Origin of the sequence: Pseudomonas sp. HMSC063H08, from assembly GCF_001813645.1 — a bacterium.
Lineage (GTDB): Bacteria > Pseudomonadota > Gammaproteobacteria > Pseudomonadales > Pseudomonadaceae > Pseudomonas > Pseudomonas aeruginosa.
This window is the reverse complement of sequence record NZ_KV813581.1, coordinates 1-57671: the sequence shown is the minus strand read 5'-3', so window position 1 is coordinate 57671 and position 57671 is coordinate 1. Positions and strand designations below refer to the sequence as shown.

47 protein-coding genes and 1 tRNA gene (1 of these 48 running past the window's edge) are annotated in these 57671 nt (G+C 60.5%); 16 read left to right on the top strand and 32 right to left on the bottom strand.

All coding sequences use genetic code 11. The annotated features are described in order from the left end of the window. The 4 genes from HMPREF2924_RS26990 to HMPREF2924_RS26975 form a co-directional block, all read left to right on the top strand. Positions 1-931: the 3' portion of a sulfate ABC transporter substrate-binding protein gene (locus tag HMPREF2924_RS26990; RefSeq protein WP_003084243.1), read on the top strand. It extends 68 nt beyond the left edge of the window; 931 of the gene's 999 nt are visible here — the last part of the coding sequence; the start codon falls outside the window, past its left edge; the stop codon is at positions 929-931. Between the two features lie 161 nt (positions 932-1092). After that, positions 1093-1911: a sulfate ABC transporter permease subunit CysT gene (gene cysT, locus HMPREF2924_RS26985; RefSeq protein WP_003084241.1), complete on the top strand. Its 819-nt coding sequence runs from the start codon at positions 1093-1095 to the stop codon at positions 1909-1911. A 10-nt stretch (positions 1912-1921) separates the two neighbouring features. Then, positions 1922-2791: a sulfate ABC transporter permease subunit CysW gene (cysW, locus tag HMPREF2924_RS26980; RefSeq protein WP_003084239.1), complete on the top strand. Its 870-nt coding sequence runs from the start codon at positions 1922-1924 to the stop codon at positions 2789-2791. 3 nt (positions 2792-2794) lie between these two features. Continuing rightward, complete coding sequence (locus HMPREF2924_RS26975) at positions 2795-3784, top strand: sulfate/molybdate ABC transporter ATP-binding protein (protein ID WP_003084237.1); 990 nt, start codon at positions 2795-2797, stop codon at positions 3782-3784. Between the two features lie 13 nt (positions 3785-3797). Here HMPREF2924_RS26975 and HMPREF2924_RS26970 read toward each other — a convergent pair whose 3' ends face one another. Then, positions 3798-4496 (bottom strand): ArsR/SmtB family transcription factor, encoded by a 699-nt coding sequence (locus tag HMPREF2924_RS26970; RefSeq protein ID WP_003112933.1) that lies wholly within the window; start codon positions 4494-4496, stop codon positions 3798-3800. 93 nt (positions 4497-4589) lie between these two features. Here HMPREF2924_RS26970 and HMPREF2924_RS26965 point away from each other — a divergent pair, with 93 nt between their 5' ends. Both HMPREF2924_RS26965 and HMPREF2924_RS26960 read left to right on the top strand, forming a co-directional pair. Beyond that, positions 4590-5342 (top strand): sulfite exporter TauE/SafE family protein, encoded by a 753-nt coding sequence (locus tag HMPREF2924_RS26965; protein WP_003112932.1) that lies wholly within the window; start codon positions 4590-4592, stop codon positions 5340-5342. Positions 5343-5513: 171 nt separating this feature from the next. Continuing rightward, the gene (locus HMPREF2924_RS26960; protein WP_003112931.1) at positions 5514-6272 is read left to right on the top strand and encodes a metalloprotease LoiP; all 759 of its coding nucleotides are present in this window, start codon (positions 5514-5516) and stop codon (positions 6270-6272) included. A 39-nt stretch (positions 6273-6311) separates the two neighbouring features. On the opposite strand, the gene HMPREF2924_RS26955 is transcribed toward HMPREF2924_RS26960, so the two are convergent. Beyond that, positions 6312-6827 carry an Mpo1 family 2-hydroxy fatty acid dioxygenase gene (locus HMPREF2924_RS26955; RefSeq protein ID WP_003084225.1) on the bottom strand — a complete coding sequence of 172 codons (516 nt, stop codon included), beginning with the start codon at positions 6825-6827 and terminating at the stop codon, positions 6312-6314. A gap of 75 nt (positions 6828-6902) precedes the next feature. On the opposite strand from HMPREF2924_RS26955, the gene HMPREF2924_RS26950 reads away from it, so the two are divergent. The 4 genes from HMPREF2924_RS26950 (at position 6903) to HMPREF2924_RS26935 (ending at position 10834) form a co-directional block, all read left to right on the top strand. Next, positions 6903-7589 (top strand): Crp/Fnr family transcriptional regulator, encoded by a 687-nt coding sequence (locus HMPREF2924_RS26950; protein ID WP_003128506.1) that lies wholly within the window; start codon positions 6903-6905, stop codon positions 7587-7589. A 108-nt stretch (positions 7590-7697) separates the two neighbouring features. Continuing rightward, a complete protein-coding gene (locus HMPREF2924_RS26945) occupies positions 7698-8468 on the top strand; it encodes a hypothetical protein (protein WP_003128504.1) in 771 nt (256 codons plus the stop codon). A gap of 169 nt (positions 8469-8637) precedes the next feature. Further along, positions 8638-9852: a cyanate transporter gene (locus tag HMPREF2924_RS26940; protein WP_023094484.1), complete on the top strand. Its 1215-nt coding sequence runs from the start codon at positions 8638-8640 to the stop codon at positions 9850-9852. Between the two features lie 49 nt (positions 9853-9901). After that, positions 9902-10834, top strand: coding sequence for a LysR family transcriptional regulator (locus HMPREF2924_RS26935; RefSeq protein WP_003128492.1), 933 nt, complete (start codon positions 9902-9904; stop codon positions 10832-10834). On the opposite strand, the gene HMPREF2924_RS26930 is transcribed toward HMPREF2924_RS26935, so the two are convergent. From HMPREF2924_RS26930 to HMPREF2924_RS26920, 3 genes are read right to left on the bottom strand one after another with little or no spacing between them, the layout of a single operon-like run. Next, complete coding sequence (locus HMPREF2924_RS26930) at positions 10831-11115, bottom strand: antibiotic biosynthesis monooxygenase family protein (protein ID WP_003106257.1); 285 nt, start codon at positions 11113-11115, stop codon at positions 10831-10833. The genes HMPREF2924_RS26935 and HMPREF2924_RS26930 overlap by 4 nt on opposite strands. 33 nt (positions 11116-11148) lie before the next feature. Further along, on the bottom strand, positions 11149-11556 hold the full coding sequence (locus HMPREF2924_RS26925; protein WP_003084212.1) for a cupin domain-containing protein: 408 nt from the start codon (positions 11554-11556) through the stop codon (positions 11149-11151). An 11-nt stretch (positions 11557-11567) separates the two neighbouring features. Then, positions 11568-12005 (bottom strand): carboxymuconolactone decarboxylase family protein, encoded by a 438-nt coding sequence (locus tag HMPREF2924_RS26920; protein WP_003084211.1) that lies wholly within the window; start codon positions 12003-12005, stop codon positions 11568-11570. Between the two features lie 126 nt (positions 12006-12131). Between HMPREF2924_RS26920 and HMPREF2924_RS26915 the strand changes: the two genes are divergently transcribed. Further along, the gene (locus HMPREF2924_RS26915; protein ID WP_003106262.1) at positions 12132-13553 is read left to right on the top strand and encodes a MocR-like pyridoxine biosynthesis transcription factor PdxR; all 1422 of its coding nucleotides are present in this window, start codon (positions 12132-12134) and stop codon (positions 13551-13553) included. 167 nt (positions 13554-13720) lie between these two features. Here HMPREF2924_RS26915 and HMPREF2924_RS26910 read toward each other — a convergent pair whose 3' ends face one another. The 3 genes from HMPREF2924_RS26910 to gabD form a co-directional block, all read right to left on the bottom strand. Beyond that, a complete protein-coding gene (locus HMPREF2924_RS26910) occupies positions 13721-14920 on the bottom strand; it encodes an HDOD domain-containing protein (protein WP_003128489.1) in 1200 nt (399 codons plus the stop codon). Positions 14921-15245: 325 nt separating this feature from the next. Then, a complete protein-coding gene (gene gabT, locus HMPREF2924_RS26905) occupies positions 15246-16526 on the bottom strand; it encodes a 4-aminobutyrate--2-oxoglutarate transaminase (RefSeq protein WP_003106268.1) in 1281 nt (426 codons plus the stop codon). Positions 16527-16770: 244 nt separating this feature from the next. After that, entirely contained in the window at positions 16771-18222 is a 1452-nt protein-coding gene (gabD, locus tag HMPREF2924_RS26900) for an NADP-dependent succinate-semialdehyde dehydrogenase (protein WP_003106269.1), read from the bottom strand. Between the two features lie 732 nt (positions 18223-18954). Between gabD and HMPREF2924_RS26890 the strand changes: the two genes are divergently transcribed. Beyond that, a tRNA-Arg gene (locus HMPREF2924_RS26890) sits at positions 18955-19031 on the top strand. A gap of 301 nt (positions 19032-19332) precedes the next feature. After that, entirely contained in the window at positions 19333-19845 is a 513-nt protein-coding gene (locus tag HMPREF2924_RS35015; RefSeq protein WP_071535728.1) for a site-specific integrase, read from the top strand. Between the two features lie 15 nt (positions 19846-19860). Here HMPREF2924_RS35015 and HMPREF2924_RS26885 read toward each other — a convergent pair whose 3' ends face one another. The 18 genes from HMPREF2924_RS26885 to HMPREF2924_RS26805 form a co-directional block, all read right to left on the bottom strand. Further along, the gene (locus HMPREF2924_RS26885; RefSeq protein ID WP_023095095.1) at positions 19861-21681 is read right to left on the bottom strand and encodes a hypothetical protein; all 1821 of its coding nucleotides are present in this window, start codon (positions 21679-21681) and stop codon (positions 19861-19863) included. Continuing rightward, complete coding sequence (locus HMPREF2924_RS26880; protein ID WP_023095094.1) at positions 21681-24152, bottom strand: AAA family ATPase; 2472 nt, start codon at positions 24150-24152, stop codon at positions 21681-21683. The genes HMPREF2924_RS26885 and HMPREF2924_RS26880 overlap by 1 nt, the downstream gene beginning before the upstream one ends. Then, positions 24152-25642, bottom strand: a complete 1491-nt coding sequence (locus tag HMPREF2924_RS26875) for a hypothetical protein (protein WP_023095093.1) — start codon at positions 25640-25642, stop codon at positions 24152-24154. The genes HMPREF2924_RS26880 and HMPREF2924_RS26875 overlap by 1 nt, the downstream gene beginning before the upstream one ends. Further along, positions 25626-29021, bottom strand: a complete 3396-nt coding sequence (locus tag HMPREF2924_RS26870; protein WP_070700785.1) for a DEAD/DEAH box helicase — start codon at positions 29019-29021, stop codon at positions 25626-25628. The genes HMPREF2924_RS26875 and HMPREF2924_RS26870 overlap by 17 nt, the downstream gene beginning before the upstream one ends. Positions 29022-29027: 6 nt before the next feature. After that, positions 29028-30464, bottom strand: a complete 1437-nt coding sequence (locus HMPREF2924_RS26865; protein ID WP_023095091.1) for a protein kinase domain-containing protein — start codon at positions 30462-30464, stop codon at positions 29028-29030. Between the two features lie 5 nt (positions 30465-30469). After that, positions 30470-31165, bottom strand: coding sequence for a PP2C family serine/threonine-protein phosphatase (locus tag HMPREF2924_RS26860; RefSeq protein WP_023095090.1), 696 nt, complete (start codon positions 31163-31165; stop codon positions 30470-30472). Beyond that, positions 31165-31830 (bottom strand): vWA domain-containing protein, encoded by a 666-nt coding sequence (locus HMPREF2924_RS26855; RefSeq protein ID WP_023095089.1) that lies wholly within the window; start codon positions 31828-31830, stop codon positions 31165-31167. The genes HMPREF2924_RS26860 and HMPREF2924_RS26855 overlap by 1 nt, the downstream gene beginning before the upstream one ends. A gap of 199 nt (positions 31831-32029) precedes the next feature. Then, the gene (locus HMPREF2924_RS26850) at positions 32030-33826 is read right to left on the bottom strand and encodes a GmrSD restriction endonuclease domain-containing protein (RefSeq protein ID WP_023095088.1); all 1797 of its coding nucleotides are present in this window, start codon (positions 33824-33826) and stop codon (positions 32030-32032) included. A gap of 29 nt (positions 33827-33855) precedes the next feature. Further along, the gene (locus HMPREF2924_RS26845; RefSeq protein WP_023095087.1) at positions 33856-36786 is read right to left on the bottom strand and encodes a UvrD-helicase domain-containing protein; all 2931 of its coding nucleotides are present in this window, start codon (positions 36784-36786) and stop codon (positions 33856-33858) included. Between the two features lie 48 nt (positions 36787-36834). After that, a complete protein-coding gene (locus HMPREF2924_RS35960; protein ID WP_023095086.1) occupies positions 36835-36981 on the bottom strand; it encodes a hypothetical protein in 147 nt (48 codons plus the stop codon). Positions 36982-36995: 14 nt separating this feature from the next. Then, entirely contained in the window at positions 36996-38174 is a 1179-nt protein-coding gene (locus tag HMPREF2924_RS35010) for a restriction endonuclease subunit S (RefSeq protein ID WP_023095085.1), read from the bottom strand. After that, entirely contained in the window at positions 38171-39754 is a 1584-nt protein-coding gene (locus HMPREF2924_RS26840) for a type I restriction-modification system subunit M (RefSeq protein ID WP_023095084.1), read from the bottom strand. The genes HMPREF2924_RS35010 and HMPREF2924_RS26840 overlap by 4 nt, the downstream gene beginning before the upstream one ends. Further along, positions 39754-41877 carry a DNA recombination protein RmuC gene (rmuC, locus tag HMPREF2924_RS26835; RefSeq protein ID WP_023095083.1) on the bottom strand — a complete coding sequence of 708 codons (2124 nt, stop codon included), beginning with the start codon at positions 41875-41877 and terminating at the stop codon, positions 39754-39756. The genes HMPREF2924_RS26840 and rmuC overlap by 1 nt, the downstream gene beginning before the upstream one ends. Before the next feature lie 8 nt (positions 41878-41885). Beyond that, positions 41886-45266 (bottom strand): type I restriction endonuclease subunit R, encoded by a 3381-nt coding sequence (locus HMPREF2924_RS26825; protein WP_031634796.1) that lies wholly within the window; start codon positions 45264-45266, stop codon positions 41886-41888. Positions 45267-45314: 48 nt separating this feature from the next. After that, positions 45315-46796, bottom strand: coding sequence for a sigma-54 interaction domain-containing protein (locus HMPREF2924_RS26820; RefSeq protein ID WP_023100730.1), 1482 nt, complete (start codon positions 46794-46796; stop codon positions 45315-45317). Between the two features lie 246 nt (positions 46797-47042). Next, on the bottom strand, positions 47043-47327 hold the full coding sequence (locus HMPREF2924_RS26815) for a hypothetical protein (protein WP_023095080.1): 285 nt from the start codon (positions 47325-47327) through the stop codon (positions 47043-47045). Positions 47328-47338: 11 nt separating this feature from the next. Beyond that, on the bottom strand, positions 47339-48499 hold the full coding sequence (locus HMPREF2924_RS26810) for a site-specific integrase (RefSeq protein ID WP_023095079.1): 1161 nt from the start codon (positions 48497-48499) through the stop codon (positions 47339-47341). Next, the gene (locus tag HMPREF2924_RS26805; RefSeq protein WP_019341962.1) at positions 48492-48725 is read right to left on the bottom strand and encodes a hypothetical protein; all 234 of its coding nucleotides are present in this window, start codon (positions 48723-48725) and stop codon (positions 48492-48494) included. Before HMPREF2924_RS26805 ends, HMPREF2924_RS26810 begins: the two co-directional genes overlap by 8 nt. A gap of 147 nt (positions 48726-48872) precedes the next feature. On the opposite strand from HMPREF2924_RS26805, the gene HMPREF2924_RS26800 reads away from it, so the two are divergent. Then, positions 48873-49085, top strand: coding sequence for a helix-turn-helix domain-containing protein (locus HMPREF2924_RS26800; protein ID WP_023086889.1), 213 nt, complete (start codon positions 48873-48875; stop codon positions 49083-49085). 17 nt (positions 49086-49102) lie between these two features. On the opposite strand, the gene HMPREF2924_RS26795 is transcribed toward HMPREF2924_RS26800, so the two are convergent. From HMPREF2924_RS26795 to HMPREF2924_RS35000, 3 genes are all read right to left on the bottom strand, one after another. Continuing rightward, positions 49103-52162 (bottom strand): tyrosine-type recombinase/integrase, encoded by a 3060-nt coding sequence (locus HMPREF2924_RS26795; RefSeq protein WP_078451880.1) that lies wholly within the window; start codon positions 52160-52162, stop codon positions 49103-49105. Positions 52163-52230: 68 nt separating this feature from the next. Continuing rightward, a complete protein-coding gene (locus HMPREF2924_RS36640; protein WP_003292747.1) occupies positions 52231-54678 on the bottom strand; it encodes a hypothetical protein in 2448 nt (815 codons plus the stop codon). Then, positions 54675-55142 (bottom strand): hypothetical protein, encoded by a 468-nt coding sequence (locus HMPREF2924_RS35000; protein ID WP_047283399.1) that lies wholly within the window; start codon positions 55140-55142, stop codon positions 54675-54677. Before HMPREF2924_RS35000 ends, HMPREF2924_RS36640 begins: the two co-directional genes overlap by 4 nt. A gap of 236 nt (positions 55143-55378) precedes the next feature. Between HMPREF2924_RS35000 and HMPREF2924_RS34995 the strand changes: the two genes are divergently transcribed. Beyond that, positions 55379-55501: a hypothetical protein gene (locus HMPREF2924_RS34995; RefSeq protein ID WP_047283398.1), complete on the top strand. Its 123-nt coding sequence runs from the start codon at positions 55379-55381 to the stop codon at positions 55499-55501. Between the two features lie 295 nt (positions 55502-55796). Further along, positions 55797-56354 (top strand): hypothetical protein, encoded by a 558-nt coding sequence (locus HMPREF2924_RS26785; RefSeq protein WP_023095077.1) that lies wholly within the window; start codon positions 55797-55799, stop codon positions 56352-56354. Between the two features lie 65 nt (positions 56355-56419). Here the strand turns inward: HMPREF2924_RS26785 and HMPREF2924_RS26780 are convergent, their stop codons facing one another. Genes HMPREF2924_RS26780 through HMPREF2924_RS34985 form a run of 3 tightly spaced genes read right to left on the bottom strand, consistent with a single transcriptional unit; the run spans position 56420 to position 57584 of the window. Next, on the bottom strand, positions 56420-57025 hold the full coding sequence (locus HMPREF2924_RS26780; RefSeq protein WP_023095076.1) for a DUF6088 family protein: 606 nt from the start codon (positions 57023-57025) through the stop codon (positions 56420-56422). Positions 57026-57027: 2 nt separating this feature from the next. Further along, the gene (locus HMPREF2924_RS34990) at positions 57028-57291 is read right to left on the bottom strand and encodes a BPSL0761 family protein (RefSeq protein ID WP_071535074.1); all 264 of its coding nucleotides are present in this window, start codon (positions 57289-57291) and stop codon (positions 57028-57030) included. Positions 57292-57296: 5 nt separating this feature from the next. Next, the gene (locus HMPREF2924_RS34985) at positions 57297-57584 is read right to left on the bottom strand and encodes a hypothetical protein (protein ID WP_044286366.1); all 288 of its coding nucleotides are present in this window, start codon (positions 57582-57584) and stop codon (positions 57297-57299) included. Between the last annotated feature and the right edge of the window lie 87 nt (positions 57585-57671).

Here is a 57671-nt window from a genome sequence, read left to right as displayed (position 1 = left end):
CACGCAACTGCTGAACGTTTCCTACGACCCGACCCGCGAGCTGTACCAGGCCTACAACGCGGCCTTCATCAAGCACTGGAAGGCCCAGGGCGGCGAGGACCTGACCGTCCAGCAGTCCCACGGCGGCTCCGGCAAGCAGGCCCGCGCGGTGATCGACGGGCTCAAGGCCGACGTGGTGACCCTGGCCCTGGCCGGCGACATCGACGAACTGCACAAGCTCGGCAAGCTGCTGCCGGCCGACTGGCAGGCACGCCTGCCGGACAACAGCACCCCCTACACCTCGACCATCGTGTTCCTGGTGCGCAAGGGCAACCCCAAGGGAATCAAGGACTGGGGCGACCTGACCAAGGAAGGCGTGGAAGTCATCACGCCGAACCCGAAGACCTCCGGCGGCGCGCGCTGGAACTTCCTCGCCGCCTGGGCCTGGGCGAAGAAGCAGTACGGCAGCGACGAGAAGGCCAAGGACTACGTGCAGGCGCTGTACAAGCACGTACCGGTACTCGACACCGGCGCCCGCGGCTCGACCATCACCTTCGTCAACAACCAGATCGGCGACGTGCTGCTGGCCTGGGAGAACGAGGCGTTCCTGGCGAAGAAGGAACAGGGCGGGGAAAACTTCGAGATCGTCGTACCCTCCATCTCCATCCTCGCCGAACCGCCGGTCGCGGTGGTCGACAAGGTGGTCGAGAAGAAAGGCACCCGCAAGGTCGCCGAGGCCTACCTGCAATACCTGTACAGCGAGGAAGGCCAGCGCATCGCCGCGCAGAACTTCTACCGGCCGCGCAACCAGAAGGTCGCCGCCGAGTTCGCCACGCAGTTCCCGAAACTGAACCTGGTCACCGTCGACTCCGATTTCGGCGGCTGGAAGACGGCCCAGCCGAAGTTCTTCAACGACGGGGGCATCTTCGACCAGATCTACCAGGCGCAATGATCGCGACGGCAGACCCGTCGCCCGAACCACGGCCCCTCTCCCAGACCCTCTCCCGGACGGGCGAGGGGGCTAGCAGGCCCGGTCCCGTACCGGGCCCACTGCCGGAAGGAACCGGCACCGGGAGAGCCACCAAGCGTTCCAACGCAGAGTAAGGACAGAACATGTCACGACGCATTTCCCCGGTCATACCCGGCTTCGGGCTGACCCTGGGATACACCCTGGTGTACCTCAGCCTGCTGGTCCTGATCCCGCTGGGGGCCATGTTCCTCAAGACCACCCAGCTCAGCTGGGAGCAATTCTGGGCCATCATCAGCGCGCCGCGGGTGCTCGCCGCGCTCAAGCTGAGCTTTGGCACCGCGCTCGCCGCCGCCGTGCTCAATGGCTTGATCGGTACGCTGCTGGCCTGGGTCCTGGTGCGCTACGAATTCCCCGGACGGAAGATCATCGATGCCATGATCGACCTGCCCTTCGCCCTGCCCACCGCCGTCGCCGGCATCGCCCTCACCGCGCTCTATGCGCCGGCCGGCCTGGTCGGCCAGTTCGCCAGCGACCTCGGCTTCAAGATCGCCTATACCCCCCTGGGGATCACCCTGGCGCTGACCTTCGTGACCCTGCCGTTCGTGGTCCGCACGGTGCAGCCGGTGCTCGCCGACATACCCAAGGAAGTCGAGGAAGCCGCCGCCTGCCTCGGCGCCAGGCCGCTACAGGTGTTCCGCCATATCCTCGTGCCGGCGCTGCTGCCGGCCTGGCTGACCGGTTTCGCCCTGGCCTTCGCCCGGGGCGTCGGCGAATACGGCTCGGTGATCTTCATCGCCGGCAACATGCCGATGAAGACCGAGATCCTGCCGCTGCTGATCATGGTCAAGCTGGACCAGTACGACTACACCGGCGCCACCGCCATCGGCGTGCTCATGCTGGTGGTGTCCTTCATCCTGCTGCTGCTGATCAACCTGCTGCAGCGTCGCATCGAAACCCCGTAAGGAGGGCGCCATGTCCAGTGCAAGCATTTCCGCTGCCACCGCCAGCGCCTCCCGCCGCGGCAACGCCGGCGGCCGCCTGGCCCTGATCGTCCTGGCCTGGCTGGTCTTCGCCCTGTTCCTCCTGCTGCCGCTCTACGTGGTCCTGAGCGAGGCGCTGAAGCAGGGTTTCGGCACCTTCTTCGAGGCGATCCTCGAACCCGACGCGCTGGCCGCGCTGAAGCTGACCCTGATCGCGGTGGCCATCTCGGTGCCGCTCAACCTGCTGTTCGGTGTCGCCGCCGCCTGGTGCGTGAGCAAGTTCGAGTTTCGCGGCAAGAGCATCCTGGTGACCCTGATCGACCTGCCGTTCTCGGTCTCGCCGGTGATCGCCGGCCTGATCTACGTGCTGTTGTTCGGCGCCCAGGGCTACTTCGGCGAATGGCTGAGCGACCACGACATCCAGATCGTCTTCGCGGTGCCCGGCATCGTCCTGGCGACCCTCTTCGTCACCGTGCCCTTCGTCGCCCGCGAACTGATCCCGCTGATGCAGGAACAGGGCACCCAGGAAGAGGAGGCCGCCCGCCTGCTCGGCGCCAACGGCTGGCAGATGTTCTGGCACGTGACCCTGCCGAACATCAAGTGGGGCCTGATCTACGGCGTGGTGCTCTGCACCGCCCGGGCGATGGGCGAGTTCGGCGCGGTGTCGGTGGTTTCCGGACACATCCGCGGCGTCACCAACACCCTGCCGTTGCACGTCGAGATCCTCTACAACGAATACAACCACGTCGCCGCCTTCAGCGTCGCCAGCTTGTTGCTGCTGATGGCGCTGGTCATCCTTCTGCTCAAGCAGTGGAGCGAATCCCGCATGTCCCGACTGAAAAGCAATGCTGACGAGGAATGAACCATGAGCATCGAAATCCGTAACGTCAGCAAGAACTTCAACGCCTTCAAGGCCCTGGACGACATCAACCTGGACATCCAGAGCGGCGAGCTGGTGGCCCTGCTCGGCCCCTCCGGGTGCGGCAAGACCACCCTGCTGCGGATCATCGCCGGGCTGGAAACCCCGGACGCCGGCAACATCGTGTTCCATGGCGAGGACGTCTCGCAGCACGACGTGCGCGACCGCAACGTCGGCTTCGTCTTCCAGCACTACGCGCTGTTCCGCCACATGACGGTGTTCGACAACGTCGCCTTCGGCCTGCGCATGAAGCCCAAGGGCGAGCGGCCGGGCGAGTCCGCGATCAAGGCCAAGGTCCACGAACTGCTCAACATGGTGCAGCTCGACTGGCTCGCCGACCGCTATCCCGAGCAGCTCTCCGGTGGCCAGCGGCAGCGTATCGCCCTGGCCCGCGCGCTGGCGGTGGAGCCGAAGATCCTGCTCCTCGACGAACCCTTCGGCGCCCTCGACGCCAAGGTGCGCAAGGAGCTGCGCCGCTGGCTGGCGCGCCTGCACGAGGAGATCAACCTGACCTCGGTGTTCGTCACCCACGACCAGGAAGAGGCGATGGAAGTGGCCGACCGCATCGTGGTGATGAACAAGGGCGTGATCGAGCAGATCGGCTCGCCCGGCGAGGTCTACGAGAACCCGGCCAGCGATTTCGTCTACCACTTCCTCGGCGACTCCAACCGCCTGCAACTGGGCAACGACCAGCACCTGCTGTTCCGCCCCCACGAAGTGTCGCTGTCGCGTTCCGCGGTGGCCGAGCACCGCGCCGCCGAGGTCCGCGACATCCGTCCGCTGGGGGCGATCACCCGGGTAACGCTGAAGGTCGATGGCCAGGACGAACTGATCGAAGCCGAAGTGGTGAAGGACCACGACAGCTTGGCCGGCCTGGCCCGCGGCGAGACCCTCTACTTCAAGCCGAAGGCCTTCCAGCCGGTGGCCAATCTCTGATCCCGCGGCGGGTTCAGCCCGCCGTGCGCTCCGCCAGGCCGCGCAGTCCCGCGCGGCCCTTCGACGACACCTGCAACGCCCGCGAGCCGTCCTGCGGCCGCAACCAGCCCTGGCGCAGACAGGCCTCCAGCAACGCCGCCCCCAGCGCGCCGCCGAGGTGCGGCTTGCGTTCGCTCCAGTCGGGGCAGGCGCAGGCGAACTGCCGACGGCGGCGGCGGACCTCCGCCAGGTCGATCCCCAACCCGGCCAGCCCGGCCTCGCCGGTCGCGCTCAGGCGCAGCGTCCTGCCCTCCTGCTCGATCCAGCCGGCATCCAGCATCCGTGCGAACACACCGACCGCGAGTTCGCCGGCCAGGTGGTCGTAGCAGGTCCGCGCCTCGCGCAACGCCGACGGCGTGCCGTGGCTCGGCGGCAGGCTGCGCCGCTGCGGCTGCAGGGCCAGGGAGGCGCTGGCCAGCGCTTCCACCGCCTGTCCCACTTCGGGCCCGGCCAGGCGATAGAAGCGATTGCGCCCGCGCGCCTCCAGGCTCAGCACGCCGCCCTCGACCAGCCGTCCCAGGTGGCCGCTGGCGGAGGACGGCGAGACGCCCGCCAGCAGCGCCAGCTCGCTGGCCGGGCGGGCGCTGCCATCCATCAGTGCCCAGATCATCTGCGCGCGGCCGGGATCGGCGAGCAGCGCCGCCAGCGAACTGAAGCCGGGATTGAATTGCATGCTTCACCTCCGGATGAAACATTGCCTGTCGACGACGAGAGATACTGGCCGCCATCGCCCGTTCGCGCCAGCCCGAGACAAGGAAGAACCCGCATGTCCGTCGACCTCCACGCCCTGATCCCGCTGATCGCCCTCACCTTCCTTCTCGCCGGCTTCGTCAAGGGCGTGGTCGGCCTGGGCCTGCCGACGGTCTCGGTGGGCCTGCTCGGCCTGGCCATGCCGCCGATGCAGGCGGCGGCGCTGCTGATCGTACCGTCGATGGTGACCAACCTCTGGCAGCTCGCCTGCGGCCCGCGCTTCCTCGGCTTGATGAAGCGCCTGGCCGGCCTGCTGCTCGGGGTGGTCGTGGGCACCCTGCTGGTCGGCGCATGGCTCGGCGGCGACGCGCCAAGGCAGGCCACCGGCGTGCTCGGCCTGGCCCTGGTGGCCTACGCGCTGCTCGGCCTGGCCGCGATCCCGCTGCACCTGCCGGCACGCCACGAGCCCTGGGCCGGCCCGCTGGTCGGGCTGGCGACCGGCGCGCTGACCGCGGTCACCGGGGTTTTCGTGATTCCCGCGGTGCCCTACCTGGGAGCCCTAGGATTGCAGCGCGACGAACTGGTCCAGGCCCTCGGCCTGTCGTTCAGCGCCTCGACCCTGGCCCTGGCGGTCACTCTCGGCGTGCATGGCGACCTGCTCGAACCGCAGATGCTCGGTGCCTCGCTGCTGACCCTGGTCCCGGCGCTGGGCGGGATGCTCCTCGGCCAGTGGCTGCGCCAGCGGATCAGCGCGACGCTGTTCAGGCGCTGCTTCTTCGTCGGTCTCCTGCTGCTCGGCGCCGACCTCGCCTGGCGCGGTTTCCACTGACGCCAGGGACGCATTGCGCACCCGCCAGGGCGGGCCTGCGGCCTTCGCGGGACTTCCGACGAACGGCACAAGCCGCTATCATCCGCCGCCGCGCGACCCCCACCAGGCGCGCGGCACCGGGCGGAACACGCCCGTCCGGCACGGAACGCCACCTATCGCAAGGAGCACACGATGAAGATCCGTCTTTCCCTTTCCGCCCTGGCCCTCGCCTGCGCCACCCTGGCCGGCTGCCAGAACCTGCCCCAGGGGGACCTCATGCAGCACGGCATGATGGCGGTGAAGGCCGCCACCCTGAGCGACGCCGAGGTCCGCCAGGTCGCCGACCAGGCCTGCGCCGAGTCCGACCAGCAAAACCGCATCGCCCCGGCCAACAGCAAGTACGGCCAGCGCCTGGACAAGATCGCCAAGGCCCTAGGCGACCAGATCGACGGCGTGCCGGTGAACTACAAGGTCTACCTCACCGAGGAGGTCAACGCCTGGGCCATGGCCAACGGCTGCATCCGCGTCTACAGCGGGCTGATGGAGCTGATGAGCGACAACGAGATCGAAGGCGTACTCGGCCACGAGATGGGCCACGTCGCCCTCGGCCACACCCGCAAGGCCGCCCAGACCGCCTACGCGGCCGCCGCGGTGCGCGGCGCCGCCGGCGCCTCGAAGAGCGGCGCGCTGGCCGCCCTGTCCGGCTCCCAGCTGGGCGAACTCACCGAATCGCTGGTCAACGCGCAGTTCTCCCAGTCCCAGGAATCCGACGCCGACGATTTCTCCTACGAGCTACTGAAGAAGCGCGGAGTGAACACCCAGGGCCTGGTCACCGCCTTCGAGAAGCTGGCCAAGCTGGGCGGCGGCGACAGCAGCATGTTCGATTCGCACCCGGGCTCCCAGGCCCGCGCCGATCACATCCGCCAGCGCATCGCTGCGGATCGCAAGTAACGCTCCCGCCCCGGTCTCCCGCGCTCGCGGGAGACCTTCTCACGCCGCCCGCTTGTGCTCGCGAATGCAGGTCGGGCCGGCGCGCTCCTCGACCTCGCGCTGCACGTCGCCGCGCAGCCCCAGCAGAAAGGCCAGTTCCGCCAGCACGAAGAGCGGACCGACGATCAACCCGCTGAGATCGTCGACGAAGGCCGGCTTGCGCCCTTCGTAGTAATGACCGACGAACTGGATGATCCAGCCGACCACGAACAGGCCGACGCCCCAGCCCAGCCAGGCCGCGGTAGTCCCCGCCGCCAATTGCGCAGCGCCCCACACCGTCAGCGCCAGCAACGCCGTCATGGCCGCGCCGAAGCGCAGGTCCAGGCGCAGGTAGAACAGCGCCGCGGCGAGCGCCAGCAGCAGCGCCGGAGACAGGCCGAACCCCAGCGCCGGCCGCGCCAGCAACACGGCGATGGAGAGGACGATCATCGGAATGCCGATGAAATGGCTGAAGATGTTGCGCCGGTCGCGGTGGTAGGCGGCGTATTGCGCAAGGTGATCGACTAGGGTTTTCATTGTTGTGGTCTCACGCCAGGGTTCTCGCATCATCGCGCCGCCCCGGTTTTCCACTCTGTCAGCTAGACGACAAACATGAACGAGCGTACCGACTACCGTTCGCAACTCCAGGCCGGCCGCTGGTTCCAGGGTTTGCCGGAGGCCTTGCAGACGCACCTGCTGGCACTCGCCCAACCGCGCCAGTTGCCGCCGGGCCAGCGCCTGTTCGCCCGCGGCGACGCGCCCTGCGGACTGTACTGCGTGGTCGAGGGCGCGATCCGTATCAGCGCGGTCAGCGAGAACGGCAAGGAGGCGCTGCTGATCCTGGTGGAAGCGCCGCACTGGTTCGGCGAGATCGCCCTGTTCGACGGCCAGGCGCGCACCCACGACGCCTACGCCGAAGGCCACACCCAGCTACTCCAGGTACCGCAGGCGGCGCTGCTCGAACTGCTTCGCCGCGAGCCGCATTACTGGCGCGACATGGCCCTGCTGATGAGCCACAAGCTGCGCCTGGCATTCATCGCCCTGGAAGAGATGGCCCTGCTGCCGGCCGCGCAACGCCTGGCGCGGCGCCTGCTGATGCTCGCCGAGGGCTACGACAACAGCCGCAGCCGGCAGGTCCTGCACCTGCCGCAGGAACAGCTGGCATTGATGCTGTCGCTGTCGCGGCAGACCACCAACCAGATCCTCAAGGACCTCGAAGCCCAGGGCATCCTCCAGCTCAGCTACGGCGGCATCGAGATCCTCGACCTAGCCGGCCTGCGCGCGGCCACCCACGGCTGAGCGCGAATCACACTTTCGAACGCTTGCAGGCGCGCCATGGCCGGCTACCGTGTGCAGGGCACCTGCCCTCGGTGCGGATATCCATAACGACAACAACAGGATCTCCCCATGCTCCGTCCCGCGCTTCCCGCTGTCCTCTGTCTTTGCTGCCTGTTGCTGGCGCTGCCGGCGCGCGCCGCCCTCGACGACCAGCAACGCGCCCTGCAACAACTGCAGGTCCAGGCCTGTCGCGCGGTGGGCAGCCTGTTGCTGCTGCGCGGCGAGGGCTTCCAGGAACAGCACGCGGCGCAACTGGAGAAGGATCTCGCCAGCCTCGACCGCGCGCTCGCCACCGCCCCCGAGGGGGTGCTCCTGCGGCAAGGCGAAAGGGCGCTGGTGGCGCGCATCCGTGAAGGCGCGGCCTACGGCCCCCGCGAGGAGGACCTGCCCTGGCGCTACCCGCAGCAACTGAGCCGCGCCCTGCGTGACTTCCTCAACCTGGTGGAACGCCAGGTGCCGCCGCCCCCGCCAGGCCAGCCCCTGCCGCTCTGGCAGTTGCCGGTGCGGGTCGAGTACCTGTCCCTGCAATACCTGGCGCGCGCCTACCTGGGCGGGCTGGAGATTGCCCGCGAACAGCCCCGGGACTATCTCGGCCAGGACGAGAGCGTGCTGGTCCCGCTGATCGACCGGCGCATCGCCCTGCTGGTGGCGCAAAGCGCCAACCCGGCTGGACTGAAGAAACTGGAAAACCGCTGGGAGTACCTGAGCCAGGCCCTGCGCGACCTGAACAGCAAGAGCAGCGCGCTGGTCAGCGCTTCCGGCAGGCCCTGGGCGCCGATCATCGTCGACCGCCACGCGCGGGCCCTGAGCGAAAGCCTGATGCGCTTGAGTGCGGAGTGAGGCCACGCGCCGCACGGGGCGGATAACCTCGCCACTCGCCACTCGCCACGCTGCGCCAGCGTCCGCCCCGACTCCCTGGCCAGCGCATTTTTTCGAATCCGCCCTGCGGATTTTGATTTGCCGCCACGCCCTGGCGCAGGCGCAATGGTGCTCCCGAAAGGAGATCGCCATGCCCACTGCCACCCCACCCGGCCGCACCCTCTGGCTGATGGCCGCCATCGTCCTGGTCGGCCTCAACCTGCGGCCCTCCATGGCCGCCGTCGGCCCACTGCTGAACGCCATGCGCGGCGAGATCGCGCTCAGCTTCGGCGACGTCTCGCTGCTGACCGCCCTGCCGGTGCTGACCCTCGGCCTCGGCATGTTCTTCGGCCTGGGCATCGCCCGCCGCGTCGGCGAGTGGCGTTCGGTGGCCCTCGCCCTGCTGCTGATCGGCGCCGCCAGCGCCCTGCGCCTGGGCAGCCGAGGCCTGCCCGACCTGCTCGGCAGCGCCATGCTCGCCGGTCTCGGCATCGCCCTGATCCAGGCGCTGATGCCGGCCCTGATCAAGGCCCGTTTCGGCGCGCGCACGCCGCTCTGCATGGGGCTCTACGTCACCGCCATCATGGCTGGCGCGGCGCTGTCCGCCAGCGCCGCGCCGACCCTGGCGGAGCACGCCGGCTGGCGGCTCGGCCTCGGTGCCTGGGCGGCGCTCGCCGCGCTCGCGCTGCTGGCCTGGTGGCTGCAACCCGGCACCCGCCTGCGCCTGCCCGCCGCGCAGCCCGGCAGGAGCCTCCTGCGCTATCCGCGGACCTGGCTGCTGGTCCTGTTCTTCGGCCTCGGCACCGCCTGCTACACCTGCGTGCTGGTCTGGCTCGCGCCCTATTACCTGGAACAGGGCTGGAGCGCCCAGGAATCCGGGCTGCTGCTCGGTTTCCTGACGGCCATGGAGGTACTCTCCGGGTTGCTCGCGCCGGCCCTGGCCAGCCGCTCGCGGGATCGCCGCCCGGTGCTGGTCGGGCTAACGGCGCTGATGCTGGCCGGCTTCCTCGGCCTCGCCTGGACGCCGGCCAGCCTGCCGCTGCTCTGGGCGCTGTGCCTCGGACTGGGCATCGGCGGGCTGTTCCCCATGGGCTTGATCGTCTGCCTCGACCACTTCGACGCGCCGCAACGCGCCGGTCAACTGGCTGCCCTGGTACAAGGCGCCGGCTACCTGATCGCCGGGGTCTCGCCGTGGATCGCCGGGCTGCTGCGCGACAGCCTCGGCAGCTTCACCGGCGCCTGGCTCGGACTGACCGCGGTGGCGGCGCTGCTGCTGGGACTGGGTCTGCGCTTCGACCCACGGCGCTATGCGGCACTGTTCGCCGAGCGGCAGGCGCGAGGCGTCGGCGCCGAAAGCTTGCGCTGAGGAAGGGGACGGGTTCTGATGGCGCTCCCGACGCCGTCAGGACGCCCCGATGCTGATCGCCAACGGCCTGCGCAAGGTCGACATGCAGGACCTGCTGGTCTTCCTCCAGGTCCACCAACGACAGAACCTCGTCGAGGTCGCCGAACACCTGAGCCTCAGCCCGTCGACGGTCAGCTACTGCCTGAAGAAGCTGCGCCAGGCCTTCGACGACGAGCTGTTCATCGCCACCCGCGGCGGCATGCAGCCGACCCACAAGAGTCGCGCCATGCTGCCCCATGTGGAGGAAATGCTCGCCCGCATCAACGCCTGTCACGCCGCCCAGGGCAGCTTCGACCCGCGTGGCGAGCCGCGTACCTTTACCCTCTGCGCGCCGGAATACGTCGAGCTGCTGATCCTTCCGGCACTCCTGCGACGGCTTGCCGCCAACGGCCCGAGGATTGGCCTGGACATCCGCCGCCTGGGTCCCGAACTGCCCACCGAAGCATTGCTCGACGGCCAGGTCGACCTGGTCTTCGACTTCGGTCCCGAGTACCACCGACCGGCACCGGAGCTACAGGCGCTCGCCCTGTTCAGCGACGAACTGCTCTGCGTGCAGGATCGTGCCCAGCCGCGCCACGAGCGCCTGGAACTGGACGAGTTCTGCCGGCGCCGCTTCGTCTTCCCGACCCCGCTCGACGCCAGCAACGCCAACCTGGTGGACACGTGGCTGCGACGCCAGGGCCGCAGCCGCGAAGTCGCCGCGCGCGCCAACAGCTACGTCGCCGCCCTGCAACTGCTGTCGGGCAGCGACTTCGTGCTGATGCTGCCGCGACGTATCCACGCGCTGCTCGACGATGGCCGCCATCGCGCCTGCCTCGCACCGTCAGGGCTGCCGCCGTTCGCCCTGCACCTGTCATGGAGCCGCGCCGCCGACCAGGACCCGGCGAACCTCTGGCTGCGCGAACAGGTGCTGATCGTCTGCGCCGAGCTGGGTTTGCTCTAGCCTGCGTCATCCTGCACTTCGAGGCTCGCCGCCAGGGAGCGCCAGAGCACTTCGGCGAATACCTGCTGGATGCCGCCGGCCAGGTAGTCGAACATCTGCTGCGCTTCCCGCCACTGGCTGCACACCAGCCAGAGATCCGGCTCGAGGGCGTCCCTGCGCACCTGGTACTCCAGGCAACCCGGCGCCTCCAGCCCCGGTTCGACCAGTTGTTGCAGGCGCAGGCCAAGCCGTTCCGACTGACCGTTGCGCGCGCGAATACGGATGACCTGGCTGGCGCTCATGACGGACGCTCCTCCGGACGAACGAGCGACGCCTCAGTGGGCGCCGCGCTCCAGTGGCTTGAGGATCGGGTCGCCCTCCTTGAGCAACTCCCAGACCAGCAACTTGGCCGGCTTCATCGGATCGGGATTGCGTGCCAGCAGGTGCGGCACGTTCGCCGGCTCGTACCAGCTCTGGCCCACCGTGTAGGTTTCCACCGGGCCGCCTTCCAGTTGCGTCTGCACGGTGCCCTCGAGCACGTAGACGAACACCGAGCCGGGATGCACATGGGGCGCGGAGACCTGGCCGGGCTTGAACGACACCGTCAGCATCAACCCACGATGGCCGGGAATCTCGGCCAGGGCCTGGTCGCGCAGGGTTTCCACCTTCTCCGCAGCATGGGCGCTGGCCAGCGTCGGCAGCGCGGCGAGCAGCAGGCAGGCGATCGATCGATTGGCCTTCATCGCCGCCCACCTCACTCCGGTTGCATGCCCATGCCGACGCCGAAGCGGTTCCAGGCGTTGATGGCCGAGACCGCCAGGGTCAGTTCGGCGATCTCCTTGTCGTCGAAGTGCTCGCGCAGTTCGTCGAGCAGGCCGTGCGGCAACGGACCCTGACTGAGGCGGGCGAGTTGCTCGGTCCAGGCCAGGGCGGCGCGCTCGCGCGGGGTGAAGTAGGGGGTTTCCTGCCAGACGCAGAGCGCTTGCAGACGCTGCTCGGTCTCGCCGGCCTTGCGCGCGTCGTTGGCATGCATGTTCACGCAGTAGGCGCAACCGTTGATCTGCGAAGTGCGCAGGTAGACCAGTTCGATCAACGGGCGCTCCAGGCCGGCCTTGGCCAGGGCCTTTTCCAGGCCGAGCATGGCGGCATAGGCGTCGGGGGAGGCTTTGGCCCATTCGAGGCGGGTGGTCATGGCGAATCTCCTTGGCTGATTGGCAGCCGCGAGAGTGGAAAGCGGCGCGGCATGGGGTAACACTAAGCCTGCCTTTGGCTTCCACGAAGAGCCAATTACCAGAAATACCAGGTAGCCAATTTCGCCATGGAACTGCAACTGATCCTCGACGGCCGCCACGACCTGGTCGGCCAGCTCTATCGCCAGCTGCGCGACGCGATCCTCCATGGTCGCCTGGCCACCGGCGATCGCCTGCCAGCCACGCGCTACCTCGCCGAACGCCTGGAAGTGTCGCGCAAGACCGTCAGCGAAGCCTACGAGCGCCTCGCCAGCGAGGGCTTCCTCGAAGGCCGGGTCGGCAGCGGCACCTTCGTCGCCCGCGGGCCCGCCGGGGAAGCGCCGCCGCAGCGCGCCGACGGTCCGTTGCGGCCGGCCGCGCGCTGGGCACGCATCGAACCGCAGTCCGGTCTGATGGACCAGCGAGCACCGCTCCGCTACAGCTTCGCCGGCGGCACGACCGACAAGCGCCGCTTTCCCTTCGATACCTGGCGTACCTGCGTGCTCCAGGCGCTACGCCTGCAACAGCGCTCGCCGGCGTTCTACAAGGAAACCGAAGGCGACCCCGAGCTGCGCCTGGCGATCTCCCGCTACCTGGCGATCAACCGCGCCGTGCAGTGCGACTGGAACGCCCTGATGGTCACCCAGGGCGCCCAGCAGGGACTCGACCTGCTGGCCCGGGTGATGCTCGACCCCGGCGACCTGGCGGTGGTCGAGGAACCCGGTTATCCGCCGGCCCGCGCCAGCCTGCTGGCCACCGGCGCCGAGGTGCGCGGAGTGCCGGTGGACGCCGAGGGGCTGCGCGTCGACCTGCTGCCGGACAACGCCAAGCTGGTCTACGTCACCCCGTCGCACCAGTTCCCGCTGGGCATGCCGATGAGCCTGGAGCGGCGCCTGCAGTTGCTGGACTGGGCGCAGCGCCACCGGGCGCTGATCATCGAGGACGACTACGACAGCGAGTACCGCTTCGACGGGCGTTCGCTGGAGTCGCTGCGCAGCCTCGACCGGAACGGCCAGGTGGCCTACCTCGGGACCTTTTCCAAGACCCTCTTCCCCGAGCTGCGCCTCGGCTACCTGCTGCCGCCGGCGAGCCTGCGCGAAGCGGTGCTGGCGGCGCGCAAGCTGGTCGACCGGCACAGCGAGACCTTGCAGCAACGCGCCCTCGCGCTGTTCATCCAGCGCGGCGACTTCGCCCGCCATACGCGCCGCCTGCAACGCGAATACGCCCAGCGTCGCGGACGCCTGCTGGAACGCCTGCACGGCGACCTGAGCCCCTGGCTCGAAGCGCTGCCGGCGGTGGCCGGGATCCACCTCGCGGCGCGCTGTCGCGAACCGCTGGATGTGCTGCGCATCGCCCGTCATTTGCGCCAGCAAGGCCTGGAGGTCGGCACCCTGCCGCCCTTCTACGCGGAAACCCCGGCACAGGCCGGCTTCCTCTTCGGCTTCGGCTGCATCGAACGGGACGACATCGACCCGGCGTTGGACCTGTTGCGCGCCGAGCTGCGGCGCTAGGCGCGCTCCCGCCCATCCACGGCCGACAACTCGGCGGCGTGCGTAGGAGCCGATCTCCCCGGCAAGAGGCTCGATTGCAACCGCGCCCATGCCCAGCGGCGCATGACGCGCCGCGTTATCCGCCCTATGGGAGGCGCCGCCCCTTGCAAAGGCCCGGCGAGGACGGCTCAGGGCTGCAGCAGTTTCGCCAGTCGTTCGCCGTCCAGGCCGAGCATGCGGGCAGCCTTGCTCTCGGCCAGTTGCTCCGCGTCGTCCTCGGGCAGGCTGGCGGCCTGGGTCGCCAGGCTGAGGATCAGCTCTTCGCGGGAAAGCACGCCACCGAACTGGTACGCCGCAGCGATCAGCCGGCGCAGCTCCAGCGGCAGCCGCCAACGCGCCCGCAGGGCCGAGCCGAAGCTGGCGCCGAAACGCCCCAGCAGCTCGTCGAGGCGCGCCTCGTCCAGCGCGCCGCCGCCATCGCACCAATCCTGCAATGTCCGCAGCAGCGCCAGGTCGCCCAGGCGATGCAGCAGCCCTGCGGTATAGCAGCGCTCGACGTCCGCGCCGAGGGCGTCGGCCAGTTCCCAGGCGATGTCCGCGCAACGTTGCGAAAGATCCCAGAAGTGCATGGCGCGCTCGGCCAGCAGCGGCTCGCCGAGCTGGATGGCCCGCTGCAGGCTGAAACCGAGCACCAGGTTCAGGCTGTGCCCGAGTCCCAGCCGCCGCAGGGCCTGGCCCAGGGTCTGGCAGGCCGGACCGACGTGCCGGGCGGCGCTGTTGGCGGCGGCGATCAGGCCAGCGGTGATCTGCGGGTCGCGACCGAACTCATCCTCCAGCACGCGCAGCGGATGCTCCTCGGCGCTCAGGCAACGATCGCTGGCGGCACGCACGTCGGCCAGCAACGGCGCCCCCTCCGCGGAGTCGCGCGCACGTTCGAGGAAAGCCTCCAGGTTCTCGCCCGCGCCCCGCTCCGGCAGCGGACAGGCGACCACTTCGTCGCCCTTCAGCAACAATCCTCGCAGGCGTTGCATCAGGTTCTCGGCCTGGAACGGCTTCACCAGGTAGGCGGTCGGCGCCAGTGCCACGGCGGCGCGCACGCTGGCCTGGTCGGCGCGGTCGCTGATCAGGATGAACGGCTGCTCGGCGACCGAGCGGCGCAGGCGCGCTTCGCGCAGCAGCTCGAAGCCATCCACTTGCGGCAGGTTCAGCTCGGCCAGGATCAACGCGAAGCGCCGGCGCCGGCAATGTTCCAGCGCTTCCCCGCCATCGCCGCAGAGGACCAGCCGCGCATCGCAACGCACGCCGAGGACCAGTTGGCCAAGCAGGTCGCGACTCCAGGGGTCCGGATCGGCAATCAGGATGACGGGGGCCTTTTTCGCGGCACTCATGGCTTTCCTCTTCGAACCTGGCGAACCGAGCAGGCCGCACCAGGCATGACAGGCGGGCACGACACGGCCCGCGGGCACACAAGGGTATGACGGACGAACACGGTGCGCCTCTAGGACCTGTCCTAATCGCCACGAACGGAACGACCGGAGGAATGCGGGAGGATTCGTATGCGCCAGGCGCCCAAGGGTAACAGGGGAAAACCGTTCGTCGGGCGTTTCGCGGAAAACCCTGGCAGAAAAAAGAGGCTTCCGTTTCCGTGAAGCCTCTGAAAGAAAGGCCCGCGCGGACGCGCGGGCCTCGGGGGTATCGCTTTGCCGGTGAAGCTTAAGCGAGTTCGTCGAAGCACTCGGCCAGGATGGCCAGGCCCTTCTCCAGTTGCGCGTCGGGGATGGTGACGGGCATGAGGAAGCGGATGACGTTGTAGTAGGTGCCGCAGGAGAGCAGGATCAGGCCCTTCTCGCGCGCACGGACGACGATCTTGCTGACCAGCTCGGCGGCCGGCTTGTGGGTATCGCCGCCCTCGAACAGCTCGATGGCCACCATCGAACCCAGGCCACGAACGTCGCCGATCACCTTGTGCTTGGCCTGGATCTCGCGCAGGCCGGCCTTGAGGCGCTCGCCGACGGCTTGCGAACGTTCCAGCAGCTTCTCTTCCTCGAACACCTTCAGCACGGCCAGTGCCGCGGCGCAGGCGATCGGGCTGCCGGCATAGGTGCCGCCCAGGCCGCCGGGCGCGATGGCGTCCATGATCTCGGCCTTGCCGGCCACGCCGGAGATCGGGAAGCCGCCGCCGACCGACTTGGCGAAGGTGGTCAGGTCAGGAACGATGCCCAGTTGCTCGGTAGCGAAGAAGGTGCCGGTACGGCCGGCGCCGGTCTGCACTTCGTCGGCGATCAGCAGGATGCCGTGCTGGTCGCACAGGGCACGCAGGCGCTGCATGAAGGACTTGGAGTTGACGTAGAAGCCACCCTCGCCCTGCACCGGCTCGATGATGATCGCGGCGATGTCCTGGGGCTGGGCATCGTTCTTGAAGATGCGCTCGATGCTGGCGATGGAGTCGTCCTCGCTCACGCCGTGCAGCTCGCAGGGCGCCAGGGCGCGGAAGATGCCGCCCGGCATCAGGCCCATGCCGGCGGAGTACGGGACCACCTTGCCGGTCAGGCCCAGGGTCATCATGGTGCGGCCGTGGTAGGCGCCGGTGAAGGCGATCACGCCAGCGCGACCGGTGGCGGCGCGGGCGATCTTGACGGCGTTCTCCACGGCTTCGGAGCCGGAGGTGACCAGCAGGGTCTTCTTCGGGAAGTCGCCCGGCACGCGCTTGGCGATTTCCTCGGCCAGCTCGATGTAGGGTTCGTAGGCCAGCACCTGGAAGCAGGTGTGGGACAGCTTGCCCAGTTGCTCCTGGACCGCGGCGATCACCTTCGGATGCAGGTGGCCGGTGTTCAGCACGGCGATGCCGCCGGCGAAGTCGATGTACTCGCGGCCTTCCACGTCCCAGACGGTGGAGTTCTCGGCGCGCTCGGCGACGACCGGGTGGATCTGGCCCACGCCGCGGGGTACCGCGGCCTGGCGACGCTTCAGCAGGGATTCGTTGGTCTTGCTCATGGCTTCCTCAGTGGCCGCTCATCGGGTCGGCCGGGTCAAAGGATGAAGGCGGGAAGGAAGCTCCCCAAGGCAGCATGCGATGATCGACTGCCTCGGGACTTGCAGGCCCGCCAGGGCTCGGAGCCGCTTCGCGATCGGCGACCGCGACTCCCGGTTCGTCCGGTGCCACCACCGGCAACGTCGACACCGGACGGCGCAGCTCTTGCCTGCCGTCCGGCCCCTCCGGATGCGTTTCTCGCCGGACTCAGATACCGCCCAGGCAGAGGTACTTGATCTCGAGGTAGTCCTCGATCCCGTACTTGGAGCCTTCGCGGCCCAGGCCCGAGGCCTTGATGCCGCCGAACGGCGCCACTTCGTTGGAGATCAGGCCGGTGTTGATGCCGACCATGCCGTACTCCAGTTGCTCGGCGACGCGGAACACGCGGGCCAGGTCGCGGGCGTAGAAGTAGGACGCCAGGCCGAACTCGGTGTCGTTGGACATGGCGATGACCTCGGCCTCGTCCTTGAAGCGGAACACCGGCGCCAGCGGGCCGAAGGTCTCGTCCTTGGACACCAGGGCGTTCTTCGGCACGTCGACCAGGATGGTCGGCTCGAAGAAGGTGCCGCCGAGGGCGTGCGGCTTGCCGCCGGAAACCACCTTGGCGCCCTTGGAGACCGCGTCGGCGATGTGTTCCTCGACCTTGGCCACGGCCTTGGCGTCGATCAGCGGACCGGTGGTCACGCCGGCTTCCAGGCCGTTGCCGATGTTCAGCTTGGCCACGGCGGCCTTCAGCTTGTCGACGAAGGCGTCGTACACGCCGTCCTGCACGTACAGGCGGTTGGCGCAGACGCAGGTCTGGCCGTTGTTGCGGTACTTGGAAATCAGCGCGCCCTCGACGGCGGCGTCCAGGTCGGCGTCGTCGAACACGATGAACGGCGCGTTGCCGCCCAGCTCCAGGGACACCTTCTTGATGTCCTGGGCGCACTCGGCCATCAGTTGGCGGCCGATTTCGGTGGAACCGGTGAAGGTCAGCTTGCGCACGATCGGGTTGCTGGTCAGCTCGCCGCCGACTTCGCCGGCGCTACCGGTGACCACGCTGAACACGCCCTTCGGAATGCCGGCGCGCTCTGCCAGCTCGGCCAGGGCCAGGGCGGAATACGGGGTCTGCGAAGCAGGCTTGAGCACCATGGTGCAGCCGGCGGCCAGGGCCGGGCCGGCCTTGCGGGTGATCATCGCCGAGGGGAAGTTCCACGGCGTGATGGCCGCGGTCACACCGATCGGCTGCTTGATCACGATGATGCGCTTGTCCGGCTGGTGGCCGGGAATGGTGTCGCCGTAGATGCGCTTGGCTTCTTCGCCGAACCATTCGAGGAAGGAGGCGGCGTAGGCGATCTCGCCCTTGGCCTCGGCCAGCGGCTTGCCCTGCTCGATGGTCATCAGGCGGGCCAGGTCGTCCTGGTTCTCGATCATCAGGTCGAACCAGCGGCGCAGCTTGTTGGCGCGCTCCTTGGCGGTCAGCGCGCGCCAGGCCGGCAGGGCCTTGTCGGCAGCCTCGATGGCGCGGCGGGTCTCGGCGGCGCCCATCTTCGGCACGCTGCCGATGATCTCGCCGGTGGCCGGGTTGTTCACCTTGATGGTCTGGCCGTTGTCGGCATCCACCCAGGCGCCATCGACGTAGGCTTGTTGACGGAACAGCTTGGCATCTTTGAGTTGCATGACCTGTCTCCTTCGAGGAATGCCGTGAGCAGCGGGTCTACCTCGACTACCCCGCGTGCCTGGTTGTCTGGTTCGGTTGTAACCGGAAAGTGTTGCCTGCTGGTTATTCGAAAGGGCCAGCGCCCCGGTGTTCCATTTCCTGCGCCCTGTGCCAGCGGCGTCGCCGTTACCGGCCGGCCACCGTGCGCAACGGGCGGACGCGGACGAACGCGACCGCCGACAGGCGTCGGGGAGGATACGAAAGGCTCGTGCGGAAAAGGGATCGCGGACGAAACGCCACGCCGGCACCACGGCGGCCCGGCAGCGCGAAAGGCCGGACGAGCGACGGGCAGGTCAGAAAGAGGTCATTCCAGGGGCACGCGGCCGGCTGAACTGATGCCAATTCCCCGGTCTCCTGTTGTTGTGGCTTTGGGGGCGTTTGAAATCTCAAACGAATCCTAGGGCCACCACTGACAAAGGGCAATACCCCGTTCGATAAAATCAACGAAAGTCGGAAAATCCTGCTGCTTTTCTGAGCACATCCTCGACGGACGGTCGTTTTCGTTCGAAATCACGAACGTACGCACATGGAATGGACTCCCGCCGACGAGATGCGTATGATTGCGGCCTGCCGCGCGAGCCGCGGCGCTGCATCCGTAGCTCAGCTGGATAGAGTACTGCCCTCCGAAGGCAATACTCATCGAGTTGAGAAGGGTGTCAGCTAATGGTCAAATAGACCGCCGCAACATATACGCACCAGTAGCTCAGCTGGATAGAGTACCGCCCTCCGAAGGCGGGGGTCGTGGGTTCGAATCCCGCCTGGTGCGCCATATCTGTATGATTTAAAAGCCTTTTCCTAAGGCTCTGCCGATCCAGATCCCGAATTGGCTAATCTCTCAAAATTGATCTCCATGCGGATACTCAGATTGTGGTGAGTACTGCCCGCAGCGCTCCTTTTCGACTCATTTTCGGGCTGTGCCAATTCTGTGCCTAAACCGTGCCTCAAAGTCTGGCGCCCTATTTTGCGAGCGGGGATTTTGAGTACTAGCCATAAATCGAGCTGCAGCTACTAGTCGATGGTAGTGAAGAAATCTTGCGTCGCTGCCTTCCCAGGCGGGTGGCCGGAGGGCCGTGGAATCCAACATCCATGTCATCGGCGGAAAAAGCGTCCCGCAGGATAGGGGCTCCGACAGAACACTGGTCATTGACGACCCTGCGGTGCTCCAGGCTGTGGCAGGCGCAGCGAAATGGATGCGTATCTGCCAACGTACCAATACAGCTATTCGGGATCGTCTACGCAAAGAGTGCAGAGTGCTGTGGCCAAGGCGCAAACAGCACCCAACCCTGAAAAGCTTCCGCCACCAATTGGGCTCAAACCTAAAAGCCTCCGGCGAGAGCGATGAGGCCATCGCCTACATGATGGGGCACCAATCCATTGAATCCATCAGCGTCTATGGGAACCGTCGATCTGGGGCTGGTCACAAATTGCATATCAGACCTGCACAGGACGCTGACTTGTCAAAAGTTCGCCAACCCAAACAGCCTGCTGTTTTTGGTCGAGAACGAGTGGTGGGCCGTATTGAGGTGCCACAGCGCCTGACAAACCGACGAACAACTGCACACCCTGTCGCAAATGAACGTTAGCGGCCGGGTATCATCTCAGGCGCCAGCCATCTGCCTAATCGTAAATGCCCTTCGTCCAACCACCGTAAACCCAGTGGACTCCGGTATTGACTGTTCAAAAACACGCCCGGTCTGCTCCAAGCGCAGATAGCGCGTTGCGCACTTTTTATCCAAACAGTTGGCTTTGAACCCTAAAGGGCTTTGGAAAACCAGCGGAGCCCTGCCAGAGCACACCGGGCACTTTTCCAAAGCAAGAATCGCCTGGTTGTGACCTTCCAGGGCTGACGCTTGCGCAGTGGAGTTAGAGGCAACCAATGCCTCCTTGAGCGCCGTCACTGCCTCCCCGGCCAAGGCCTCAGTAACAATCAGTTCATTTTGCTCTGAATTAACCTGAACCCCCGCAACCTGCTTTGCCTGTTCCAGCACTTTTTGCGGGATTTTTTGCAACGGCTGCGCATACGTAATCAGAGCCATTCGGCAAAGCACCTGGTCAACCAGCAAGCCAAAGCGCTCCGTGCAATACATGTCCGTGGGAGACAGCGGTATCCACTGCTCCGGGCAATAAGCCGCATCAATCTCCTGCCCCATTGCCGGCCAGGCGATAAACCGCTCCTTGCTCTGTGGGGTCACCTCAGGAGCAGGCGCATCACTCAACCAAGGCACAATGGTAAGCAATACGTCCTCTGGCGTTGAAAGGCCAGGAGAACTGCTAAGCAAATGCCACTCCAGCCCACTTTGCCGAAGAAGTATGTGCCTTCCGGCCCAGACACCTTCGTCCTGGCCATTCAGATAAGGCAGCAGCGCCCTCCTCATGACCAGACCGGCGTAGCGAGAATAGACAGAAGCTAGAGATTGGTTCTGCCTGAAGCGCTCTGCCGGCGTGGCACGTTTGGCCTGTGTCACCTTGGCCAACTGATCCCACAAGATAGCCAGATGCCGGTAATGCTGATCGTGACCAAGGATGTTGGTCATATGCAGCACACCTGTCACTTGTGCCTGCCGGCTGACCAACAAATACAGACCACTTTGCTGCAGGCCCGCAATCGTCTGGTACAAGCGTTCAAGCTTTTCAAGCGTTTCACCAAGCAACTTTGATGCGTTACTGGTTTCCTCTGCGCTGAATGTCATCCCCCACAAGCGGCAAATTTCTTCACGCAGACGGTAATCGACATTCTCCGCCTCATAGAAGCGCAGCGCCTGATTCAGCGTCGCCTGCAAGCCACGCAACTCCGCCAAGCGCCCGTGCAAATAGCGTTCAATCTTATCCAGCAAGCGCGCATAGACACGATTCTCATAGATGCCATAGTCATCTTCGCTGAAGCGGGCCAGTACCTTCTTGGGGATCACGCCACTCAACGTCTGCCGCTGCCAGCACTCCGAGTGCGAGGCCAGATGCACCAGCGCCCCTTTGGCCAAACGACGTGCACGCCCGATATCAGCAACCTCATCCTCATAGTGAAGATCGAGGCGCGGACGCAGCGAGATGTGATGCAGATGCCCTTGCTTCACCACATCCAGAAGCCGCTCCTCAAAGGGCTGCAGATGGCTCTTGGCATCGATGATGGAAGCTGGCATCAAAGGAGACATCAAAGGCGCCTGCAGTGCCTCGGCATCAATCGTCGCAATGACCTTGCTCAGCAATTCCGTTGCCGCCGCCAGACTTTTTTGCGGCGGCGTAAAAGTGCAAGCCTCATCACCCAACTGGCAGCGCTGATCACCATCACTCACCAGCACCCCCGTAAATACCGGTGTATGGCCATTGAATGCAGGCCCGTCATTCACAGACTGATAGCGGCCGGGCTGAATGAGTGCCGGCAACTGCCGGCACTGCTCACCCGTAAAACGATCAAACCACATCAGCTACGGCCATCCAGGCGACGAATATCAGCCTCCAACAGCTCCATAGACTTGCGCGGATCACCCGCCAGATCAGCGCTGATCCAGAAGTCCTCCAGAGCGCCTTTCAGATTGCGCAGCGTCTCGGCAGAAACGTTGTAGCGGCCGGTCACTTTGCCAGGGCGCATGATTCTCGTGGCCAACAAGTGGTCCACCGCCTCCCCCGAAGAAGCCCCGCAAGCCAGCATGACAGGGATGAAATCCAGCGCCTGCTTTTCAAAGCGGTTCCCCCAGCCCAGCTCAAACTGGCTGCCCAACTGTTCGGTGAAGGCATCGCCGGTCAGGTCCTTCAGTAGCTTGACGACCTCCTCCTTGCGCTCAGCTCTTGCCTTGCCAAATGCCTTGCGCAAGGAGCGATAAGAGTAGTTGGCCGGCTCAAACGGTTTGATCGTGAAGCGCTTATCCTGCTTGGGCAGAGTCATTACATGAGCACGATCATAGGTCTTGTCCGCCAGCTCATTGGTGGTTTCATCATGGTTCGCGGTACCAATAAACCAGACATTGGCTGGCACCCTGATCTTGCGTCCCTCGGTCAGCATCGCAGGTGCATTGGGCAACGACGTTTCCGAGAGGCTGATCAAGCGCTCCTCCGGATTGTTCTTCTCCAGCGCAGAGAGGAACTCGGCAAAGTACTGCTCAGGACGCGACAGGTTCATCTCATCCAGCAGGATGATGTTGCAGGTGTCTTCCCAACGCGGCGTCTGCGCTTTGTATAGCGCCTGCAAGCAGTCCTTCTCGTAGAAGCGTCGCTCAAAGGCGTTGTAATGACCAAGCAGGTCGTCGCGATCACGCCAGCCCGCCTGCACTGCAATATCGGTGCAAAAGCCCCCCATTGCTTTGGCAAAAGCCTTGGCCAAACTGGTCTTACCGGTACCACTGATACCCTGGAAGACATGCAGCTGGCTCATGGCCAAGCCCCCCAGCAACACGCGGATATCCTCGATCGGATAGAACAGTTCTACGTGCTTTTCAGCTTTAGCAATCCGATGCTGCAACTGGGTGGCGAATGTCTCGAGATCAGGCACTTCATCTAGGTCCATACGCGCCCGGTAATCGCGCTCACTATCCATCAGCGACATGGCTGGGAATGGTGTCTGGGTCTTCTGCGCACTGGTCAGCTGCTCGATGCGGCTTTCGAGGTCATCTATGTGAACGGCAAGGGTATTCTTGTGTTGCTCCAGAACACGTTTCTCACGCGCGACAGCCTCAAGCTCTGTAGCCGCGACACGCTTGCCGCTCAACTCACGACGCAGCTCATCCCGCTCAGGGCGTAGCTCAGCTACTTCTCTTTCAAGATCAGCCTTGCTGTCACGCAGGTAGTCATTATCGCGCTGCAATTGCGCCGTATCCGATTGCTCCAGGCTGCGCTTGAGTTCACGGTTTTCCTGACGCAGCGCTTCCAGTTGCTGCAGGATCTCAGCTCCGGATACTTCGCCCAGGGATTGCTTGAGTTCCTGAATATCGAGCAGCTGCTCCTTGAGTTCATTCGCCTTGCTCCAGGCCCGCTCACGCTGCTCTTCCAGCTTGGCAACAACCTGGTGATGATTCGCCCGCTCGGATGCCATTTCCTCATCCAGACGCTGCTGCAAGGCCTTTTCCTCTGCCTGGATATCCGCCCTCTCACGATCCAGGCGGCTACGCGCACGATCTAACTCGACCACTTTCTGCTTGATGTCGTGCTCACGCTGATCAAGCAACCTGACACGTTCAGCCTCTGCCTCCGTGCAACTAAACTTGATCTCCGCCAGCCGCCTTGCTGCCAGAGAAATTTCACCGTCGAGCTGGTGCTTATCTTCGCGCAACGTCTGAAGATCCACTTCATGCTGACGCACCTGCTGACGCTGTTGCGCTTCCAGCTGACGTAAAGCCGCTTCGTTTTGCGCAACAAAGCCGGCTTGCGCATTGGCCTCTCGCATATTCAGGGAACGCTCGGCCTCCAAATTTTCGGCCATCTTCAGCGCCAATGCCTGCTGAGTCTCAAACAGCTTGTCCCGCTCAGCCTCGAGCTCAGCTTTCTCTGCATCCAGTCCGGAGCGGACGGCCACAAGCGCTTCCTGTTCGGCTACCTGCGCCAGTGCCGCCGCCTCGGCAGTTTCAGCTAGTTTGCTGGCAGCAGCCCACCGCTCGGCATATTCGTCATGCAAACGCTCCTTGAAGCGCACCAACTCCTTGCAGAGCGTGGCGAATTGCTCAATCCAGCGAACCAGATCACTGTCGCCCTCAAAACGCTCGCAGACGCCGCGCAACCACTCACGCTCGACAGAAATATCCAGTGCCATGTCAAAGGACTGATAGGCCTTGGAAGCGTTCTCGAAAGAAGCGCTCCATACATTCACTTGCTGCTCCACTGAAGCACGGGCCATACCGGCCGCAGACGGTGCCGCTGCTGGGATTTGCTGTGGACCAAACTTGTTCGAGCTTTTCTTGCCCATTACATCCATTCCTTAAAAAATTCGGTGAAGCCCAGCGCGTACTGGATGTTATCCAGCGTTTCCTCATAGGTGAGGGGGGCGACTTCTCGTCCGGTAAAGCGGCTCTGCGCATGGGTGCTGCTGTTACGCAAATCCGCAAGCAGCAACAGCCTGTCAAGTTGCAGCTCGCGAGCTAACAGCGTCTTTAACGGGTGCCCGGAGTGGTTGAGCGTTCCCATTGCTGCAGCAAACAGCAAAGCCTTCAGGGAGCTGCCTGGCCGAGAGCAAGCCAAAATGATCTGATTGATGTTTTGCCCGGCTAGTTTGCTGATTACCCCATCGGTAAACGCCGGCAACTGCAAGGCGGATAGCACGCGCGCATTTAGCCCTCGGCCAAGGTTTTTCTGTTTGGGCAGATGGCCTGCGTCAACTGGATATTGGTGAATCAACCACTGCATGAGGACCTCAAGCAGTTTCTGGCACTCCATCACTGCAGCATCCAGTTCCTGCTCACTCTGGTCGCCTTGTGCCAGCTTGTTCATACGCAGTAGCAGGGCTGCCAAATGCCGCTTGATATCCGGTTGCCGCGCCGCCCAGGGGTATTCCGTGAGCACCTGCATATCCGCCTGCTGGCGCATGGCCTGCAGCCACTGCTCAACCGTCTGATCATCCGCACGCGGAACAGAAACCAAAGGCTGTAAATGGTTGAGCAGGTACTTGTTACCCCCCTCAGTCTGCTCCCGCAAAGCATCCTGTAACCACCAGGCGTTGGCTCGCAGCGTAAACGGATCGTCGACCACCCACAGGTCCAGCCCCTCGTCATCAGGCTTGGCCCAAAGCAGTACCCTTGCAGGCTTGGCGGTATCATCCAGCCGCTGCACACCAGACAATTTAAGGAATTGCGGGAACTGGCCGCTATCGAGCTGCCGAGCCGCCCGATAATCATCCCGATACTCACGATAAGCTATCGCCAGCACCTCATGATCCAGCACCGGCAGTGATGACTTGCCCGCCGCCATCACAAACGGCCGGATTGACTTGCCGCTTTTCCGCTCCCCTTTGAATACGGGATAGCGTTGCAGCGGATCTTCGGGCTCGATCGAATCAAGCTGCTCAGCGAAGCGTGGCCAGAACTGACCACTGATAGCATCCTGGAACAGATAACCAGCCTTCAGGTTGTCATCCTCAACAGACTCACCATCCAGCAGTTGCTCGCCTTTTTCAGTCAGCCCACGGGCACTATCAGTCAGCCAGCCGTTACTCACTCCTTGAGCCAGTATCAGCTTGATCAGGTTGACATGCAGCCCGGTCAGCTCGGCGATCGCCTCCTCTTGCGTCACCTGTGCCCGGATCAACCCCAGCACAGCACGCTGGAACAGATTCAACTGAGCCTCTTTTGCCTCGGGATAAAGCACGCGATGAACCAGCACCGGCCACAACAAGGGCTTGGGCTCGCCGCGAGGCTTTTCAGCAAACTGCAGATAAGTACCGGTTTCAGCGAATGCAGCCATGCTCACCTCCACACAGCTGATAGAAAGCAGCCAGAGCTGGCACCGCCTCTTGTGCATCCGGGTTACTGGCCAAAGCCGCATCCCCGACACAAATCAGCATCTGCCTCTGCCGGCTCATGGCCACGTTCATACGGTTTGGCAAACGCAGGAAGCCGAACTGACGGTTCAGTTGCAGCTCGCGATCATCCCCCTCGCTGGCAGCAGCCCGCCCCGAGCGATTTGGCTGGAAACTGCGCACACAAGACAGCAGCACCACATCGAACTCCTTGCCCTGGAAGGCATCCACCGAGCCAACCCGCAAGCGTTCCTCTGCAACCACGCTGCCATCTGCCTGCACCTTACGGGTCAACTTGAACTGCTCATGCGGCTCGTAGCCCCCTTCGCGCTTGACCATCAAGGGAGTACCGTCGATTTTCTGCTGAGCGAGCTTCTCCATGATCAGATCGCGCTGTGCCGCGTAGAAAGTAATAATGCCGACAGACAACGCCTCACCGCCAGCCTGCATCAGCTTTACCACTTCGTCAGCAATGCGCTGCGCCTCAATCTCTCGAACCCGGCTAGTTCCCCGGCGCTGATCACGCCCCTGCACCGCCGGCACATCAATCCACTGACATACATGGCCACGGTAGGACTCCGCCAGCGGCCCAAGCCTAGAAAGCAGCTCCTGGCTGAATACAAACGCCTCTGCCGGCCTGCCGGAATGCAGAACCCCCAGGTTTTCACATTCGTAGAAGTGCTTACTGACAAAGTTGCCCAAGACCGGATGCATGCGGAACTGGGTATCAAGCATCACCACACGGCGAATCGAATCCTGCTTTTCCAAATCCTGTAGCTTGACCCGCATACGCTCGAAAAGACTGGATCGGAAAGCCGCCAGTTGCAGTTCGGTCAGTTCATGCTCCTCCTGCAACTGCCCCTCGATATCCGGCTCAAGCATGTGCGGGAGCTGGCGGTCATCGCCCACCAGAACAATCCGCCGCTTGGCCATGGACATCGGAATAAACAGATCCAATGGATTGGCCCGTGCTGCCTCGTCGATGACAACCGTATCGAACTCGATATCCGAGTTGGAGCTAGTGGATACCTCTTGCAACATTTCCATCTGCTTGCCCGCAGCCTGCTGGCAGGTTGCACCGACCACCATCGAATACTCATTGACCACAGCCCGCGCAGCGGAACGATCGGACTCCAGACTATCGACCAGTTGCTCCAAGACCCATGCAACCCCCTGCTTGCGCTTGGCCATGCGGTCTTCCAGATAGCGATCCACCTCATCAAGCAGCGCTAGGCCATCAGGGTCTACCTGGCGTTTCAGCGCAGCCGGCCGGTAATCCGGCAAGTGCTGATCAAGCAACAGATCCTTCCAGATCTTCAGAGCCTGAAGGGTCGCCGGCTCAACGTGCGAGCTGTCGGCAAGTTCTTCCAGCAGGCGCAGCAGCTCCGGGGCCACACCTTTTTCATGGCGCTTGAGCCAGCTCAGCAGATCCCAGGCACGCTCGCCGCCATCATCGGTAAAGGCAGCAACCTCGACACGCAGAGCACGGATACGCCTGAGCAGCTGAGAGGGAGGCAGACCTCCCGCAGCTGTAGCCGGCGCTTGACCGGCAAGCGTATCGATATACTCCTCGAACTGACTTTCAAGCCGGGGCGGCAATGCCAGGCCGCTTTGCTCCAGTTCACGCAAGTCATGCAAAAGGCGCTGGAACTCATCCGCCTGCTGTGCAGGGCCGGTACTCGCTACCCGGGCAAGGGCCAACCTCGCGGAAATGGCCCGCAACTGCTCAAGCTCAGGGAAGCGGCTGTATTCCTGCGCAATCTTGCGGTGCAAATGAGCCGCCTGGCGTTCCAGCCAAGGCTCAATCAAAGCCGCCTGATCACTCTCGCCGTGCTTGCCGCCCACCCGCGCGCCAGGTAAGCCGAATACATCGCTACGCTCCAGTGCATTGTCGACGGCATCATGCTGAAAACTGCTGACCAGTACCTGCGCCGCAATATTCTGCTTCTCCGCTCGCTCACCCAGACAACGCTGCAATGCTGCAATAACCTGGGTTTTACCGGTACCAGGAGGGCCGATGATGATTGCCAGATCAGGGGTATTGAGCGCGCAATCCAGCGCCAGCGCCTGCTTCTCGGTCGGCTTGCCACCCTTGAAAGACTCCAGCACGTATGGGGTCAGCCCGCTGATCGGGCGTCGTCGCGCAGCAGGAACCGCAACCCCTTCCAGCAGCCATTTCAATTGCGGCAGCCGCTTGCCCGAGTCAATCGACTGCTTGGCTGCCAAGCGACGCTTACCCATCGAACGTTGGCCGGCAAGAGACAGATACAACCAGCCCTCCCCCGCTTTCGGTCGGATGTTGGTCTTACCCGCCGCCTGTTTGAAAATCACGCAATCTGGCTCGAAGCGAATAGTCCCCCGCGGAGCATTGGCAGTCCTTTGAGCCTTCTCGGATGAAAGCTCTTCCAGCCAGTCCGGGCGCTGATCGCCCAGATCAAACTGATCATTGCTGCTCAGCTCCAGATCGCGCCAGCGCTCGCGGAACGCCTGATACTGCTCCTGCGACTTGGGAATCAGACGCCAGACATTGCCACGTCCCTCCTGAAAGCCGTGGCACTCGGCGTAAGCCAGAGAACCCAAACTTTCTGCCTGCTCTAAAGCTCTTTGCCACTCTTTATCGTTGTAAAGATTCCAGAGTTCGAGATAGCTGGCGTTGTCACGCAGCGCCGCACTCAGCAGAGCCTGCTGACTGGCGCTGCCGAGTGCAGCCGCAACAGAGGCATCCTTAAATTCAAATTGGCCGAGCAGGAGGGAGAACGCACCATCGCGCTGGGTATGGCGGGTAACACGCTTGAGCAGATAACTGCCATCCTGGCGCCGCTCGACATCGGCACGCCAGCCATTACCCAGCAACTGAAAGCCGCCCTTGGTAGCGGTATTGCTGAAACGAGCAACCGTCAGCCAGTCACCCTCAGCCAGGCCCCGTACCACAAAATGCTCGGCAAACCAGCGACAGGCCAGCTCAACAGTGCTGCCAGCAATTTCGCGCTTGGCGTGCAGATCCTCAGCAAGCAGCTCATCCACACCCAGTTCAAGCTGCATTGCCGTTACTTCAACCGGTGCGCAGTATTGCACCAGCAGCTTGTTTTTCTTCGTACCAGTCAACAACCAGCGGGTCTGATCACGCAGGGCCAGAAGGCCAAATATTTCGGCATCGGCCTGGGTACAGCTGACGCGGATGCGTACATCCCCCTGCACCGCCAGCCAGTCATCCTGATAGCGCTGCAGGAAAATCGCCTGCCCGTCCTGCAAGGCATCCACAGACTCATCTGTAGAAAGCGCCAGCACATCGGCTGACAGCATGGGGAAATCTTTAAATTCCATTTGCCATCACCACCGGAATTGCCAGACGACTTTGCTGGAGGGCAACCCGGAGCCCGTATGCCCTGACTTCGCAGGCTCACCTACATGAATCAGGAAGGGTTCCTCATCCTGACCACGCAGGCTCTCCTTGAGGCCCTGATAACGCTGCAACGGTTTAATGTTCTCCCCGCGCTGCAACTGCAACTGGCTCTCAGGCAGCGGGAAAATCCCCAGGCCCTTGTCGCTGTACTCGATACGGATATGGTCAGCCGGCCAACGGTCATAGCTGAACGTCGGCAGCAAGCGCTTGAGCTCAACCTGCCCTCCCGGCTGCAACCAGACCTTTCGCCCCGTCGCCACCAGCTGCTGAGGACTCACCCCATCCCCGTCCTGCTCGGCAGGCAAGGCAATGAACTCCTCAAACAGAACCAGACGGCTGTCAGCTGGCGCCTTACAGAAAAAACACACCGCTTCGTCCGCAGCCCGCAAATCCACTGGCAACAGGCTGGTACTGCCGCAGCCAGGGCAGCAATAGATACGCTCGTCCACTTCAACCAGCGCCTCAAGCCACTCGGCCATAGCCGGGCGTTCATAGGCGCTGGCTCGTCCAGCCTCGAAGCAACGGCTAAACAGTTGGGGCAGCTTGCTGTGCTCCAGCAACTGCAGCGGCAGATTAACGAAGCAAGCGTTACTGTCGTCCTCGCTATCGTTGATCCAGGGGTGCTCACCGCTCAGCGCGGCATCCTCGACTTCAGGCTCACCGTCGCTGATCATCTCACCCTTGAACGGGTGGTTGTGTGTCAGCAACTGATAGGCAATAACGGCGAAGCTCCAGCAATCGGTGAGGCTGGACAACAACGCCTCACCACGCACCACTTCCGGTGCGCCATAGTCCACGGTGTGCAGGGTCAAGCCACTGTGGCTATCGAGGCTGATGTTGTCGCAGTCAATCAACCACGTCTCGGCAAACGCCGGATCGTCCGAGACAAAGATATTGTTCGGCGACAGATCACCGTAGAGCATGCCGCGCCCGTGCAACTGATTCAGTGTTCTGGCCATCTGGCCCAGAATACGAATACGCCGACGCAGCCCGCCCTGGCGCAGATAATCTTCATGTGCCTCTTCTTCAGCATTAGCAAAACTGTCCAGCAGCCCCTGCAAAGGCACCAGCCCGTCCATCAGCTCCATCACATAACCGCAGCGTGGCTCAGCCAGCAGTTCAAGCGGTCTAGCCAGCTTCAAATCGGCCAGATCCTGCCGGGTCAGCCATTCGATGTGCTCACGCCAACGACGGCGCGCCTGCTCATCCTTATTGGTAAACCCCTTGATCAGAGCTTGTGGGTACTGGGTGCGGTAAACAACGCCCTGCCCACCACTGCTCAACTCACTCGTGAGCTCATAAACCGAACCTTTGCTGTCCTGCACCATGCGCTGCTTCTGCGGCGCGGCTTTGTTCGTGCTCATCTGTATCAATCCGTTAAGAAAATTCCAGCAATACTCTTGTCGTCACCATGGCGTGGCGTCGACCAGTCCAGCAGCTCACCCGTCAACCAGCGGCGCATGCGGCGCTTGCTACTACAACGCAGTTGGCGCCGGTAAATGGCATCAAAAAACGACTCAAGCTGCGATGGAATCAGGTCATCCGAGATACCATCCGTCATCAGCAGTACGCCATCACCCGGCTGGCTCAACTCAAACTCGAAACTGCGAGTATTCCAGGCATCCGCCTGGGCCAAGGTCAGGGTCTGATTACCGAAGCCCTGGCGTTGATCGGTCAGCACCCTGAAAGCGCCAGCGCTTCTTGCCAGCAGCAATCCATCGCCAATCTGCCCGGCAACAGCCCGGCCACGGGCGTCCACGCGCGCCCACAGGCAGGTCGTTTCATTTAGGCGATAACGCTCGCCAAAACAGGCCAGCCAGGCCTTGCGAACCTCGTCAGTAACCGCTGCATGAGTAATGTCCGCCTGGCACCGAAGCACGTGCCGTGACAACTGCACCGCCTTGCGCGAACCGAAGTGGCTCAAGGGGCGGCTGCCCAATCCATCGGCAACTGCAACGCACCAACCGCCGCGTATACCACTGACGGCCAGGGCATCCTGGTTAGGTGAGTCATCCTGCTGGTGGGCGGGGCCCCTCACCGAAGCCCCACTCGCCAACAAGCGCATCAGAAATCCCAGTCCTGATCATCCGTCGGGATTTGCAGCGGAGCAGACTGATTCGGCGTCGCCGAGCGGCTACGTGCACTGACGCTCATCGTCACAGCGCGGAAAAAACGATGGATATCCGCAGCATTCTCGGCACGGAACAGCGGTGCCTCCGGGTCATTGGCAAAATCACCGAGCATGCTCTCATCGGCATCAGCACCTATGGCCATGGCAAAGCGAGTGGCCTTGGACGAGCGCTCGCCATTGGCCAGACGAGCAAAGGAACCCTGCCAGTCATCAGTAGGGTGGCCATCGGAAACCAGCACGATTACCGGTTTGTAGGCGCGGGAGGGGATGCTGTCCTTGTCTTCGATCATCTGGCTGGCCAGTGCCAGAGCACCACCCAACGGAGTCGCCCCCGCAGCAGTAAGCGGGGTGAAGCCCTGCAACTGATGAGCCGGAGTCAAAGGCAAATTCACCTCTGCTTGACTGCCAAAGGTGATCAAACTGACCTGCAGTTCAGCCCGCAGGCGGCTCTCGCCGGCAAAGCTGCTGATCATGTCTTTCAGGCTCTTGTTCAGCGCCTCGATCTTGCCATCCACAGACATGCTGCCACTGGTGTCAGCCAGAACGATGATCGGCAGCGGACGGGCGGTTTGGACCTGGAATTTTTTGAGTTCTGACACTGTGTACTTCCTTGATAGTCAATTGGATATCTCCCTATAAGCGCATTCCGTGCCAACTCATGTTTTCTTTTAAAAACAGTATGTTATGCAATCTTGAAGGCCGAGAAAGATCGTTATATACGTAAAAACCGTTATTTATTGGTAATTTTGTTTACCGACACGAAGAGGGGCTCATTCACAACGCTGTGGGAAATACCCCTCACAATCCCCAGTAATACTGCTTAATCTTCTGCGCCATCAGCCGGCGGCGTTCGGTGAGGAAGGTTTCGAACTGCTCAGGCTGATAGGCAGCGAGGTCATCCGGGAGGCAGTTGGCCGCCAGGTTGGCCTTAAGGTCATCCAAGCTGATGATCGCACCATAGTGCGCTGCGCCTTGCTGACACTGGTCAAAGACCTTCGCCATATAAGCGGCCGGGGCGGTATCGCCGATCTTGATGTTCACTTCCTGCTGCACGTACACATAGTTGGCCACCTGGTTGTACTTGCTTCTGAGCAGCCCCCGCTGCTTGAGGAAGTTCTTCGGGAAGATGTGATGGATATCGCCGTGATGCGTAAGCATGTCACGCACGGTGATGTCCTTGGACAGGAAGCCCTTGTCACCCCGATTGGCCTGTGCGGCCCAGAACACCTTGATAGCCGGGGCGTTGACGGACGAGGTGTTCAAGGCCTGCGGCAGACCGAAATCCCAGAAGGCATCAGACAGTTCAGCCGCTTCGATATCAGCCAGTACGTCAGCAAAGGGTCGCTCGTGTACGGCCTTGATGTCCTTGTCGAAGCGCGACTCCGGCGAGCCTGAGTAGCGTCCGGTGAGCAGCGACATGACGAACCAGCGGCGCACCCAGCTTTCGATATTGGGGTTGTTGCCCAGGTCGCGTTTGAGCTTGAGGTACAGCACGTAGGCGAAGTTCAGCGCGTTGACTGAACCAATCATGGAGCTGTCCACGTAGCCGGCCGAACGGATGATCATCAGGAAGCGTTTGAAGTGCGTTTCATTGATGAACTCCCTGACCCCTTCGCTCAGGGTCTTGAAGGACGCTTCTTCGATTTCCTTCTCGTAGCTACGCGTCTCGAAGTTACGGCCAGAGAGCAGCCCTACCAGATCCGACAGCCGTCCACGATTGAACTTGGTGGTGAAGGCCACGCGCAGCATGTCCGAGTAGCTGGGGTCGTAGAGGTCGTCGTTTTCACTCTTCAGCCAGCGCATAGCTTTGAAGTATTCGGTCTGCACGAAGGTCTTATCGTTGTTCTCGATATGCGCGTAGAACTCCGGCGCAATGGACAGGTGGCAGAAGTAGTCGATGGCCTTGCGCAGGGTGTTGCCATCGAACTCCTCGTTAGCGGCGATCTTCGACATCACGAAGTCCGCCTGGCTAAGCACCACACCCTTGGAGTTGATGCGGATAAAGATCTCGGTGACCGTCTCGATATCCAGATCCGCCGCCAGCTCGATCAGGCCGATCTGCTTCTTGGTGATATCGCACAACCTGTCCAAACGCTCGAAAACCAGATCTTCTTTCACATCTGGATTTAGCTCGAGATAGTCTCTAGCCACCTTGTAAGACCGCAGCTCGCCATTAACGATGGGGGCGATATCAGGCAGCCAGGTTTTGTCCTTCTCAATGGCGGGGTTGCTGACCTCGAAGCGTTCTTCGATGGGGTGGAAGGCAATGCGGATACGCACCTGCTGGTAATCCTGGTTGACCACCTGCTGCCCGGCGATGGCGGCGGTCAGCGCCGTGACACGCTGCTGACCATCAATAAGCACCTTCTTGCCCTCAGCCAGCGAGCCATCTTTCAGCTTCACCGTCGGGTTGCGCCAGGCAATGATGTAACCCACCGGAAAGCCCTGATACAGGCTGTCCATCAGGTCACGCACCTTGGTGGCATCCCACACAAAAGGCCGCTGGATTTCCGGAATGGCGATTTCCCCAGACTTAACCCAGCTCAGCAGGGTTTCGATCAGGTGTTGGTTAACCGAGTATTTCTGTGCCGACATAGCGTATATCCCTATATTCGCGCTTGATTCTAAAAACGACTTTCATGACTACCCGCAACCAGCAAACCCGAATCGAACATGATCCTGTTTTCTGTATGCCTGCAGCCCTCACCCTCAGACCGATAGTTCCGGCACCCCCAAAACTCGCCATTTCGCCCCTTTCGCTGGGTCATTTCCGCACCACACTTCGGGCACGTAGGCACCCAACGTTGGCAGTCTGGATTGATACAAATCTTGAAGCGCCCAGCGCGGCGCATTTGCGAGTCGCAATGCGCGCATCCGCGCTCCTTGTGAGCGCAGAGCGGGAATTTATTGCAGCCAAAAAACCGGCCAAACTGGCTTTGGCGTGACACCATGGTCCCGGTTTTACACTTGATGCACTTGAGCATGTGCAGCAATTGCTGACTGAGTGATGTTGAGAACTCGTCAAGATCGAGCTCGTATTCGTTCTTCAATAACTCGACAACAAAAGCCGACGCCACGGCCATATCGGCGATCAGATAAGCACGCTGTCTTGCCCGGGTAAGGGCCACATAAAACAGCCGACGCTCCTCCGCGTAAGGGAAATCCTCTTGTGCCGGCAGCAATGCCTCCAGCAACGGATGCGTGGTTTTCTGCGAGGGGAAACCATGCTTGCCAGTCTCCAGACCGAGCAGCACCACGTAATCCGCTTCTTTGCCTTTGGCAGCGTGAATGGTGTGGCACTCCAGCGCTAACGTAGGGAAACTCGATGCGAGTCGCCGCAGTTCGCCTCTGTCTGGCAAGTTAAAGCCGTAGCGCCCAAGCAGATAGACACTGCTCCCAGGCTCGGCAATTTCTGCGATGCGGGCAACGACCTTCTCCAGCCGGCTTGGCTCCTCGCTGCCGGGTTTAGGCCGGTTGTCTTCCCTGAGCAGGGATACCGCAGGGCGTTTAACCTTTTGCAGCGTATTAAGCTGCTTCCTGACCTGGATCGGGTTTGCCAGCACGAAGCGCGTCGCCACATCACTGATGCTGTTGTTGAAGCGGAACGTCAGATCGAGGGCCGTTACTTTGGTCGTGCCAAACCGCTCACTAAATGCCGTTGTAAAGCTCAGATCACTGCCGGTGAAGCGGTAAATAGCCTGCCAATCGTCACCCACGCAGAATAACGAGCACTCCGGCACAGAGTCCCGCAGATACCTGATCAAGCGGGCACGCGCCTCAGAGATATCCTGGAACTCATCCACCAGAATATATCGCCACGGGCTACGGAAACGCCCTTCGCGGACGTACTCAATAGCCTTGCCAATCATGTCATCGAAATCGATATGACCGGCGCTATCCAACAGGGCCTGATAATTGTCCAGAATGGGCCGCAGCAGTGCCAGCGCAGCGTCCACCTGCTTCGGGTTCTTCGCGCGCTTGATCGCAGCCTCCACCTGCCCGTGCTCGTAACAATTAGCGCGGTAGCGCTTCAGCAGATCGGCCAGCAGTAAGGCAAAGCTGTTGATTGCGCCAAACTCGCGTAGCGTTTCGAGCACCGCTTCCGGGGGCAATTCCTGGTACTGAACACCCAGTGCGGCCAGCTGCGCGTCGATGGCATCAAACAGCCCACCTTCCATTAACTGATAGTGGTACAGCTCCACCAGGCGCGTACCTTTATCGGCATGCAACTGACGCTTCCACGCCATACCCTGGTGGTACTGCTCGCGGTCTACATAGGGGGCTGTACCGCCCTGTCGGTCGATACCGTAATACTCGATATAGATACCCTGCTCGGGCAGATAGAAATCCGGCTGGTATTGGCGATAAAGGGGGCTGGCTGTCTTGTGCTCGTAAGCAGGCTCATACTGGTAGGCGATGCCCTGCTTGAACAGGTAGTTCGCCACCAGGCACTCACCCAGGCTTTTCACGGCCTCGCCTTTAAGTGTGCGGATATCATTGGCAAGGATGTAGTCGTAGTACTCTCCCTCTGACTCGAACTCAAAGGGGTTCGCCTCCGGGTACAGGTGGTGCTGGAAGTAATCAATCGCCAGCCGCTGGTACTCGGGAGTCTTGAGATGCTGCTCGAACCACTGGCTCACCTGCCAGGCCAGCGCCTTGTCGTCTTCCGCCAAGGGTGAAAGGGAGGGCTGCTCGCCCTCTACCTTGGCAATAATCGTCTTACCCAGTTTGTGAAATGTGCTGGTGGTGATACCGCACTTACCCAGCCGGTGATCGATACGTTCCTGCATCTCCTTTGCCGCCTTGTTGGCGAAAGCCAGCATCAGAATATCCGCAGCCCGGGCCTGACCACTCGCCATCAAAAAACCTGCACGGCCTACCATGGTGCTGGTCTTGCCGGTACCGGCACCCGCCAACACCAGGTTGTTATCCTCATCCACGACACAGGCAACACGCTGGCGCTCGGTAAGCGGCTGGCTCTCTACCGTGTCGAAGAAGGCACTGTTGCGCGCCAGCTGCCGATCAACGTATTGCTTGCGCAGCTTTTCCCAGTCCGCTTCCTGCCACTGGGTTACCGCTGCCAGCCACTTGAATGGGGTCACATCTACATCGGGGCACCACTGGGGTTCAGGCACACGCTGAAAACGCTGCAGTGCTTGCTCTGCCATAACCCTGGCCGCGTCCAGCCGGGATTGGCGGGGATACCCTTTGTTCAGCAGGGCCCGGACTTTACGAACGACCTGCTCTATCTCGGGCGCCAGTTTGCGTAACCAGTGCGCTCGCAGCCACTGAAATAGCCGTTCACCGTCAGCCTTGCGCAGGCCAGGGAACACCTTTTCGCCGCAGTCCGTTTGCAGCACCAGCCGGGAGAAAACGATTCCCTCCTGGAAGGTTGCCTCGTTAGCCAGCGACGTCGCTTCGATCAGGTAGTTCTCACCGTTCTTGGTCGTGACCTCTAACCCTTTGTCACCCAACGAGAAGGTGGCCGCTTGCGCGCCAAACAGGCGCATCAACCAGTGCGGGGCGACATCTATCGATGAGGATTCAGCAGTCATAGTCAGCCTGTGAGCATGTGTCAGTGAGAGACACACTGAGCGCCTTGTCTATTCAAGGGAGCCTGACCTCTCAAGGCTGACCGATTGGCCATCGTCATTACGACCGACGCTACCGGTCATGGCTTCGTCGATGGGAATAACCGTGGTGGTGCGGTAGCCGCGAAAATGGCTGAGCTTGACGGATTTGAGGCGCATGGGGATTTCCTTATCTACAGCTGGCCGGAGAAAGCTGCTTGGCTTAACGCTCCAAAATTAGAATTCAGGAGAATCGATCCACCACTTACTTTTTCAGAGAGCAAAGACGCTTTCGAATAAACATCAACAAATTTCTTTTGTAGCGAAATTGGAGGAATGTACATGGGAAAATCCTTCATAATTCCCAACTGCAAGTCCTTAACAGCATTACCCTTTGCTTCCTTATTTGCCAAATCGTAAAAATAATTTGTTCTCATAAAAGCAAGCAAGAAAATCGGATCACAAACCTCCTTATTTGGCACTATTCGTGCGGCATTCTGAGTGACAGCAAAATCCAATTCAGATTTCACTATGGCGCAATGACCTATGCTGCCTGTCTTGGAAAACAAAATATCATCCTTTTTTGGCCGACCTTTTTCACTCAGCGCATCAAAGTCTGACCTTGAAATTTTCGGACAAGACTCAAAATCCAATTCACCAGTACGAATTTCCCTAGCCGATATCAACGGAATACCTTCTTCGTGATATTCAGGACGAACGGTTAAGCCATAAGTCACCAGACTCGTAAGCGCCTCGAACTTACATGTATCCCACCCCTTTGGATTGGTCACCGGGTCGCCGAACATGTCCAGAAATACGGCGCGGAGGAAGTCGTCGGCGAGCTGGATGGCTTGTTGGCGTTTGCGGCGGATGGCGTCGGCCTTGTCGAGGATGGCAGCGATGCGCTTTTGTTCGGGCAGGGGTGGGAGGGGGATTTTGCTCTCTTTCACTATCTTGTCCGAAACTGCTGGATAGTTAGCCCCAGTAGCTTTAGACATCATGTCCTCAACAAAAGAACCTGTTTGAACCCAATGAAACAAATATCGTCCATGCAGATTTTTTTCGTCAGCTCGGAGGACACAATACCCAGTAGAAGCAGTCGCGCCATTTAGCTCAGCAGGAACCACAGCGACCCCATTCAGATTTGGCCGAACTGTTGCAACCAGGACATCGCCTGCCACAACCAACTGACGAGCACGACTTGGGGCCTCTGCAGAAGAAATTTCCGCCACGTTATCTAGATCAATAACTTTCCTGCTTTTATCGACAGAGCTAAGGTCGACATACTGGAAAATACACTCCTCTCCAGCAGCAGGGTTCCACGTCCGAACCTTGTCTGCATATTTGCCAATCTGAACCAAAGGCCAACTCACAGCATCCCCTCCAGCTCATCCAGATCCGCCAGAATCTCCTGCTCCAGCCCTTTGAGCCGCTGCAGAATCACCTTCGGGTCCTCAAAAGCTTCCTGCTGGTACTCCACTTCCTTGTAGCGGTTGATGGAGAGGTCGTACTTGTTGGCGGCGATGTCCTCGGCGGGCACAACAAAGGCCTTTTTGCGCTTGTCGCCGAACAGGGTATTGATGGTGCTGGCGCTGAGATTGCCCTCCACCATCTGCCGATATTTGTGCCACTGGGCGATGGCATCGGGCAGGTCGTTGCTGCCCTCGCCTTTCAGCTCGCTGCGCTTGTCGTCCAGCGAGTAGCCATCGGCCTGCAGGTCGTAGAACCACACACGTTCGGTGGTGCCGCCCTTGGTGAAAATCAGGATAGCGGTGCTGACACCGGCGTAGGGTTTGAACACGCCACTGGGCAGGCTGACGATGCCTTCCAGCTGGTTGTTATCGAGCAACTCCTGACGCAGTTGCTGGTGCGCCTTGCTGGAGCCGAACAGCACGCCGTCCGGCACGATCACGGCGGCGCGGCCACCGAGTTTGAGCGAGCGGAGGATATGGGCGACGAACAGCAGCTCGGTCTTCTTGGTTTTCACCAGGCCGAGCACGTCGGGGTTGGTGTTGGTTTCGTCCAGGCTGCCTTTAAATGGCGGATTGGCCAGCACCACGTCGAAGAAGTTCTGCTCCTGACGCGGGTAGTGCTCCTTGATGGATTTGCTCAGGGAGTCCTGGTAGCGGATGTTCGCGCCGTTCACGCCGTGGAGCATCATGTTCATGCTGGAGACGCGCAGCATGGTGGTGTCGAAGTCGAAGCCCCAGAACATCTGGCTGTTGATGTGCTGGCGGTAAGGTTCGAGCAGATCGCCTGAGTAATGCAGGTTGCCGTCTTCGTCAGTGAAGGTGCCTTCCGGGCTGGAATGCACACGGTTGAGGTATTCCATGGTGCGGGCGAGAAAGCCGGCGGTGCCGCAGGCCGGGTCGCAGATCACCTCGGTCGGCTGCGGGGCGATCAGTTCGATCATCGCGTCGATGATGTGGCGCGGGGTGCGGAACTGGCCGTTGATGCCGGCGGTGGTGAGCTTGCTCAGTAGGTATTCGTAGATATCGCCCTTCACGTCGCTCTGGGTCAGCGGCAGGTCGTTGACCATCTCCACGGCGGAGGTGAGCACGGACTCGTTCTTGATCTCCAGATCGGCGTCCTGCATGTACTCACTGATATGGCCGAGGCCTTCGCGCTCACCGCCTTCGCCTTCGGCACCACCGAGCTTGGCGAAGAACGGATAGACCTTCTGCTTGAGGTGGCTGTGCAGCTCCTTGCCGCTCATGTTGCGGAAGTTCTTCCAGCGCAGTAGCTGGCCTTCCGGGGTATTGGGAAAGAGGCGGTCGAAGGGCTTGCCGGTGCGGTTGGCTTTGCGCTCGGCCACGTCCTCCTGCATGTCGAGCATGCGGGCGAACATCAGGTAGCTGATCTGCTCGATCACGGTCAGCGGGTTGGTGATGCCGCCAGTCCAGAACTTTTCCCAGAGCTTGTCGATATCGTTGCGGATTTTGCCGGTGAGCATCAGGCGGTCTCGTAGTCGGTTTCAGTGTCGGTTTCGTCGAGCAGGTCTTCATCGACGGCGCTGTCGGTCAGCACCTCGATGTTCTGCTCGGCAGGGATAAAGTCGATTTCCAGCGCAGCCTTGTCGACGAAATAGGCCGGCAGCTGTGCCTTGATGGCGGGCGCCAGGTTCTTGAATTCACCCACCTGCTTGACCAGGTTGCCCTTGCCGCTGACCAGCTGGCCTTCGGCCTTGACGTAGGCTTCGGTGGCGGTCTCCAGACCCTTCTTGATCTTCTCGAAGCTGGCCAGAAAGGTATTGAGCTTTTTGAACACGCCCTCTGCACGGCTGGCCAGCGCGGCAGTGTGCTTGTTCTGATCCTCATAGCGCCAGAGCTGGCGGACGATGTTAAGGCTGGTGAGCAGGGTGGTCGGCGTTGCCACCAGCACGTTGTTCTCGATGGCCTGCTGGAACAAGGTTTCGTCAGCCTTGAGCGCCTCCACGAAAGCGGACTCAATGGGGATGAACATGAACACCATGTCCGGCGAGTTCAGGCCTGGCAGCTTGTAGTAATCACGATCCGCCAGCTCCTTGATCCGACTGCCGACAGCCTGCACATGCTCCTTGAGGGCAATAGCGCGCTCGCCTTCGTCTTCGGCATTGACGAAGCGGGTATAGGCATTGAGTGAGACCTTGGCGTCGATGATCAGGTGCTTGCCCTGGGGCAGGTACACCACGGCGTCTGGGCGCTGGCGACCCTCCTCAGTGGTGATGCTGACTTCGCGCAGATAGTCCTTGCCCAGTTGCAGGCCTGAGCGGTCTAGCACGTTCTCCAGCACCAGCTCGCCCCAGTTGCCTTGCAGCTTCTTCTGCCCGCGCAACGCGGTAGACAGCTCGTGAGCCTCGGTGGTGATCTGCTGGTTGAGTGCCTTGAGCGATTCCAGCTCTTTGCGCAGCTCACCCTGCTGGGTGGTCTCGCGGTGATGGATCTCCTGCACTTCGCGCTTGAAGGTGTCGATGGACTGCTGGAACGGCGTCATTACGGCACTCAGGCTGAGCTTGCTGCTTTCCTGCAGGGCCTGGGTTTTCGCTTCGAGAATCTCGTTGGAGAGCAGCTTGAACTGCTCGCTCAGGCTGGCTTTCTGCTGTTCGAAGTTGGCCAGCTCACGGGCATGGCTGGCCTCGCGCTCATCCAGCTCGGTCTTGAGCTTGGTGTACTCGCTGCTTTGTGCGGCAAAGCGGGCCTGAAGCGCATCGTAACGCTCTGCGGCGGCCACTTGTTGAGCCTTGATGTCCTGCAGTTGCTCACGCACTTCGCGCTCGGAGGTTTCCAGGGCTTTGCTGCGCTGACCTTCGCTGGCCAATGCGTCCTTCAGCTGATCCCGGTCGGTTTGCAGTTGTGCGCTGACGGCCTCCGCTGCTTGCAGTCGATCACGCAGTTCAGCCACGAGCTCCTCACGCTTGTGCAAGGAGGTCTTGAGCTCCGCATGCTGATTGCTGAGCGGCTGATAACGCCCCAGCAGCTCGTTGTAATCCTGAGCCTGAGCGGCCATCTTCTGGCGAATCTCAGCAAGTTGCTCACGCGCCTCTCGCTCGCCCGTTGCCGCTACCTTGGCGCTGGCATCGAGGTCTGCCAGCTCGTCCTTAAGATTGTCACGTTCGCCTTGCAATGAGGTGACTGCAGTTTGCTCTGCGGTTAGACGATCACGCAGCTCAGAGACTTGCCCCTGCAGCGCTCGCCCTTCGGCCTGAGCAGTTTCCAGGCGTTTGGCGACTTCGTGATGCTGTCGGCTGGCATCGTCCAGCTTCAGCTGCAACGCAGCCAGGGAGTCTTTGCATTCCTGCTGCTCCTTATTCAGTCGAGCCTCATTGTCGAAGGCTGCCTGCAGCTTGGCTTTCAAGGTGCTTTCTGCGAGCTGGAGTTCATGAGCACGTGCTTCTGCGGCTTTGAGCTGCTCACTCAACGCTGCGCTGCCGGCCACTGCCGTCGCTTGCGCTTGTTGGGCCTGCTCAAGCTGGGCCGCCAGCAGACTGAGTTGCCGGCCCTGACGCAATGCCGCTGTGAAATAACCCAGCAGCACGCAGACCAGTGCAAGTATTGCTGTGATGACGATGATCTCGGTAGTCCATTGACTGGCTTGCATATGCACTCCTAGTGACTGGTAGGCGGGGTTTCCCCGCGCAAGAAGGGCTTGAGCACGGCCACCAGCTCGGTGACATCGGCGGGGGCGAACACGCCGTCGATGCCCTCGTGGGAGATGCTGGAAAACGGCGCGTCGTAGAGTGTTTCAATCACGATGCTGCCGTGCTGGGCGATGTAGTTTTTCAGCAGGTTCATAAAGCGCACCTGCTGGGCGGTCAGGCTTGGGTGCGCATGGAGGAACTGCTTGAAGTGTTCCTCAATGGCGTGTGCATCCAGGCCAATAATCTCGCACACGGTAAGGTGGAGTTGATCCGCTGTACGACCGTAGAACTCGTTGAGCACCTCCAGGCTGACGCCGGGGTGGCTGGTGAGGATGGTCGAGGTCAGGGTTTTCAGCTCGCTCTCGGCAATGGGTTCGCCCTTGTGGATTTTCTGCAGGGTCGGGTTGGCGGCGAGCATGTCGGCAAGGATGTCCTTGAGGCGGCGGCGGTAGATCATGGCCTCGCTGGCACCGTTGATATAAACCGCGCGTTCGTCACCCAGCAGGTTGCCATCCTTGGTTTTGGTGGTTCCTATGGCATCACCCGGCCCGGTGCCGGTCTGACGATATTTCATGATGCCGCGCAGTTCCTGGCGGGCGTTTTCCAGCTTGTCGATGCTCGGCTGCAGCCAGAAGTCGGCGCTGCGTACTTCGGCGATCAGGGCATCCTTCTGGCGCACGGCCTGGATATTCACGGCGAGCTTGTCCAACTCGGCCAGCAGGGCAATTTTGCCGTCTTCGAAGCAGGTGGCCTGCTCGACCAGGCAGCACTGAATACCGGCGATCAGCTTATCCAGCGCAGTGGCGTGTTTGTCGCGCAGCACGCGGGCCGACATCAACGGGGCAATGGTGTTGGCCAGCAGGTGTTGGGTTTTGCCATCGAACTGCTGCAGCTGCTGGGTTTGTTGCAACTGGTGCACGGCGCGCAGCTCACGCTTTACCGCCACGCTGGTGTCGGGCAGGTCGTTGATGTCAGCCCTCAACAACGCAATGGCGGCATCGAAGGCAGCGGCATGGTTGTGACGCAGGGCGGCCTGGGCCAGCGCCAGGCGGGCTTCGAAGGTGGTTTGCAGCAGGGATTTGCTGCCGGTGTCTTCCGGCTCCTGATACTCCTGCTCGAAGAAATCGAAGTTGCCGTAGTGGTCGAAAATCAGAAACTCGGTTTTGTGTTTACCGGGGCCAAACAGGTTGGGGCGCAGGCGAGTGCCACGGCCGATCATCTGCCAGAACTTGACCCAGGATTTGACCGGCTTGGCGAACACTAGATTGACCACTTCCGGTACGTCGATACCGGTGTCGAGCATGTCCACAGAGATGGCGATGCGGAAGTCGTTGTCTGGCTTTTTGAATTCCTTGATCAGGGTGTCCACGTGCGGGATGGCGTTGTGGATGACCTTGCAGACCTTGGTGCCGTACTGCGGGTAGAGCTTGCAGAAGAGCTTTTCCAGGTGCTCGGCGTGGTCCTGACGCTGGGCGAAGACGATGGTTTTGCCGACCAGTGAGCCGGTCTCATCCTTGATGCCGTTGTTGATCAGGTTTTCCAGGATGATGCGGTCGGTGTCTTCGCTGAAGATTTTGCGACCGATGTCCTTGCCGGCGATGGTGGTGCGCTTGGCTTCTTCTTCGCCGAGGTCCTCTTCGAGCTGACGCTTCTGATCGTCGCTGAGGTCGTTGTAGTGGATGCCGTCGCGTAGGAAGTCCGTGGTGAGGTCCTTCACGCGGAATGGCACCAGATACGGCGGCTCATTATTGATGGCAGCATCGAGTCCGAACTCGAAAGTCGGATCGGTGGTTTCGCAGTCGAACATATCGAAGGTGTTGCGGCTGATGAACTTCACCGGCGTGGCGGTGAGGCCGACCTGCAGCGCGTCGAAGTAGTCGAACAGGTCGCGGTACTTGTTGTAGATGCTGCGGTGGCTTTCGTCGGCGATGATCAGGTCGAAGAAGCCCACATCAAGCTGGGCGAAGCGGTTCATCATGCCCGGGTAGGTGGCGATGTAGATGCGCGCGGTCTGGTCGACCTTGCCGGTTTCGCCGATCACACAGCGCGGCTCGCTGGGCAGGTTTTGCTTGAAAGCGTCATCGGCCTGCACGCGCAGCTCTTTGCGGTCGCAGAGGAACAGCACGCGTTTGGCCCAGCCGGTACGCAGCAGCAACTCAGCCAAGGCGATGGCCACGCGGGTTTTGCCGGTGCCCGTGGCCTGGATGATCAGGGCTTTGCGGCGCTGCTGCTGGAAGTGCGCGGCGACAGTTTTGATCGCTTCGATCTGGTAAGGCCGGTCGGCAATGCTCAGCTCTGGGTTGTGTTTCTCCAGCGTGGGGACACGGTACTGGCGCTGATAGGCGAGGTATTCCAGGCTGTCCTTGCTGTAGATGCCGTACACCGGGCGATAGGTGTTGTACTGCTTGTCGTCCCAGATAAAGGTCTCGTAGCCGTTGCTGTAGAAAATCACCGGGCGCTGCATGCCCATGCGCTCGAAACCGTCGGCGTACATGCGGGCCTGTTCGCGCCCGGCTTGCAGGCTGACATTTCCGGATTTCTTGGCCTCGATCACGGCTAGGGGCTGACCGTTGTCGCCCCATAGCACGTAGTCCGCACGGCCCTTGCCGGAGACGTTGCCGGGGAAGTCGACCTCGACTTCCTGGCCGACCTGCGCGGGATTGCTGACATCCCAACCGGCTTGCAGGAGCATGGCGTCGATCAGCAATGCGCGGGTTTTGGCTTCGTTCCACTGCAGGCTGTCGGCCACCTGCTGGCTCTGCTGCTGACGCTTTTGCTGGTCAGGCTTGGCAGGCGGGTCGACCTTGTCGAGGTGGCGGGTGCGCTCCTGCTCCAGCTTGTCCATCACGCTCTGTAGCGCTTCCTGCTGCTGGTTGAGTTCCTTCTCATAGCTGGAGACGGTTTTCTGCAGACTGGCCAGCATCGCCGCTGGGTCTTTGACCTCGGCAAATGCGGGGATCGAAGCTTGCGCGGTGCCGTAGTACTTGATGGCCATGTACATGGCCAGTTGGTAGGCCGTTTTCAGAGCCAGCTGGGCATTGCGCAAATCGCCCTCGGCACCGTGGGCGGTGTCGTTGCCCTGGATGCGCAGGAAGTTGATCTGGTGCACCAGGGGCTTGCTGACGCAATCAACAAACACCGGGTTTTTCACCAGGTCGTAGAAGCTCGACTGCGGCATACGCGGCAGCAGCTCTTCCTTGTAAATGGCTTTGGTAAGCTCTTCGGCAAAGCTGCGCAGGCGAGTGAGCGCACTGCCCGGGTCGATGTGCAGAACAGCTTCGGCGAGGCCAGCGAGGTTCGCCAGCAGTTCGTTGCCGGGGCGGAGGAACTCGAAGTTGACTGATTTCATAAAGGCGATTCTGTCCATGTCGGTCCTATAGCGAGGACCGTGCCAGTTTTATTCGATGCCGTATTTGTCCATCCAGTTGCTCAGCGTTTGCTGGCTTTTAAGGCCTAGCAGGCTGGCCGCCCGGGTTTTATTGTTGCCGGTAAGTGTGAGCGCCTTACGCAGATAATGCCCTGCCACTTCAGCAATTACCTGTTGTAGATCAATACCTTGCGTAACATCCATGGCCAATATATCGGCCCGCACTTGCGGCAACTTAAACAGTGCTTGCTCGATATCATGAGCAACAATCAAATTCCCCTGACACCAGAGCGCTGCGCGCAACAAGGTGGATTGCAGCTCACGAACGTTGCCACGCCAGGGGTGTTGAAGAATAAGATTTTTTGCTTCTGCGGAAATTTTCTTATCGCCCAGACTCGCATCCTGACTGGCGATGCCTGCCAGCAGCCTTTCCGACAGTAATAGCAGGTCACCTTCGCGCTCTCTAAGCGGCGGCAGGTGCAGTACGCCCACAGCAATGCGGTAGAACAGGTCTTCGCGGAAGCGCCCCTGGGCGACTTCCTGCATCAGGTTGCGGTGGGTGGCGGTAATCAGCCGCACATCGACCTTGAATTCCTGGCTGGAGCCGACTGGGGTGAAGGTGCCTTCCTGCAGTACACGCAGCAGTCGCACCTGCACATCCGGCGTCAGCTCACCGAACTCATCGAGAAACAGCGTGCCGCCATGGGCCTGTTGGAACACTCCTGGGCGATCCGCAATCGCTCCGGTGAATGCGCCCTTCTTGTGGCCAAACAGGGTGGAGTCGATCAGCTCCGGCACGATGGCACCGCAGTTCACCGCAACAAAGGGCGCTGCAGAACGTGGGCCGGCGTTGTGAATGGCACGGGCAAACAGCTCTTTGCCGGTGCCGGTTTCACCGTAGATCAGCACCGGCACCTGCTTCGCCGCGAGTATTTGCGCCTGCGCCTTGAGCACCAGCATGCGCTCGCTCTGCGTCACGATGCTGTCGAAGGCTGCATCCACAGGGGCATCCAGCCCGGCGAGCTGAACCAGCTTGTCGGTGCTGATGGCATTGGCCGCTGGTACATACTCAGCCGCGATTTCAAACGGCACCTCAACCTGCTGCACGCCTTGCTCAAGTGAAGACTGGTAGAAAGTCGCCGGGTATCGCGTTTTGCCCAGCAGAATCCACACCGCTTGCATGGCCGGCGTGCCGGGGCTGAGCAGAATGGAGAGCTGGTTTGCGGGAGTATTGAGGCGCTTTAAATGCTGACTGGCGGCCTGGTAGATCTCCCCGAAATGAACGGGGGAAGACAGGGAAACGTAATGCGCGGTGATTGATACATCGACCTGCTGGCGCAGCCAGGCTAGGTAGGGTTCAACGCGCTCGGAGGGGTATGAGCAAAGAAGCTCGACGCTATCAACAGAAACCGTGTTAATGGTCGCCAGAATCGGGCCCGCCTCAGCGCCTGCGACTGCTTTGAGATCATTCCCGCCAACCCAGCTGGCCAATACGCGCTGCTTGTTTGCCACTGTCCCTGTACTCCCGGCCTCCCTCTTGCCCATCAGCGGGCAGGAGAAAAAATGTGCTCTAGTTCGCGGCTTGGATAGTAAACCAATCCTTCAACCCGGGTCTTTAACTGCCTGACTACATGTTCAAGTTGAGCGTTCCCGACAGGGGGATCGGAGACTCCATCCAAACCAAGATTGACGAAAGACGAGAACAGGTCCAGCACTGTCGGACAGAACAATGAAGGGGCCTTTCGGCCCCTTGTGAATTTAGTTAGCCAACTGGCTTTCAAGCTTCTCGATCAGATAGTCCAGCGGGCTACGCCCCTCCAGGCGTTTTTCGAAAACTTCGTTGCGGTGATAGGCGACCCAGGTTTCGAGAGCATGCCAATTATCCTTCTCGTAGCCAGAGCCCAGAATGCAAACAAGCTCAGTGCCATGGGGATTCTCAAGGTAGTGACTCATGGCTGAAGCCAGATGCTTTAGGTACTGATGCTCGCGGGCCTCCATCGATGGATGGAGGGGGGTTACGTTGTCACGTTTGATCAGTTTCATTTGGAAGCTCCTCAGGCCTTGAGATTGGCTTTAATCAGGTTGTCGAAGGCGCTGCCATCGCGGCGAGTCAGGTTGGGGACATAGCGCGAATAGACGCGGAACAGCATCTCGGTGGTGGTGTGTCCCATCTGTCGGGCGATCCACTCCGGGTTTTCACCGGCAGCCAGCCAAAGGGTCGCGGCTGTATGGCGGGTTTGGTAGGGACGCCGCCTGCGCAAACCCAGGTGTCGCAGCAGCGGGTACCAAACCCGGTCGTTGATGTTGCGGTATGCGTGCGGCGTGCCTTCGCGGGTGCAGAAGACGAACTGGCCGCTGCCGGTTTTCTCGCGCTGGCCGATGAGCGCCTGGTAAACCGGCTCGGACATGTCGATTTCACGCTGTGAGCCGTCGTTCTTGGTGTAGTCGAGCTTGCCGCCCACCCAGGTTTCACGGATCAGAATCTGCCGACGCTGAAAGTCGACGTACTTCCACTGCAAACCATCAACTTCGGCTGTACGCATTCCGGTGAAAAAGCGCACGGTGTAGTAATTGCGGAAGTCCTCACGCACGGCACCGAGAATCTGCAGCACCTCATCCAGGGTGAAGGGCTCCACGTCTGTCTTGGGGACTTTCAGTGATTTGATGTTGAGGTATGGCGAGGTAAACTCGAAGCGGTCAGCTGCCTCACTAAGGATCATGCGCAATGGCGTCATGATGTGGTTGATTCGCGTCGCTGTCAGACTCTGACCTTTCTGCCCGGGGACTTTGCCGAGTGCCGAGCGGAAGGACAGAAGTTCTGCTTTGGTGATGGCGCTGACCTCTTTTTTGCCAAACTCAGGCAGCAAGTGCTTATCGAGAGTAAGGCGTACGGTTTTGGCGTGCGATTCACGCCACTCGACCCTCATCTCCTCAAACCACAGTTCGGCAAAATCCCTGAACAGTGGTGTTTTCAGCGATGCACAGCCAGCCTGCAGCCTACTGATCTCCAGTACTTTGCTGCTTTGAGGAAAGTAGGTGGCATAGTCGAAGCTCCCAAGGGTGATTTCTGCTTCGATGCGCTCCAGGATCTTCTGCAGTTTTTTCCGGTTTGCGGGCGTATCAGGCAGCGTGGTCTGCTCGCGGCAGCGCTGATCCATGTAGGTGAAGTCAAAGAACAACTTTTCGTTGTCTGCACGCGCTCGAATCTTACCCATGGCAGATACCCCCGCCGGCCATCGGCACCAGCCCGGAAGTCCGCGAGAATTTCTGCATGTCTTCTTCGACTGCTTCCCAGATGAAAAGAATCTTGCGGCCGCCAAAGGGGCGGAAGTAGTGAATCCCTTCCAGGAGGACTGAATCTTTCAAACGATTACGGATGGTGCGCGCGTCGTACTTCATGCGCGTGGCCAGTTCCTCGGTAGTCAGGTATGTGTGAGACATGGCTATGCCCTCTCTGCTAAATTGAACGACAGCGGATTCTTATGAGCTTCTGAGTGCTCATAATGACCTCCTGCAGATCAATATAGCGCTCATTTTGAGCTTTGCAAGGACAAAATGATCTCCTGCAGATCATTTTTGGAGATTTAGATGGTCAAGTGCCATTTGTCTCGCTTACTCGGCGAGCGGAAACTGAAGATCAGTGACGTGGTCAGGGACACCGGGATCAACCGCGGAACCCTCACGCGGCTCTATCACGAGACCGCGCAGAGGGTAGAGCTCAAGGACCTGGAAATAATCTGCCAGTACCTGAACTGCCAGGTGGGAGAGTTGCTGGAACTGCAGGAGGATCCGGAGGGCTGAAAGCCCTCCGGACTGGGTCAGGCGCGGAAATGCCAGTCAATGGAAGCCATCAACATCAGGTAGCGCAAGGCCGCGCCGGAGTGATGGTTCTCCTTAGCCTGATCCTTTAACTCAAGCTTCGCCCTTATACCCAAATGTAGATTCGCTACATCGTTGTTCTCAGGCGCGTGCTGAATGAACGGGCGGCGAGTGTTTCCGAGTTGTTGACGCCAGTAAGACTTGGTTGTCTTCGGCTTGTTGGTGTCGTAGACGATCAGCTCTATAGACCGAGCCGGAACACCTATAACACTGAGAAGCCATAGGTAGTCTTGGGCATGGCCCTCGTCACAATCACGCTGGAATCGTAGCGTGGTTTCAGTCAGCCAGCAGCGCTCAACAAAATCATCAATCACGCGCTGGGCGCGTTCGCTGTCGGGACCTTCGAGCAGTTCGTAGAGGCGCTGCGCATACTCGGCCACTGCGACGCGGCTCCCATGCTTTGGAGGCGATGGCAGCAGCGACAGATACGACGAACCTTCTGCATGCAGAGCAGGTTGGAGCCTGTGTTTTGGGCTTGCGCTGCTTGCTCCCGGTCGCTGCTGCATATCGCGGATACAGCGTGCCCGCTCAAGCATCATTTCTCGTTCATCAGCAGAAAACTCGATCCAATCGAGATTGACCTCTCGACCCGTCTGCTCGGCATATGAGGTATACGCCAGCATCGACTCGATAGTCTGAATTCGCCCAATCGCCCAGTTCTGCTCCACCTGTTGAGCCGGGCTTGGACGCGCCTTCTTCCGAGTGCGCTTGCACTCTTTAATTGGCCTAATGCGACCGATGATGTTGAGTAGCAGTTGGCACTCAACCGGAATGCCATCATTGGGCTCAGCACTCATAGTGGGCTGGCTCACCTCGGCTATCTTGGCAACGTTTGCGGCATTGAATAGCCAATGCTGGGGATTCCATTGCCACATCATGGCCATGCCCTGCGGCAGGCTATGCACGTAGTGCAACAGAGTAGTTTTTGGGCTGCTGTGCCCGAGGATGGCACTGACAATATGGACGATTCGCCGGGTGGGGCCCTCATTCGGCAGCAGTGCTTTGCGCAATCTGAGGTCATCCCTTAGCCAGCGCGTGGTTAGGGGCAGATCACGGAAAATCAGCTCTGGTGAGAGCCGGTTGTGCGCCACCATCAGCTTGAAAAAAAGCCAGGTAGCGCAGGAATGGCGCAGGTGATGGTAATGCAGGGACTCAGAACCAGTAACCGCGCGCATGCAGTTATGCAGGGCCGGGAACAGGCAGCTCTCGCTGATCCACTGCGTTTTTAGCTGCGGGATACAGAAAAGGAATTCCGACGTTGGATTTTGGTTTTCTTCGTATTGTCGCTCTCGATACCAGTCAATCAGCAGCGTGAGTTCATCGGGCTCAAGCAACTCACGTAGTGGCAAACGCCGAACGGCATTCTGGGTTTTCAATCCGCGGTGTGCATGGGGACGGATGAGCAGATCAACTGGCAGTTCCATTCCGACCAATTCATTGCTGGATAGCCTGCGCATGTTCGGGCGCCGTGCCTGAATACGTGCTGTTTCCTCTATCGACAACTCGGGCAGATGCAAATCACGTAGGCGAAGCTTGAGAGCCTCGTTACGCCGCAGCCCCAGTCGAAACCCCAGAAACAGTAGGATTCTGGCTGCAGTGACCAGGCGTGGCGAGCGCAGCTCCAGCCCGCAGGTGCCGAGCGCCTGTAGAACCGTCTGGTACTGGTCCTCGCTGATAATACGGGCATCCACACGGGTCACGCCTTTACCGATTCCTAGGATTGAGTAGGGGCTGATTGGCGGATAGCTGTAGCGGCGCTGCAGGAACGTGTGAAACTCATGAATTGCCTTGGCCAGGGTGCGCCGTTTGCCATCTGTGGCCTGAGCATCAAGTGAGGATTCATACACGATTTCCAGCGCGCCAATTTCGAGCTCGAAAATACTTGTGCCATCTAGCTGCGACGTAAGTGCTGCGCCTAGTACTCGGGTATATCGATCTATGGTGCGGCGCCCGGCACTGTGGCCGTATGCAGAGGCGCCGCCCAGCATGTAGGCAATCCAACTCTGGATTAAGCCGGGAAGCTCTCCGGAACCCTCTGCCTGCAACGGCATCTCGATGGGCAGGTTATCCCGGACACGATCGCGCAGTTCCAGCAACCATGCGGGTGGGTCAGGGCTATCCTCAGGTCCATCCGAAACAGATTCATCGTCATAAGTCCCCGCCGGATCCTCGAGATCCTCTTGGCCGCAGATATTGCCCCACGATGAGGGGCGCAGGGATTGAGAGACAAACTCTTGTCGGCAAGCAAAATTCACCAGCACCTGCGGAAGCCGCAGTTGCATTTGCATCCTAAACAGATCAAACAGCTCACTAAGATTTTGTGGCTGATCCTGTTCAGGTATATCGACCTTCCTCAGAAATGCATCCACACAGCGCATGTGCCAATTCCTACGATGCATCTTGTAACTGCTTTTTTGAACATCATCCGCGCAGCGAATTAACAGGGCCAGCGTGGCGGGGTCAGGGAACCACTGCCGAAATTCCGCGCCGGTCTTGCCACGGATTGATAGGCGCAGACGTATCTCGGGAATTCCCGCCACCCACTCAATGCTTTCCAACGATGAGCCGAGCATCGCATTCAGCTGAGCCACATCGAGCAATCCGCCGCTGTAGGCTGCGCTCAGCAGTAGTAGACCGATACGCTCTTCTCTACTCAGCGCGTCGAGATCCATTTTCAGGCCCTGTTGCAGAGCTTGAACCAGTTGGCCGCTGCGTTGAATTCTCTCGGCTGTGTAGACGTCCGGATTGATCGGGTTCGCTGCCCGCTTGATGGCAATAGCAATTCGCGCTAACGGGAACCCTGGAATCTGATCTCTGATTCGTTGGGTGATGCTACGCAATACGTTACGCAGCGTGTGATTCGTGCCGAGCCACGCCTCAAATTCACGTACGTGCGCCTTCGAAATCCCGGATATGCCACTTTCACTCAGTAGCCATCTTCCGAACGCTGTGCCTGACTCCGCAGCCTTCGATTTCAGAAGTGCCCGCATCTCAGGCATCCATTCCGGCTCATGAAGCCGAGCCGACCATATGACACTGCTCTGCTGATCGTTTAGGCGGGGCAGGTTCATTCGGTCACCCACTGGCTGCTCAGGGCTGACCAGCCAAGTTCCCGCAGTAGCGGGGTAATCCATTCATCGAGAACATTGGCATATGCCGCAGGGCAGAACGACGAATAGGCGTCTTGCGGCTCTTCGCCCCTTAGCCAGTGCCCCATGAGCGCAGTCAGAGCCTCGGGAGGGCAGCCCCGCTCAGTGAGCTCCGTACGTAGGAACTTCCGGTAACTATTGACTCGATGGCCGGTATAACCGGCTACCTGCACCATCTGTTGAACAATTGTGTCCGGGGCAATTTCAGCACGACGTATTCCAGTCGGACTAATCCACAGGAAAAAACCTCGTGACCATCTATCGCGATCATCATCCCGTGACAGATAGCCGATCAATTGCCTACTGATAGATGCGCAGTGCTCGAGGTAATTTGTTATTTGCCGCCTCAACATCGGAGGCATGCAAATCAGCCGACTCATATGACGATCATCGGCATCCTTGTCTGACAGCGCGCCCATACCCAACACAGAATCAAACTCGTCGATGAGCATCAGAGGGTTGCGGATCGCCCTACAGGCTGTAATCAGCGAAAACATCTGCACTGACCATAGGGTGTAACAGTTGTGCCAAGCGAGCATATCGCTGAGACGCCCCTTCGCTTTCTTCCGCAAAACCGCGGCCATTGCACTTACATTGTACGCAATGGTTTCGGGCAGCAGGCAGTGAGTTGCTCCCAGCCCGCCCTCTTGATCAGGATTGAGGCCGGCAGGTTCATACGCCAGACCAGCACATGCATAAACCTGCGTCAGCACTCGCACCAGTGAGGTCGTATAAATGTTGCGGAGGTGGTTGGCATCGAGCTGCAGATAATAGCGCGGGGTTTGCGCCGAGGGGATTTCAACGCCTGACAGCATGGATGCCGCTGCTACGTCCTGAGTGTCAGTGACTATTTGGTGAAACAAATAACTGCGCAGTTTGGTTCGCGTATAGCGTCGGTCGTCTTCACCCAATTCCAGCAGGAGTCCCTTGATCTCGGCGTCTAGCTGCTCAGTTTGATAAGTGAATAGCTGATTGGCAGAGTGAGGAAATGCCTTGAGCAGCTGCTTTACCAACTGGGCACTATCAGCGAGATCGGGCAATAGAATTCGCAGCAACGATAGTCGGACACCAGAAGAGGCCTGCCAACGATCGTCGCCAGCCAGGTCTGGGCGCCTGACGACCATACTGAACAGCGCCGAATCCCCTAGGATCAATGCCAAACCATCGGTGTCATCTGTTTCATCATCAACGACGGATAACTGGACGACCTGCGTCATCGACTGTCCCAACCACAGGCTGATATGCAGAGCAACAATCGCCTCCATTCGGAGCTGGATCCGAGCTGGGTCTTTTGTGCAAGACAGTTCCTGCAGACACGAGTGGAATAGGTCGCTGGCGCCAAACAACAAATTCCGCAACTCCACCAAGGTGAGCTGGTTGTACGAAAATGGCAGGAACTGTCTGCTTCGTACTATATGCGCCTCAACATTTTGTTGGCCTAGGAGATCAGCAACATACGGACGCTCGCAACCATCATCATCGAGCACCCAAATCTCAGTTGATGGGCTGATCTCACCGGGTGCCAGATCACCATCAACGGTGTCTGTATGCCCCACTAGGATGTCGTAGTGACCAGGTAGCTGGTCAGGATCATCGGGATCACCCAGCACAAATCCGCGGGGATCCTCTGTTATGAAGTTGACCAGTTCTGGTCGACTCTGCTCCTTACGCTGGCCTCTATGTCCGCCTCCGCCGCCACCCACACGTGGCGACTCGCCGTTGCAGTAACGGACAAATCGGGCGATTGCAGCAAAATTCTCGGCATTTTCTGATCTCGATTTTCCAGGCAGAAATCCTCTACAGCTCACCACAAACTTCTCGGTGGTGTCCCAGACCTTTAACTCAGGTGAGATGAAGAAATTTCGCTGTCCGCATAAGTTGCCGAGCGCTTTGTAAACCTCGTAGCGCTGACTGATCAGGCGATCGGTACCTATTTTATGAGATGCAATGAGCAACTGCGCGAGCAGTCGCTCGTAGTCCTGAGCATTTTCGTAGTCGCTGAATATGTGCAGAAAAGATGCATAGGGAAATCCAAAAATTTTTACACCGCGCTGGTGGACAGGATTCCTTGCCGACCTGTTGTTCCCTAGCCAAAACTGCTCGCCCAAAAGCACTCGGATGTTGGGTTGGCGGGATAAGGAGATAAGCCACTCGCAGGCCTCATGTAAAACGATGTCATCAGAGTTTTCTAGACCAATCGGCACACCAACACTGCATGTGCGGAGCACTCGTACGAGCTGATCAATCGCACGTGGCAGGTCAATTAGTTCGGGGTGAGAACCTAGCAAATTGAGAATTTCACTGACGATCCAGGGAGACTGTCCCTGTTCAGAGGCGAGCCTCAACAGGATTTCGCGCTTGCTCATTTCTCACCCTCACAGCCCCTGAGCGGTTTTACCCCGACCAGCCGAGCTAGGTGGGCGTGACTTCGATATTCGTGAGGCCACTGCTCCTTTGCAGATCCGATGTTGGCGTATAAATCTCGTACCTGTTGCCGCGTAATCTGAGCCAGGGCAGGTGCAACCAAGCGCTCAATCAGCACGAGTTGGTAGGCAAACTGCTTGATTCGCCCCTTCGGCCACTCAATACAGCGCACTGGTGTTTCGGGATCCGTGTGCGCCTTGAGCCATCGATATAGCGTCGTTTGGCCGATACACAGTGCATCTGGGCCACAGATCACCAATGGGTAAACCTCATTGATCCGAGTGGCCAACGCCTTGGGTATCAGAGCTGGATCAGGAAGGCCTATCGGGGCCAGATCCAGCTCGCACTCGACACGAGAAAAATCGGGATGAATTCCGTGGATGTCGCCTAATTTGATCGTCAGCATGACGCCTCTCGCTAGTGTGGGAACTACTAGACAATGCGAGGCGTTAGTACCCTGTTTGAGGGGTGAATTGATGGACACGTGAGTTTGGGTTCGGCCGGATGGCGTGAAATACCCACTCTATGCCAATAGCCGTTTCTACTGATTCCGCGCATGCGCGGAAAATTCTCATGTTCTGACCGGGAAACCACCCTGGCGCGATGGAAGCCTGAGCGACGAATTCAGCCAGGACGGGTTTCTTGACCAAACGGGGCATCAACCAGCCAACCATCACCACCTTGCTCAAGCTGGCTAAACCCTTGGGCTACACGGAAGCAGAAATCATCGACGAGGTAGAGCAACTCGTTGCACACCATCCCTGAGCATCAATGCCCTTCGGCTGACCACACACCAACTGAAACGGACGGCTTGGTGGCCTATCTCCTGAGCCCTCTCTACCCCCAATCCAATCCTGCTCACCCTTGCGAAATTCCGCGCATGCGCGGAATTTCCTCCGCCTTCCCGCAAGCAATTTCATTAGCGCTGTTTCCTTGGCAGGACCTGGAACCGAAAGCTATGCCAATACGATCTGGTAATCAGGGGTATTTCAAGGGGCACTCTTAATACAAGGCCGTATGCAAATCGAGCGAGGCCAGCCTCGGATTAGGAGCGAGCACAATGAGTGACTGGAAATCATACGCAGGGGAAATGAGCGATCGTGAAGTGGCCAGGCGTTTTGGTATCGGCGCCAGCACTGTTCGGCGCTTCCGTCATTCCAGCGACATTCCAAAGTTCTTCCCCGGAAGGGCCGAGCTTCCCGCGGCGCTGGTTACGCAACTGGCGATGGAAACCAATCATCGACTTGCGAAAGGATTCGGTGTTTCCATCAAACGTATCGAACAAGCCAGAGCAGAGCTTAAGATCCCAGAGCCAAAGACAATTCGAGAGCGCTTCAAGCCTCTCGAGGACATTTGGACCAGCGAGACCATAGCACTGCTAGGAAGAATGCCGGACACAGAGGTTGCTGACCGGCTCGGCGTCAGCAATTTCCCGGTCAAGAAAAAGCGCAAGGAGCTTGGAATACAGTCGTACAAACGACCGCTGCCAGAAATAACCCCCGAAATTGCATCGGAGTTCGGGGGCGTTTCTGATGCAGAGCTTGCGCGCCGGTTCAATGTGTCGGTGAGCTTTATACGCAGGGCGCGGATAAATATGGAGAAGGGCAGCCAGCAATAGATCCAGGTCCGACTCTGATAGAGGGATAGGCAGCCAAACGGAGTGTCTGGCTGCTTCTTACCAGCTCATGTTGTCTCCAGCGCTGCGCGCATCCATTTCGGCATTCTGCAGGCCACTATTTTGCTCAGGTCTTCAGGGCTGAGAGCTTTTTTTATTACAGCAACACACTCCGGCGTAGTACCACCTTTGCCGAGATAAAACAGAGCGCTGATGGTCATCCCCACTTTGGTTCCTGCGCACTGCATCACCATCGGAGCGGCATGCACGAGCCTGATCTCGGCCTTCCCCACGAATAGAGATCGACTGGAGCCGCTCGTGTAATAGATCGGGATGACCGGCATCTGTGTACTCAGCCCGAAACGTCTCACGGCATCAGCGCCGTGGATCTGCAGCTTCCAACGGTTCTGCCTGGCAATCAGATTCACCAAGTCCCAAGGCCCAGGACGATGAACCCGACCAGTGTACTGACTGTATTTCGGCCGCATGTAGATGCCACGGTACACACGCTCAAGCTCGCCACGGCGAACGAGCTGGGCGACTGCCTTGGAGATGGCCGAGCTCGAACCAAGCCCTGCAAGACACCTGATGCTGAAAGGCCTCCCCTTGCGCAGAAACTTAACCCGCTGCGTGACGAGGTGAGACACCGGCGGCTCAGAATGAGGGCGGGACATTGCTATCGTGTCGACTCCAGCGACGAGCAGAGCAACGGCTGATGGAAAGCGATTACCCGACGTCGATACTCATCTTCAGGCCCATCGCTTACCAGGCATTCCTCAAGGCGCCCCAGCGAGAAAATTTGATCGGCAGATGGATAGTGCCTGAGCAGGCTTTTCGCATAGCTGCGGATATCCTGCGGTAACCCCGAATGACGGGAGAGTTCACGCAGGAACTCCTCTGTTTTGACGATGGCGCGTGTTCTTTCATAAGGAAGAGTCAATCTCGTTATCTCCTGGTCATGAACTCAAAGTCCCAGACAGCTGGCTCGCCAGCGCCCGCCACCCAGCGCGCAGTTAAGCGCCGCGGCCATTGAGGCGAAAGTACCAGCACGCCCTTGATTAGCTCCAGTGGGTAGAACAGCAGTCCATCAACCTGGAATTCCTGCAGGCCTTCCCGCCCGCTGTGAAACCGCTCCAGATAAGGTGCAATGCCAATTAGTGTTTGCCGTGCAGAAAGCGGCAAAGCCTGCAGTCTTGGGCATGCAGACCAACCCGGATCTGTGTGCTCAATCATGACTGCACTCCGTCTTGGCCTCCTGCCGCTCCATCCACTTGGCCAGGCCCCACATCGTAAGCGTCCAGCCGCCCCACCCTTGCTCAG

Coding starts and splice junctions, on each gene's coding strand:
- cysT (WP_003084241.1), top strand. CDS start 1,093: ATGTCACGACGCATTTCCCCGGTCATACCCGGCTTCGGGCTGACCCTG.
- cysW (WP_003084239.1), top strand. CDS start 1,922: ATGTCCAGTGCAAGCATTTCCGCTGCCACCGCCAGCGCCTCCCGCCGC.
- HMPREF2924_RS26975 (WP_003084237.1), top strand. CDS start 2,795: ATGAGCATCGAAATCCGTAACGTCAGCAAGAACTTCAACGCCTTCAAG.
- HMPREF2924_RS26970 (WP_003112933.1), bottom strand. CDS start 4,496: ATGCAATTCAATCCCGGCTTCAGTTCGCTGGCGGCGCTGCTCGCCGAT.
- HMPREF2924_RS26965 (WP_003112932.1), top strand. CDS start 4,590: ATGTCCGTCGACCTCCACGCCCTGATCCCGCTGATCGCCCTCACCTTC.
- HMPREF2924_RS26960 (WP_003112931.1), top strand. CDS start 5,514: ATGAAGATCCGTCTTTCCCTTTCCGCCCTGGCCCTCGCCTGCGCCACC.
- HMPREF2924_RS26955 (WP_003084225.1), bottom strand. CDS start 6,827: ATGAAAACCCTAGTCGATCACCTTGCGCAATACGCCGCCTACCACCGC.
- HMPREF2924_RS26950 (WP_003128506.1), top strand. CDS start 6,903: ATGAACGAGCGTACCGACTACCGTTCGCAACTCCAGGCCGGCCGCTGG.
- HMPREF2924_RS26945 (WP_003128504.1), top strand. CDS start 7,698: ATGCTCCGTCCCGCGCTTCCCGCTGTCCTCTGTCTTTGCTGCCTGTTG.
- HMPREF2924_RS26940 (WP_023094484.1), top strand. CDS start 8,638: ATGCCCACTGCCACCCCACCCGGCCGCACCCTCTGGCTGATGGCCGCC.
- HMPREF2924_RS26935 (WP_003128492.1), top strand. CDS start 9,902: ATGCTGATCGCCAACGGCCTGCGCAAGGTCGACATGCAGGACCTGCTG.
- HMPREF2924_RS26930 (WP_003106257.1), bottom strand. CDS start 11,115: ATGAGCGCCAGCCAGGTCATCCGTATTCGCGCGCGCAACGGTCAGTCG.
- HMPREF2924_RS26925 (WP_003084212.1), bottom strand. CDS start 11,556: ATGAAGGCCAATCGATCGATCGCCTGCCTGCTGCTCGCCGCGCTGCCG.
- HMPREF2924_RS26920 (WP_003084211.1), bottom strand. CDS start 12,005: ATGACCACCCGCCTCGAATGGGCCAAAGCCTCCCCCGACGCCTATGCC.
- HMPREF2924_RS26915 (WP_003106262.1), top strand. CDS start 12,132: ATGGAACTGCAACTGATCCTCGACGGCCGCCACGACCTGGTCGGCCAG.
- HMPREF2924_RS26910 (WP_003128489.1), bottom strand. CDS start 14,920: ATGAGTGCCGCGAAAAAGGCCCCCGTCATCCTGATTGCCGATCCGGAC.
- gabT (WP_003106268.1), bottom strand. CDS start 16,526: ATGAGCAAGACCAACGAATCCCTGCTGAAGCGTCGCCAGGCCGCGGTA.
- gabD (WP_003106269.1), bottom strand. CDS start 18,222: ATGCAACTCAAAGATGCCAAGCTGTTCCGTCAACAAGCCTACGTCGAT.
- HMPREF2924_RS26885 (WP_023095095.1), bottom strand. CDS start 21,681: ATGTGGTTTGATCGTTTTACGGGTGAGCAGTGCCGGCAGTTGCCGGCA.
- HMPREF2924_RS26880 (WP_023095094.1), bottom strand. CDS start 24,152: ATGGGCAAGAAAAGCTCGAACAAGTTTGGTCCACAGCAAATCCCAGCA.
- HMPREF2924_RS26875 (WP_023095093.1), bottom strand. CDS start 25,642: ATGGCTGCATTCGCTGAAACCGGTACTTATCTGCAGTTTGCTGAAAAG.
- HMPREF2924_RS26870 (WP_070700785.1), bottom strand. CDS start 29,021: ATGGAATTTAAAGATTTCCCCATGCTGTCAGCCGATGTGCTGGCGCTT.
- HMPREF2924_RS26865 (WP_023095091.1), bottom strand. CDS start 30,464: ATGAGCACGAACAAAGCCGCGCCGCAGAAGCAGCGCATGGTGCAGGAC.
- HMPREF2924_RS26860 (WP_023095090.1), bottom strand. CDS start 31,165: ATGCGCTTGTTGGCGAGTGGGGCTTCGGTGAGGGGCCCCGCCCACCAG.
- HMPREF2924_RS26850 (WP_023095088.1), bottom strand. CDS start 33,826: ATGTCGGCACAGAAATACTCGGTTAACCAACACCTGATCGAAACCCTG.
- HMPREF2924_RS26845 (WP_023095087.1), bottom strand. CDS start 36,786: ATGACTGCTGAATCCTCATCGATAGATGTCGCCCCGCACTGGTTGATG.
- HMPREF2924_RS35960 (WP_023095086.1), bottom strand. CDS start 36,981: ATGCGCCTCAAATCCGTCAAGCTCAGCCATTTTCGCGGCTACCGCACC.
- HMPREF2924_RS26840 (WP_023095084.1), bottom strand. CDS start 39,754: ATGCTCACCGGCAAAATCCGCAACGATATCGACAAGCTCTGGGAAAAG.
- rmuC (WP_023095083.1), bottom strand. CDS start 41,877: ATGCAAGCCAGTCAATGGACTACCGAGATCATCGTCATCACAGCAATA.
- HMPREF2924_RS26825 (WP_031634796.1), bottom strand. CDS start 45,266: ATGAAATCAGTCAACTTCGAGTTCCTCCGCCCCGGCAACGAACTGCTG.
- HMPREF2924_RS26815 (WP_023095080.1), bottom strand. CDS start 47,327: ATGAAACTGATCAAACGTGACAACGTAACCCCCCTCCATCCATCGATG.
- HMPREF2924_RS26810 (WP_023095079.1), bottom strand. CDS start 48,499: ATGGGTAAGATTCGAGCGCGTGCAGACAACGAAAAGTTGTTCTTTGAC.
- HMPREF2924_RS26805 (WP_019341962.1), bottom strand. CDS start 48,725: ATGTCTCACACATACCTGACTACCGAGGAACTGGCCACGCGCATGAAG.
- HMPREF2924_RS26800 (WP_023086889.1), top strand. CDS start 48,873: ATGGTCAAGTGCCATTTGTCTCGCTTACTCGGCGAGCGGAAACTGAAG.
- HMPREF2924_RS26795 (WP_078451880.1), bottom strand. CDS start 52,162: ATGCCTGAGATGCGGGCACTTCTGAAATCGAAGGCTGCGGAGTCAGGC.
- HMPREF2924_RS36640 (WP_003292747.1), bottom strand. CDS start 54,678: ATGAGCAAGCGCGAAATCCTGTTGAGGCTCGCCTCTGAACAGGGACAG.
- HMPREF2924_RS35000 (WP_047283399.1), bottom strand. CDS start 55,142: ATGCTGACGATCAAATTAGGCGACATCCACGGAATTCATCCCGATTTT.
- HMPREF2924_RS26785 (WP_023095077.1), top strand. CDS start 55,797: ATGAGTGACTGGAAATCATACGCAGGGGAAATGAGCGATCGTGAAGTG.
- HMPREF2924_RS26780 (WP_023095076.1), bottom strand. CDS start 57,025: ATGTCCCGCCCTCATTCTGAGCCGCCGGTGTCTCACCTCGTCACGCAG.
- HMPREF2924_RS34985 (WP_044286366.1), bottom strand. CDS start 57,584: ATGATTGAGCACACAGATCCGGGTTGGTCTGCATGCCCAAGACTGCAG.